Consider the following 57,671-nt stretch of genomic DNA (forward strand, 5'->3'; position numbering starts at 1 on the left):
GTAATTCTTTGCGATTTTCTAGGTGCTTTTGGTCTCTTTCTTTTGACCTTGTTTTTCATAGACTACTTTACACTATCGCTTTGTTATAGTTTTTTCCAATTCTTCATCATCAGACAGCCATATTTTGCTGCTTTCTGTTCCCAAAACCCTTGCGAATACTTCTCTCAGAGAAACTGAATAATTGTGATGCTTTTCTTCGTTCTCCATATATTCGCCGAAAAAACTGCTTTGAGGGAGAGAAGTGACGGCCCTCAGAAGGATATCAGCCGTTTCCAACGGATATTGGACATGAAAGACCCCTTCTTTTGTTCCCTGTTCAATGATTCGGGCAAGGGGAGCAACATATTTCTGAGCAAGGGCGAGATAATATTTATAAAGCGTAAAATCCGATTTCATCACCATGCTTAAAAACCTTGCATATTCTTTTTTAGGCCGCTGGAAAGTCTCCTTTCTTTGCATAAAAAGCCTTAGTTTTTTCAGAGCATCCATTTCATGATCTTCAACGATAGGCTCAAGTTCTACAAGAGAGGCTTCCATCAATCTGTTGATGCTTTCCGTCAGAACTTCTTCCTTTGATTTAAAATAATGATAAAAGCCTCCCTTTGAGATTTTTGAAGCATTTAAAATATCCTCAATACTTGTTTCCTCGTAACCTTTTTCCAGAAACAGCTTTTCAGCAATCTCTACAAGCTCATTTTTTTTCGTGTTGTAATGCTTTGCCGTTTTCGCCATAATTACACCTCCATAAACAAACCGACGTCGGTTTGTTTGTAGTATACTCCTATAGATATGGCATTGTCAAGTGCAATCTGCCAATATGGCATTTTTATCGGTATTACATCAATATGTGCACAATGCCCTGACCACCGTCAACAACAACCTTATCTCCTGTTTTAAGTCTCGAGGTTGCATCACCACATCCAACAACAGCCGGAATACCAAGTTCTCTGGCAACTATAGCAGCATGAGAAAGAGGTGCTCCTACATCGGTTATAATCGCTGCAGCTCTTGGAAATAGGGGAGTCCAGCCTACATTAGTCGTTGTTGCGACTAAAATTTCTCCCGGCTGAAGCTTTTCCCCTTCCTCAGGCGTTGACAAAATGCGTACCGTTCCTTCTATTCTGCCTGCTGCCCCGGCAAAGCCCTTCAATGTTTCAGAATCCTGCACTACATCTGATGGCAGAGTCGAATCATAAAAGTCCATTCGTTTATTTGGATTGCTTGCCCATTCCGAAGGATTAAACCGACCTCTGATAATTGACGGAAATGGTGGCATTTCCTTATACTTTTCAAAGTTTTCTTTTCTTTTAGAGATATAATTTATATTAACAGTCCTGCCGGATAGCAATGCCTCCACCTCATTAATGTAAAGGAAAAATATATCATCTCCTATTCCTATAAGTTCACCTGCCTTGAGCGCGAATGTTCTGACCACTCTGAACACCCTTACAAACTCCGAGCGTGCCGCTTCGCGTATACGAGCCCCTTCAGATGCCTTTTCCATTTGCTTCTCCAGCCATTTTACTTTGCTCGGATATTGCTCTTTGAATCTTTTCCACGCATCCTCATATTGATTGTGCTGCTTTTTCAGAAGCTTATCTGCATCAATACCGGAATCCTTAAATTCTTTAATCTGCATTTCAAGCCAATTTTCATCCTCTGATGGGTCTTTCATGGATAATTCAAATTCGTGAGGTCCACGATGACCATTTTTTCTGTAATACTCTTCCCGGTCCATCTCTCCTTTCAAAACCTTAGAAATTCCCATAACAGGACCGAGGCTTGCAAGTTCGGAGCTTCCCCTCAGATTGGACAACAGTGTATTGGCATCCTCAGTTCCCACAAGCTTTGTAAGCTTTTTGCCCAGGGTTAAGGCTAATACGGCCTTGGTTCCGCTTACAATCAATCCCCACCATGCTTCTGTGTTGTATGGCTCCAGCTCGTTCTTCCACAGCTTCAAGAGTTCATCCTTATTGTTTATTTCCATAATCTCTTCCTTGGTCTTTCTGCACCAGTCAGGTGTTTTATTGACAAAACCCTGTAAGCTTCCCGCAACTTCTTTATTCTTTTTCAGATAATATTTTATTCCCGGAAGCATTGTTTTAAATAAATCCATTCTTGAAAATGGATAAAAGGGTATCGTCAACCCTTCAGGAATTTGTCCGAACACCTCTCCCAGCATTTTTAATCCTAATTTGGTGCTTCCATACAATGCACTTATAGCCGATAGTCTATGACCTATATTGGAGTATATCCTCCCGCAAATATTTCCCGACCACAAATAATATCCGGGAACAAAACCGGATTCGATATCCAAAGCTCTCACTAAGCTCCATGTAAGCGGTGTCACAACATCGGGGATTGCCTCTCCTACATTTGTATTTACCCAAAGAGAATCTCTTATGAAGCTCTCATTTATTTCATAGGTATCAAGATTACCCGGAGACAAAGTTGTTATAGGTCTCGCCTGTAGAATATATAAATTACCCCTTGCCACCGACCACTCGATATCCTGGGGACTTCCAAAATCTTTCTCAAGCTTAGCCGCATACTGATACAGTTTATCGGAATATTTTTTAAGCTCATCAGGTCCATTGTATTTTCCTTTAGGTCTGCTGAGCTTAAAGTCATACGCATTTGCCTCTCCTGATACGAGCTGTTCTCCCAATCCATGTACATAATTACCAATCATGTCTTCAAAACTCCCCGATATGGGATCAGCGGTGAACAGAACTCCCGATATTTCAGACGGTACCATCAACTGTACAACCACAGCAATCTGATGAGCTTCTTCTATCCCCTGGACAGAGCTGTAAGCCTTAACTCTCTCTGAATGTCTTGATTTAAAGACCTCATATATGGCTTCCTGTATCTCTCTATCCGTATCCACATTGAGGACTGTTTCAAATTCTCCTGCAAATGAAGCCTTAGCGGAATCTTCGCTTAATGCAGAAGATCTGACTGCAAACAATGCTTCTTTATTGTTTTTTCTTATTGTATTAAGATGGGTCAAAATCTCTTTCCATGCATTCTCATTCAGCTTTTCATCTTCAAAAGCCGAGGGTAAAATTACAAAGCCCTCAGGCACCGGATATCCCCCCTGAAGCATCCTTGCCAGCATGCTGCCTTTTCCTCCTGCATATTGTCGGAGCTCAGGAGTAAGCTCTTTAAAGCCTTTAACCATATTCATCATATTTTACCTCTCACCTTTCAATTCCAAATCGAATCATGGAAAGAAAACTGTTTCTTTCCGAAAGAAATTCATTGAGATACACTTCTTCAAAATCATTGTTATTTTCTAAGTCTGCCAGATACTTGTTATCAAAATAATCCAATGTAAGCATGACCAGCCTGAATGCCTGCTCACGGTTGACATTTTCTCTTAGATCAACCTTTTCGAATAATTTCTTCCATGCTTTTTCATTTCCATCAAGCAGCATACCGTATTTGTTTTGAATTTCAGTTTTCAATTCAACAGGTGTTTCATAAAAAGCTTCCATCATAACTTTCATTAATTTGGGATTTTTTTTATAATAATTAACTTTAATGATGCTGAATTTTTCTTTTGCTTCAAAAAAGTCCTGATTTTCTAATAATGTATCAAATCCCATTTCAATTCTTCCCTTTTCGATACACCTGTCCAAAACACTGAGATACAAATCTTTCTTATTATTAAAATGATGAAAAATCAGTGCCTTAGATATACCGGCTGCCTCCGCAAGCATTGTAGTCGAAGTATTTGCATATCCATGTATGGCAAACACTTCAAAGCAGGCATCCAAAATTTTATCTTTATCGTATAGTTGTAAGGGCATTATAGCTACCTCCCCATAAATATTTTAACTGACCATCGGTTAGTATCATTATAATACTATGCTGACCGTTAGTCAATAAAAGATTTTAAAAATGGGCAAGTCTTTTAAAAAACTTGCCCAAAAATATTTATATAATACGTATCTACGAGTTGCTTTCCATATGAGAAATTATTCTGATTATCAAGTCACTCATATTTGGCAGCGGAAATACGTGACCTGTATCCTCCAGCCAAATCCCCTGTGAACCGGGTATAGTTTCAGATAGTTTTTTCCCATGCTCAACAGGGATAACCTGATCATCTGTGCCATGTATTATAAGTGTAGGAATATCAAGATTCTTTAATTGCTCATAGCGGGATCCTGAGACAGTAACTGCCGCTTGGTGTTGAAATGCACCATTTATATTAATTCCTCTCCTGTTACGAAGATCATACAGCACTACCTCGGCAATTTCCTTAATGTCTAATTCGTCATATCCTATTACCTGAATATGCTTGGCTATTCGCTCCTTAATCAGATTTCTCTCTCCTCCCATAATTCGGTATCTCAAAAGAGGAATACCCTTTATGGATGAACCAATCAGATAGCTTGACTTTAAACCCGGCAGTTCAGGATCACCTATATCGCCCGATGTCATCATTAATGTGAGTGAAACAACTCTTTCAGGGTGATTTATGGATATTTCCTGAGCTATCATTCCTCCCATTGAAAATCCTATTATATGAACGTCCTGTATTTCAAGCTTATCCAGCACTGCAACAGCATCTTCGGCCATGTACTTTACCGTATACGGATTTTTACGGTTCCAGTCATCTATCCAGTCAGACATACCCGTACCTCTCTGATCATATAGCACAACCCGATAGCCTTTATCAACAAACAGCTTAATATACTTGGGATGCCATATCAATGCATCTGCTCCGTTCCCCATAACAAGCAATACCGTACCCTTAGCCGCTGTTTCAGGAGCTTTGTCTGTCGGAATTCTTAATTGAATAATATCCAATAACAGTTACCGCCATAGCACTTAGTGCATCCACTATCAGATCTTTCATGGTATCTCTCAGGGCGGCCTGACCTATCAGAACGGTCCCGTCAGCCAATATGAACTTTTGCATATTGGTACCAAACATGCTGTCAACTAAAAATTCATATATCTCCCATACCGCTCCGGCTGACAAAGCAAAGCAGAATGCAAACAATGCTACAAAAAAGGGGCTTAAGTGAGTTTCCAGCACTTCCATATCGTTGAAATAGCTTACAAGACCGAATCCCAATGCTCCCAGCATCGCTCCGCTGAATGCATGCAGTATTGAATCCCAGTAAGGTATTGTATAATAAAAATTTCTTACTTCTCCCAGATATATGGCACAGTAAAGGAAAACAAAGTACATAACCTCCATTTTATTCGGGATGTCTATGCGCAGCCTGCGTTCAACCGCTGATGGAATAAACATAACGATAATTCCAAATATACACTGAAGCAGCATAAGTGCATAATCACTTTTCACCTTTTCATATACATCTTCGCTTATAACAGAGGGAGCATTAATCATTTTTATTATGATATAGACTATTGAGAAAGAAAGAACAATAAAAAGCAGTACGCCCGTAATCTTCTTCCAGTCTCTTTTTCCGGCATAATTTGTTTTTTTCATTCCTTACCTCAAATACTTATTTTACTTTCCTTCTGTCATCAGTTAATCTAAATTAAGATACTGCGTAAGAAAAGCCTGCGGAATACTAAGCTCTTCATCATGCTCCGCTTCTTCTTTATATTGATTTACCTGTCTGTGAATTTTCTCCATTTTATTGTCCAGCTCCGATACCGAATCAGCAGCTTCTTTTAATTCATCTATTAAGTGTGAAGGAACCTCTTTATCATACTTATAGTATATCTTATGCTCCAGACTCGCCCAAAAGTCCATGGCAATTGTTCTTATCTGAACCTCAACATAGACATCTTCCACTCTGTCGGACATAAATATAGGAATTTGTATAATTAAATGCAAGCTCTTATAACCATTTGGTTTGGGGGTTTTTATGTAGTCCTTACTTTCAACCACCGTTATATCCTTCTGCCTTTGCAGCATTTCACTCACTTTATAAATATCCGATACAAAAGAGCAGGTAATTCTGACACCTGCAATATCCCTAACATTTTCTTTTATTGATGGCAAAGACATTTCATATCCTCTTCTTTGGACCTTTTTCAGGATATTTTCCGGTGTCTTAAGACGTGATTTAACATGCTCAATAGGATTATAGTCATGGATATATTGAAATTCCTGCATTAAAATATCAATCTTTGTATTCATCTCATTCAATGCAAATTTATAAGACATCATAAATCGGGTTAAATTCGTTTTAATTTCCTTTATATCTATGCTTGGTTCAGAATTCATATTGCTTTCTCCTTTAGTCCTCAGTCTTCCATTCGTCTTTTAATATGGCATAAACGCAGTCATCGTACCACTTATCATTCATGCGGTAGCTTTTAATAAAATGAGCTTCTTTTCTGAATCCAATTCTTTCAAGAAGCTTTACTGAGCTTAAATTATCCGGGTCGACGGAAGCGATAATTCTGTATTTTTTCAGCTCATTAAAAGCATAATCTATTATTGCCTTTACTGCTTCTGCAGCAAATCCCATGCCTTGATATTCGGGAGAAAGTGTATAACCTATTTCAATCTGGTATTTGTCATCTATAAAATGAATGCCAATATCACCGATCATTTGCCCTTCTTTCAGACATACAGCAAGCTGCAGCCATGTGTCAGGCATATTCAGATGAGCATTAGCATTTTTTTTAATGAATTCTTCAATTTCACTGATATTTTTTGGTCTCATTGATTGATACTTATATACTTCAGGCATGGAGCGATATTTATAGAAAGCTTCTTTATCTTTCATACTAAGTGTTCTTACCAACAAACGCCCGGTTTCTATGCTTATATCATCACATTTTGTCATATAAAGCTCCTCGTCTCTAATCTTAAGAATTATACTAATTATAATATCCTTTCCTTAATTGTAACTTTAACCCTGTCACCGGGCTGTTTATCTATTTTTGCCCTAATATCCTTGCGCAATCCTATAATGTAGCACACAGACCCGTCACTGTTCTTTATACCCATATTTACAATGCTTCCTTCATACGGCTCACCGTCAAAGGTTGCATGCACCTTTACTCTTCCTTTGCCGAACTCTGCTCTTACATCATAAGGAAATTCAACATACGCACCGTCAATATCAGGAACTTTCTTGATTTCTGTTTCAAACTCATACAATTTATTCATTTCATAATTACTCATATTGCCTGCTCCAAATTACATAGGATTATACTATTTTATGAGAATGCTGAAAATACTTTTCTTCTAAGTCTTCCAAGTGGTAGAAGATATGTACTAATTCATTTCCAAAATTAAGAAGAGAATAATATGTATTATCTCCTTCAACTGCCTTATCTATAACCTTTCTTTCTGTCAGTATAGATAATTTTCTATTTAGTTCCGTATGGCTCATATATGGAATACTCTCTAAAATATCGGTATATCGTTGATTTCCACTGTATATGGACTTTAATATTTCAGGCACCCATCTTAATTTAATTAAATCTTGTACAATTTGAAATCCATTTGATACTTTGTTTTTCATAGTTCACCTCTACGAACAAATTTGTGCCTTTTTATTTCCATTATTTTATCATATAATAAAGTAAATAGGAAATGATAATTAAAAAATAAAAACTTTGAGGAGATAATTTTATGAAATATGCAGATTTATTACAAAAATATTTATCAAATTTAGCAGTACTGAATGTAAAATTCCATAACATTCATTGGAACGTAATAGGCGGTCAATTCGTACAAGTTCATGTTTTTACGGAAGAATTATATGATGCTTTATTTGAAAGCTACGACGAAGTAGCAGAGCTGTTAAAAATGAAAAATCTAACGCCCTTATCCACAATGGCAGAATATTTAGAAAAAACTGATATCGAAGAAATTAAAGCTAAAGATTTCTCTATTAAGGAAGCTTTGGAACTTGTTAAAAAAGATATTGAATTCATGAAGGAATCAGCAACCAATATCAGAAATATGGCAGATGAAGAAGGAGACTTCGAAACTGTAGCTATATTTGAAGGCTATGTTGCAGCATTCAGCAAAAACATATGGTTCATAGGCTCTATGTTAAAATAAGAAAGTTTTTTAAAGCATCCTTACAAAATTTAAGGATGCTTTTGTTTTCACTGCATTATGTATCGCAGCTCTTTATCGTCACTGTCGGATATAATAAATGTGTTGTCATGCTTAAACCCCATTTTCTCGTAGAAACTTCTTGCACGCATATTTTCTTCCAACACCCAGAGTTCTATATTTTTAATACCTGTCTTTCTTATTTCATTTATTCCCCATTCAATCAAATCCTTCGCAATCCCACTTCCCCAGAATTCACGGATTAAATAAACCCTCCAGATTTCTGTCCAGGACTCATCATTGTTTCCATACCTGCATTTGCCAAACGAAATCAATCCCGCCGGTTGGTCATTCTCAAAAGCAATGGCAGTCTTCGGTTCACCTATGGATAATTCATTAATAAATCGATTTGTTCTTCTTTCCAATGAAAAAACATCATATAAAATATTATCCTCAATTATACCTTTAAAGCCTGCCTGTGATGATTCTGAATGAATTTTCCCCAATGCTTCCACATCGTTCAAGTTTGCATAACGAATTAATCTGCTCAAAATTATTCCCCCTGACATGATTATCTAAAATCCGCATTCTTCATTTACTATACACAATTTCATCCTGTTCCCGTCTGTTTGACCCTCAACAATCGATAAGTAATTACATACTCTTTCTTTTGATGAACAATCAACACATTTATTTAATTCCACACATGGCGGGTTATACCCGGCACGCTTTGCATTTAAAGGACTTGCAATATTCTTAACTCTGTTTATACCCTCTTTAACCGTATCAACAACCTTATTGACACCGACTACGATTATTACTTTATCGGGTCCGAAGGTAATTGCCGCTACTCTGTTTCCGCTGTGGTCAACATTGATAATCCGACCGTCAACACTTACGGCATTTGAACCTGAAATATACCAATCGCTGAGCAGTGCTTCTTTTTTGATTGCTTTAGATTCATTTCTGTCTTTACCAAGTTCTTTATCATACACAATATTTCCTCTCTGTATAAGTAACTCAGTTATATTCATTTTTTGAAGAGTACCGGAATGACCAATACCGACTTTGCAATCTAATGGTATTACATCTAATAAATATAATTTAACGTCCTCTAAGGAATCAAAATACTCAACATCGATATTTCTGTTTTTAAAATTTTCCTTTAATTTATTAAATCTCTCAATATTCATCCGATATACCTGTCCTTTAATTTTTTATTTTAATTTATTATAACATTTTAATTTAAGTTGTAATAATTCATAAACTCCGCCATTTCAACCTCGGAGCTGTGGTGGAAGTATTCTGTAAATGATTTATTTTCAAATGGCTTTCTCGGTGTGAGCTCCAATGTTAATTGTCCGTCTCCTCCGCCTATTTTCAGATTATGGTCAATCCTCGGATAGTACCCGTCTGCCGCAGTTATTATCGTGTATCCGTAAGGATATTTGTTCTTTTCAGTTGCTTTTTTGTATGGCATACTGATTATATTGCTTTCTGAATTAACAGCAAATTCATCGCCTGTATCGGTTATAATTAACTTTCCTTCCTCAACAGCCTTTCCGTCTGCAATGTCAATAATTTTTATTGTTATGCTTTCTTGCCCGGAATTGCTTTCATTTGCACAACTGGCAGATAAAATCAATATTGACATACAAAGACATATAAAGAATACTTTTTTCAATCTACCACCTCATATCAAGATAGCCTAATTTTACTACCTATCTCTGAAAATAAACATCTGCTGTAAATCCCGGCTTCAGTATATTGTTTGGATCATCGGGATCTATGATTACGCGGACAACTCGTCTGCCGTCCTTTTCAACTGCCAGAGCAGGAATATGTGTCACGGTTCCCTCAAGTGATATATCCGGAGATAATGCCGGAACAATTTCAACTATATCTCCCACATGTACACTTCCTATGAATTCTTCATAGACCTCCGCACTGACAGTTATGGAATCCACATCAATTATCTGAAGTATTGATGTAGGTACGCCTTGTACACCGAGCCGGTTACCGTTGATGACTGCTATGTTCTTTATGATTCCGTTTTTCACATTTGAAACAATCTGATTGTCCTTGATATAACCTTTTTCAAGCTTACCCTTCATAATATTCAAATCCACCTCTGTTGAGGAAACACTGCTTTCCTGCATTGCTACGTTTGTGCTGTTCCCGTCCTGAAGCTGTGAAAGCTGGATTTGTTTGGATTTGAGTGAAATATCAAGCATGTTAAGTTCATCTTTTAAAGCAGTCTTTGTTTTATGTATGCTTGCCTCTAAATCGTCAACTGCTTTCTGACGCTGATTCAGCATGGTCTCATACTGATTAAGAATCGTCTTTGAAACAGCCCCTTCATTATACAATGATTGGTAATCCTGAAAATCAATCTTTGCATCCTCAAGCTCCTTCAGTGCAAGCTCCATGGAATTTTGCAGAAGCTTAATATCAGCGGCAGTGTCATTATTATACTCACCTGTTTTGCGTGCAATTTCGTCCCGTATACGGGTAATGTCTGCCTGAAGTGCGGAAATATCCTGAGGTGCAGAGTCCAGTGCCAATTGGTTTGCAATCATCTGCTTATTCAATTTCTCGATACTTCCATTATACTCTGTAAGATCTATAATCACAAGGGATTGATTTAACGTAACACGTTCACCCTCCTTAACCTGCACATCAGTGACAGTTGACGGGAAATCAATGCTTATGTTTTCAATGCGGCTGTACATCACTTCGCCCCACGCTTCTATTTCGTCAGTCCGGTTCAAAGTAACCATGGTATCTGCTGCTCTCATATCTTCAATACTTTTTTTCCTTTGAGCAAATACAGTAATTGCGATAACCAGTACCACAAGGACTATTACCGCTGCCGCAGTCTTTTTATGGGATAAAATCAGATTTTTCATGTATTTTCCTCCATCTGTTGCTATTCAACACTTTTTAACGCTTCAAATATATCAAGTTCTTTCATCTTGTGTGCTATTACCTTGTTGACTATCCATGCAAATAACGCAGTCATTGCTCCGGCTATAAGCACATCCATCAGTTTAATATTACCTAAAAGATCCAGTCGTTCATCAATAGTGCTGGCTATTAACCAAGATATGAATCTCCCCACGGGTATGCCGGACAGCATCCCAAGCAATACCGAAAAATAATTTTCTATCAGTACAAGATATTGTATTTCCCTGTTATGAAATCCAAGCACACGAAATGTTGCAAGGTCTCTGACCCGTTCCACATAGTTAAGCATGCCTGTGTTGTACAGCACCACAAATGCCAATGACGAGCCTAAAACAATCAGAAATAAAACTGCCAGATTTACAACCCCCAGGCTGGAGGATAACCCATCCTGCATGCTTTCCCTGGTTGCCGAATCTGATACAATATCTCTGTCGAGGAACTTCTGATCAGGTTCACCGTTCCATCTGACCAGCAGTGCTGACGGCTTGAATGTTTCACCTAAAGACTCCCAATATGTGTCTGTCATATAAATTCCCTGACCGGAAGCAATGTATGCAATCTCCTCAATTGGAACGGCAGCGTAGCCCTTATCCTTAATCTTGATTTGTATAATATCACCTTTTTTTAAGCCTTTTTCTTTACAAAGCTTTCGGGTCATAAGAACCCCGTTTTCAGGAATTGAAACGGGATTACCGTCAATATCCTGCAAATATATCAACGGACTTTCCTTGGTTGTGATGTTGGTCAGTTCCATCTTATAGCTTCCGTCCGGAAAAATTACCTGGACTGCAGTTTCTTCAATTTGCTGCGTTATACCATCCAGCTCAAGGTTTTTAAGATATGTAGAATTGACCTTGGAAGTGTCCAGCACAATCTTCTGATTAAATGTAAATGTTGTTCCGTAGGTATAATCACTGATGCCTGACAAAGTGCTGCGAACCGTAAGTGCGGAAATAATGACACCGGTGCAGCCCATAACACCTATTGTGCTCATTATGAGCCGACCCTTGTTTTTAACCATATTTCGTGCTATAAGCTTGCTGCTGAACTTCATTTTTTCCCACACGGACGATATGGATTCCAGAAATATATGCTGTCCGCTTTTCGGAGGTTTATCACGGAGAAGAAACGCCGGAGCATCACTCAGAAGTTTCCTGCATGCCAAAAACGAAACTCCTCCAGTGCATATAAGAATTAAAATTAACACAAACACAAAATGTAAATAATTTATTTTTAAGCTGTAGCTGTTTAACGTAAGATTAAGCTGGCGAACCATAATTCTCCCGAATATATTCGGTCCGGTGAGAAGACCTAAAACGGAGCCCAACACGCCGACCATTACGCCGTAGGATGTGTAATGCCACAATATGCTTCGCTTGCTGTAGCCCAGTGCTTTTAATATGCCTATCTGAGAGCGTTGGTTTTCTATCATGCGCACCATGGTGCTCTGTGTTATCAAAGCAGTAACCAACAGGAAAAGTATTGGGAAAACCACAGAAAGTGTTCTGAACTGCTGAATACGGGAATTTACACTGCTGACGCTTCCGTTGTCCTTTTGCAATGTAATACCGATTAAATTATTTCCAACAACAGCACCCACTTTTTGTACTAACTGTGGAATATCGGAACCCGGTAAGGTTTTCACACTGATTTGATTATATATCTTCTGCCCGTAAATACTTTTCAATGCATCGGTATTGATTATAATAAAGCCGTATTCTGAGTGATTGGGAGCCAATGATGCAGAATTTTTGACGGCAAAAACATGCTCTCCGCTGAGAGCTAAGCCGTCAATTTTAAGACGCAGCCATCGGCTGTTTAATTTAATGGAAATGTAATCGCCTGTTTTTAGATTGTGAGCCTTTGCAAATGAGATGTCCAGCACGGCACCGCCGCTTTTACTGAATTTACCCTCATGAATCTCGGGTTGATCGAGAGTGCTGCGTCCATCCAGCGCATAGACATGCAGAGTAGGACTGCCGGGTAAAGCAGTATCGGCATCCGCAGTGAATCTCTTTTCTGCCAGCTTCACACCGTCAAGCTTACTGATTCCCCATACCATCTGTTCTGATGGGTTGGGTACTGTCACCCACAGATCCGACATGTTTGCCGATCGGTACATGGCATCCGCATGCTTTTCAACCGTAAACCATATGCTGTCAAGTCCTGTCATAATAAATACGGCAAGTGTTGCCATAATAAAAATTGAAATGAACTGCGCCTTTGACTTGCGCATGTCGCGCAGGGATTTTATAAACAGAGAGCCCCTTACCATACAATTTCCCCCACGTCCTTGAGATTATCATTGCATTGAACTCTCGCTATCTTGCCGTCTCTCATATGAAGCACCGTGTGTGCCATTTCTGATATCGAAGCGTTATGCGTTACTACAATCACTGTCTTACCGAGGTCATCTGACACCTCGCGTATGAGTCTCAGCACTTTACGGCCTGTTTCCGAATCCAATGCGCCGGTAGGCTCATCACACAGAACTATCTGAGGATTTTTTGCCAGTGCTCTGGCAATGGAAACCCGCTGCTGCTCACCGCCGGACAATTGACTCGGAAAATTATCCATCCTGCTTCCAAGACCGACGCGTTTCAGCATATCCCGTGCATCCAAAGGTTCAGGACATATTTCTTCTGCAAGCTGAACATTCTCCAGAGCAGTTAAATTCGGCACGAGATTGTAAAACTGAAACACAAATCCTATCTGAGTACGGCGGTATTCTGTGAGATCATACTCAGACATACCAGAAATTTCTTTACTGTTTACGATTATCCTGCCCGAGGTAGGGGAGTCCATTCCTCCCAACAGATTAAGAAGCGTGGTTTTTCCTGCGCCGCTCTGCCCGAGCACAACATTGAATGTGCCTTTTTGAAGCTTAAAGTTTATTCCGTCCACCGCTTTAATAACAGAACTTCCGATACAATATTCTCTTTCCACATTTTCAAATGTAATAAAATCCATGAATTCTCCTTTGCTGATTCATGATTATGTACTCGTTCTTGACTTTTAACTAAGAATTAATTATAATGACACTGTGTTGATTTTGCAACCGTCAGATGTTTATTAATTGTAATATTTACAACAAAATATCTCTCAGATGTTGTCTTGAGAACAAAATTAACTAAATCTGTTATGTACGATAGAAAGGAGTGCTGTCAGGAAAATGAAAGAAAGCAGAAAGACACGTTATACAAAGATGGTTTTACAGAACAGTCTTTTTGAATTGTTGGAGGAAAAACCAATCTCAAAAATAACTATCAAGGAGCTGTGCGAGAATGCGGATATTAACCGTACTACCTTTTATGCTCATTATACCGACCAGTACGACCTTCTTACTAAAATAGAAAATGAAACTCTGACCTGGGCTAAAGAGGCTGTTGCCAACCTTACCGACAAAAATGATAAATATGAAAATATTAAAATCATGGAAGAAATTTTTCAATATATCGTTGATAATGGAAAGAATCTAAAGATATTGATGAGTGAAAGAGGGGATATCAATTTCCAAAAGCAAATATTTACAATAATATATCAGCAATGCGGAATATACTTTTCGTCCGATGAAAACTCAAATATAAGAGATGAATACTTCATATTCGTTGTAAACGGAAGTATAGGTCTTTTGCAGCATTGGCTCAAAAATGGCATGAACAGATCTGCAAGGGAAATGGCTGAAATTATTTACAATATGGCTGTTCAGTCATAAAAGTCCCCCAAAAGTTGTTTATAAGCCTTCGCTTTTTGTTATTATAACTTGTGAATTTAAAATATGTGCTTCAGATGCATTTAAAAACTCTGAGAAAAAGCTCAAAGGAACGTAGGTTGTTCCATCTACTAAAATCGGAGCTGCATAAAGCTGAATGCCTGAAGTATCATCCATAGTATAATCGTCCTTGCCTATTTCAAAAGAAAGAAGCTCTCCTACAGTAACTTTTTGTTCTTCCTGATTCCATCCTACCTCATATCCCAGCTTTTCTGAAACAGCTCTCACCGGTGCCATTATAACACCATCGTCATTTTGAACCGGCTTAACTCCTTCAAGTATTTCTCTATTCACTACAACTTCCATACCCTCAACATCTTCAATTATGCCAAGCTCATCCTCATCAAGAACTATTATTTTCGTCGGATTAGTCTGGGCAGGAATACTTTTTGTAGATACACCATATAAAACAACAAGCTTTCTGTTGTAAAGCTCTCCTTCAAACTTGCTTTCATCCTCTGATACAATTTCTGTTTCTTCTGAAACATTTAATTTAAGGAAGTTATCGGCGCTTATCAAATCATCGTTGAAAAGGTCAACCTTTATGTTTAAATCAATTTCTCCCACAATTGCGGCTTCAGCAGAAATCTGCGGAGGATATATTAAAATCATTGGCTTTTGTGCATCGTAAAATACTGTTAATGATTCTCCTGCCGCCAATTTATCTATGTTTATCACATATGTATCCTTTGTGATAATAATGTTTGAGGGAAGTTCATTTTCATCCTCTATGGCTACCATTTTAGCACCATCTCCACCGTGGTAATCAGATATTTCCTTGATTACTCCTTTTATGGACATAAATCGTGACTTCAATTCTTTCTCCTCACTTACTTGATTGTCGGTGTCTGCCTCCGTGCTTTCATTAATTATATCAGCAAATGCCGTAAACATCGACATTGATAAAACCGCAACTGATAATGTTGCAGCAGCAATTTTTCTAATTTTCATTTTATTTACCTCCTATCGTTTTTCAATTTATTAGACGGTAAAAATAAAATTATTGTTCCGGAAAATTAATTCCAAAATTTTCATTCTTAGTGATGGTTTCCTGTTTCATAGCACCATTTCGCTATTTCTGCAATAAGCTCAAGCGGTAACGGCTTACTGAAGGGAAGCTGTATGGCACCTTTGCTCGTTTTGTATTCAGTGAGCTTTTCCTTGAAATGCTCAACAGCCTTATCTCCCGGATACAATCCGATGTGCTTTTTAAATGCCGCAAAGTGTATAATGTTTTGTTTTTGCCAATAGGTCGGCATACTCCACGATATACGCTCTTCCGCATGAGGAAGTACGGCACGTAGTGTATCACGAACTTGATTTAATAACGGCTGAACCTCCTCCGGTTGTGCATCAATATATGCATCAATCGTTTTCGGGGGTTCGCCGCAAAAATGATCCTGATTTGTGTTCTTAAATTCTCTTCCGCATTCCGGACATTTCCACATATTATTTTCCTCGCTTTTTATAATAGTTAAATTTATTGTAAATATCTTTTAATTTAATTATATTGCAGGATTTGTAATTTCCATATTAATTGCTATCCAGCCATTTGCACGAACTTCCTGACTTGCAATTTTAAATCCTGTCTTTTCATAACACCTGATTGCAGATTTATTAAAATCAAATACCGACAACCATACTTTTTTAAGACCAAAATCATTAAAAGCAATGGATACTAATTCTTCTAATGCTTTAGATCCATAACCCCTTCCGGTTAATTCAGGATTTAGTAAATATCGCCCGATTTTAGCTGTTTTATTTTCATCATCTATATTTATAACCTCAATGGTTCCTATCATATTATCTTCAAAAACTATTTTATAAATCTTATAGTTTGACGAGGCCATGGCTTCAATTCGATCAATGATTTGTTTTTCGGAAATTGGATATTCATAACCACCACCCGCCCACTGAAGTAAAAAGTCAGATGTTTTTTTATCATTCCACTTAACAATATATCCTGCGTCTGCTTTTTCTAAAGGCAGTATTTTTAACATAGACACCTCCGTAAAATGTAGTTGTATCAAAGATTATACTACGTTTCTTATAACTCCACACGATTTTTTTCATTGTTATCCTTATCTCTTCTTCAACTCAAATTGCTTACTCGTTAAAAGATTTGGCAATTCGTCAATAGCATTTATACTTGGATATTTACCGATGTCAATTATATTTTCAGAAAAACGCTGCCCGGGTATGATTGAATTGTTTCTTGATTTTATCAGGATACCATGTATGCCACATACGGCAGCACCATCTAAATTCGGCTCCCAGTCATCTACAAACACAGTTTGCTCCGGCGGAAGTCCCATTTGTTCAAGTGCGTGAAAATACATTTTCTCATTAGGTTTCCATGTGCCAAGGTTGCAGCTATATGTCTTTGTGTCAAACAAATTATCCATTCCTCCGCTTTTCAGAATTCGCTCGGCAGACGGCCACGTGTCTGAAATAATACCTATCTTATATTTTTCTTTCAGTTCTAAAACCGTTTCCTTTGCTTTATCATAAAATATGAAGTTGCTTGTATCTGCAACCTTGAATTCAGCAATTTCTGCTGCTTGTTCAACCGAGATTCCAAGCTCAGGCAATTCATCGGCAACAATTTTATAAAACTCGGCAAATTGCTCAATTTCCTCCTCTTCAGAAAACAGAAGGTGATTATCGTCAAGATATTTTAAAGCTTTATTAAAAGCAGCATTTCTTTTTTCAAGCGGCAGGCTCTCAATAGTTTGCATAGACGTAAATTCAAGCATCTTTTGGTTAATAAACCAGTTATCGTTTACCGGACGAAAAATCGTCCATCCTAAATCAAAAAATATCCCTTTAATCATATTTTCTCTCCGTTGTAAGAAATTTTCATTTTCCATTTATAAAAAAATTATACTACATTTCTCTCCATATCTCCATATAAAAAAATAAACCGCTCTCAATAAGAGCGATTAAATAGCTGCTGATACATTTCAGTGAAAATTTGTATATGGCGTTCTTCGTCAAGTATGATGCGATTCAGTATTTCTACTATATTTGGATCACAAATTGTGTGTGCCTGTCTGCTGTATTTGCAAATTGCTGCTTTTTCTGCTTCTATAGATTCTGCTATCAGTGCACTCAGCTCTTTAGGATAACCTATATAGGAAGGTGACCACCAACGCTTACATGATCTTCCGCTCCACAGCCTCGGGTCTGCTCCAAGCAGAAAGGCAAGCTCAGCGAATATATTTAAATGATGCATTTCAACGATGCTGATATGATGAAAGCATGTTGATATTGAACTGAATTCCTTTCTCGTCACAACTGATATATAAAAGTATCGGGCAACATCGCTGATCTCGGAAACGACATCCCCTATGTTACTAAGCATTTCACAGGCATAAATGGGATTTGGACCGTCCACTTGTACTGTCGGATATGGTTTCCCTACAATATAGTTACACTCATTTGGGCTGTAATAGCTCACTTTCATTCCTCCCCATAGTCAATATATTATATTTTATTCGTAAAAGCGGGAGAATATGATAGAGAAAGGTTAAAGTGCTAAAATTCCTGACTACAACATTGACTCAATTTGCTTTTTTGATTTCTTATCCAATATTTCACCTGTAAGAGCTTTAAAAATATAATTCTCTATTTCATCGGTCGATTGTTGTTTTCTGACAATTGCAAGAATCTCTAATATATCGAGCAATATTAGCTTTCGCATTGTTTCTTTAACATCCATAATATTAACAGATATAAGATTATTTGCAATTTTAGAGTGAAGGTGACTCTTATAAGGTACTATATTATGTAATTCCTGAATACATTGGCGCACAGTTATTGGTTTTTCATCATTCAAAAGCGAGAGATAATCATCTATCACATCGTCAATTCTATTGTCCTTATCCCATTTTGCATTATCTGCTATAAGCATGAGACCGATACTTCTCTGATAAGAATTTTCACTTTTCATTTTTTTGCAGAATATATCCCAAAATGGATACACATCATCGAAATATAAAGAGCGATTCCGCAGCATCAATAATGATTGATACCTGATTTTGTCATCCTTTTCTGATAACCATTCAACAAGTTGTGATAAATCACTTTTATCAATGCCTTTTGAAGCTTCTTTTAAGTCGTTCTTATTAATTGACATAAGGCTTTCAACTGTAATCATTTTGAATCATCCTCCTTCATTTTGAGTATTGTTATACTCATGATAACACTATATAAGAGCTAAATATTTAAGTCAATATTTTAATTCTAATTTTTGGAAATATGCTTTTTGCAATTGATTTATAATAGTATCTGTACCGAGACTGTAATCTCTTCAAAAATCAACATAAAAAAATTATATTATTCTCTTCTGGCTTAACTTAAAACATAAAAATCCAGAATATAAATTAAAATATACGCAATAATAAAAATGCATAATAACTGAAAGGAGAAAAATCATATGTCAAATTTAAATCAAATGGAATTACAGAACTTAAGGCATCTAATCGGTGCCCACGAAACTACGGCTAATAAATTAGACGCTATGGCACAGCAATGCCAGGATCCACAGATTAGTCAAATGCTTAAAACCGACGCCAATGCTGCAAGACAAAGCAAACAAAAGTTAATGACATTTTTACAATAAGGAGGTAATTTATATGAACGAAAAAGATATTATGAATGATTGTTTATCAATGATTAAGGGGAGTTTGACAGGTTATGCGGCAATCATTTCCGAAACCGACAATCCTCAGTTACGCCAAACATTCCAGGAAATGAGAGATATGGATGAGCAACGTCAGTATGAGCTTTATCAGACTGCTAAGCAGAAAGGATATTATCAACCTGCTCAGCCTGCTTCGGAAAATGACATAATGATGATCAAAAATCAATTATCACAAGGATAATATACAAAAAATTGCCTCTATTTTATGAGGCAATTTTTTATACTATTTATATTCTAATGCAGTATTTTCATATTATTTGAACGCTAAACCATAACGTCTATGGAAGAACCGCTTCCTCCGGCAAAATTTGCAGTTGACATTTCAGATGTACCTGCATCTGTATATGCCCTATAGTTTTCGGAATCTCCTATCTCTTTTTCTTCACAAACTGCAGCCCTTACCACATTTAAACGCTCAGATTGCTTTCTGTTATATACTTTCGATTTGTATCTCTTGCTTAAACACTGCTCTTCTTCTCTTTTTTCCGCACGTCTTTCCTGCTTAATACGTTCTTTCATTCGTTTTTCGTTATTAAGCTTGATTATTTTTTCATCGGCCTTTCTCATGACATTTTTTATTCTTGCAATAGCAGCTTTTATCTGCGATTCATCTCCGCCGCTTTTACTGATTTTGTATATTTCTCTTCTGAGATTACTTTTTAGCATAATAATAGCACCTCTGGATTCTGCCGATGCTAACTTTGAAAGATATCGTGCAGAGGAAACATTTCCGGAAGCAAGTTTATTGTAATCTATGCCATTGCTATTAGAATATCCGAGACCTGAAAATTTGGTAATCATTTTTTTCTCCTGATTATTACTGAATATATCCACAATGTATATATTCAATATATATATCGGTATAATCTTAAAAAATTTTATGATAAATTATTTTAATCTATCTTTTCTTTTTTGTAACTAAGCAGTCTTTTTTCCAATGTACCAGTATGAAGCTCGAAAAGGTGATTGTCATAATCATGAAAATATATTGATTTACCCTCTCCTTTGACCCTTTTTCTCCCTGTTTTCACCTCTAAGCCAAGATTTTCTATTTTTTTTAGATACTTTTCATAATCTGACTCATCTATTTTAAACGCTATATGATTATAGCTTTTTTCTGTTTCCTTCCCTTCCATAACCGCAATCCAAAGGTCATTTATCAAGAAAAATTTTTCTTTAGATACAGAAAATTCTTTGCCGTCGCTTGAATAAACTTCTTTGGCTTCAAAAATTTCTTTAAAGAATGTTGCTGCTTTATCTAAATTTTTTACAATAAAAGTAATATGACTAATTCCGGAAATCAACTTATTCACCCCTTATAATTTAGATAGTAATTCGATATCTTTCGGATTGCGGAGACGTTGATGCTTTAGAATCGGTACATTGTATTTTTCTCCAAGCGAACGTACAAGATTCTTATAACAGCCTTTCATTTTATCATGGAAGGCAATCATCTCGATACCATCTTTAATAGCTTCTGCCGCATTTGATGCAAAAGCAAGTCCATTTTCGCCTTCATATTCTCCGGATACGAGCCATTGATTTGCAATTATATGGGATACACCGAATGCTTCTCCATCCCAATCTGCAAATACTGCCTCAGCAAAGTTAGGATCAAAATGAACGCCGCCGACACAAAGAACGTTATGTATATTTTTCTCGTCATCGTTGAAAACTTCTGTCAGCGCATTTGCCAGTGCGGTACAGGCGGTACGGTCTGCCCAGCTTTCTTCTATACTCCCGACCTCAATATCCATCATAGGTACAGGATATTGGAGAATAAGCTGCGGTGAACTTTCCGTTGTTCCAGACCAATGGGTTGCTTCTGTCACAACCTTGTACTCGTCAAGCTTAAGCTCCCTGCGGTTTCTCTCCAATCCAAGCAATAAATTTCTCATATACTTGGGATTTATGGGACCGTAAATGCCTGAATTGACATCCCCAATGGAATGAACCGTCAGAACCTTCGGCGGAGCACTTCCGCCTTCATGCCATGTTACCATTCCAGCTACATCGCAATCACCAAAATACTTATTCATCTCCGGAAGATATTTTACATAATTCAAGCAAACCGGAACCTCAGTGGGAACAAAATAATATATATTTTCCCCCTCATCCTTATGCATCATAACCTTACGTCCGTCAAATGTAATATCGGATGGAGCAATCATTCCTTTTTCATTTAATATCTCCCATACCATGCGAGAGACCAATCCTTTACGCTCTTCTTCATTGCAGATATAGTACACTGCTTTTTTACCTGAAACCATAATATTTCTCCATTCGTATAAATTTGCATTGCATATAAGATCCTTATAATATGAAGCATGCTTGAAATACTCATGCTTTTGATTTTTTAGGTATTATATAGCTAATTTACATCTGCGTCAATAGCAGCTTAAAATTAACACAAGAGCCCAGTTGATAACTTATTAACGCAGGTTATCAATTGGGCCTTTATAAATATCTATTAACTTTTCACTATAACAAATCTAATTTTATAGTATTAGCACTTTTGCATTTATTTAGAAGTAGCCTCATGTTCTGACGGCACCCACAGTTTGCTTTTACGTTGTACAAAGAGTATTAAAGATAGCAATCCAAAGGAGACAACAAGTGTAAGAATCAGATTACCTTTGGAGAAGCCTGCTGCAAAATATCCAATCACTGCACAAATACCACCAACAATGCAGTACGGCAATTGTGTTTCAACATGTTTGATGTGATCACATCCTGCTGATGCTGAAGCCAAAATAGTGGTGTCAGAAATAGGTGAGCAATGGTCCCCCCATACACTACCGCCCAAAACCGATGACATGCTTACTACTAAAAGTTCCGGAGCAGCCACTTCACAAATAGTAAATACTAACGGCATTAGAATACCAAATGTGCCCCAGCTGGTGCCGGTAGCAAAGCTTAGTGCCGCAGCAACCAAGAATATAATTCCGGGTATAAGACCCAAAGGCATACCGCTTTCAGCAACCATATTTCCAACAAAGATGCCTGTGCCCAGCAAATGACGGCAGCAGCCTCCGATGGTCCATGCCAAAATCAATATAATGCTGACTTCTACCATGCTTTTTGCACCATCATTAATACCCTTCATGAACTTACGAAAAGGTACTGTCTTTCGAGGTACAGTCATGACAAAAGCCACTATGAGAGCCACGAAGCAGCCGGCCTGCAGGGATACACTGGTTGAGCAATATGAAAAAGCCTCAATAAATCCACGACCATTCCAAAATCCGCCTGTATAAAGCATAAATACGAGCGTAACAAGAATCAGTACTGCTAGAGGCAGGAACATATCAATAATTCTGCCATTCTTATTTATCTCTGTGGGCTGATCTATAGATCCTAAATCTCCGGTTGTATCTGCTTTTAACTCTGAAAGATACATTGGTCCAAAGTCATTTTTAGGAAATGAAAAGTAAATTACCAGTACTATAGAAATAAAGCAATACAGATTGAAAGGTACCGTTGCAAGAAATGCTTCCATCGTACTATTGAATGTTGTATTCTCCGGTATTGTGGAGCTTATACCTGCAACCCATATGCCCATTGGCACCAGACAACAAACAGGTGCTGCAGTTGCATCAAGAATATATGCCAGTTTAGCACGACTAAGCTTATTACCATCCGTGATTGGCTTCATTATAGCTCCTGTAGTTAAATTATGAAATGTATCACTGAGGAACAAAGAAGATCCAACGATTAATGTGGCAAGATTGGTACTGGTTTTTGTTTTGATACGATGCTGTGCCCAATCGCTTACAGCATGCTGACCTCCTGTAAGGGTAACTACTTCAATAACGGCACCCAACATACCAAGCACAATCAACAGTCCAATGTCTACTTGATTCATAAGTAGATTGAAAGTAGTAATTATTGTACCCATAAATAAATTCTGACCTAAAGCTACTGTGTATATGACAGTCCCGGACAAAATACCTATAACCAATGATAATATTACTTCTTTTGTAGCTAACGCAAGAGCTATTGCTACAATAGGCGGGATGATGGATAGCCATCCAACAGAAACTAATTCCATATAAATTCCTCCTTGTAATAGTTTTATTTACTTGTATTTAATAGCTTAATCTCATTGCTGTTTTGATAGCCATTTTGCCGCATATGTGCATAGGGAATCGATACCCTGAATTATTTCTTCGTCACTGCTTGTGGAATAGCATACTCTCAATGTATTTCGTGGTTTATCCTGATCAATATAAAATCCGGCACCCGGAATCACAGCAACACCATTATCGATGGCATTAAAAGCAAAGTCGTATGTATCGAAACCTTCAGGGAATGTTATTGTAATAAACAGCCCTCCTTCGGGATGATTCCATGTCAATCCTTCAGGGGATTTTTCCTCAAGCTGTTGTATCATAACATCTCGTTTATGTTTATAAATATCCTGACATCTCTTCAGATGCTCTGAAAAATCACTTATCATGCAACGGTATGCAATATACTGGTTTATCATTCCTGCATGTACATCCGTAACTTGCTTAGCCACAGTTATTCTTGTTTCCAGTTCTTTATCAAAAATCAGGAAACCAATACGTAATCCCGGAGACACAGTCTTAGAAAAACTCCCCCCATACAGAACACGTCCATCTAAATCAAATGACTTAATCGGTGGAATGTCCTCGCCATCAAAACGCAATTCACAGTATGGATCATCTTCAAATATGGCAAGGTTGTACTGCTTGGCAAGAGCATATACAGCTTTGCGTTTTTCCAGACTGTAGGTATAGCCGGTCGGGTTTTGAAAATTAGGTATCACATAGATGATCCTGGCATTGGGATTCTCCAAAATTGCTTTTTCTAGTTCTTCAATATTTAATCCGTCCTCTTCAAGAGTGACGCCTGCCAATGTACCATAGTATGACCGAAATGTATTGTAGCAGCTGGCAAAGCTTGGTTCTTCTGTAATAATTACATCACCTTCGTCTAAAAGGACCTTGGTGGTATAATCACAGGTCTGCTGACCGCCTGCAGTAATCAGAACCTCATTTCTTGTAAAATCAATTTCCCATCGTTCAGACATATATGTTTTAATTGCATTCCGCAAAGGTTCGTACCCAAGAGAATTTCCGTATTTACAAAGTGTCAAAGGTTCTTCAGCAAAACCTTCCGCAACAAATTTGGCAAATAGTTCCGGCCTATACGTTTCATTACCTGGATTCCCGTTGGCAAAAGAAATAATTCCGGGCTTGTTAGATGCCTCAGCAATACCTCTTATGAGGGACCTTTGTACCTCAACCATTCTTTTTGCAACATGTAAAGACATTAAAATTCCTCCCTATTGACACTACTTTATGATTCCTAAGTTTGTGAGTTCTCTTTTGAGTTCTTTCTTAAGTTTGTCAGAGGGTTCGTGAAGTGGTGAGGCAACCGGTCCACAGTCAAGACCAATTATGCTCAAAGCATATTTCAGCGGACCTGGATTAATCTCCTTAAACAACAATTTGAACAGAGGGTAATACTTCATCAAAACTTCTGTTGCCTCGTTGTTTTTACCAACCGAAGCCTTTTTATAAATTTCGACCCATACATCCGGGACAAGATTTGCAGATGCCATTATACCACCTTTCATTCCCAATAGAATTTCCGAAGTGCACAGAAATTCCTCGCCGCTCAGCACTGTAATACGATCACCACATGTACGAATCAAATCAATTGCTTGACCTAGATTTGGAGAACACTCTTTTATACCAATGATATTCGGGCAAGCATCTGCTAAAGCTTTAACCGCTTCCGGTTGGATATTAACGTAGGTTCTATAAGGAATATTGTATATAAGCATCGGCATATTAACAGCAGCATCAAGCCGCTTATACCAATCAATCATCCCTTCCTGATCTGGGTGAATGTAATATGGCGTCACCACAAGAATTGCATCAGCACCAGCTGCCTTTGCCTTGAGAGCAAATTTAGTTGCTTCTCCAATACCCGGCTCCAAGACACCTACAATCACGGGGATACGCCCATTGGAATATTTCACTGCTGATAAAACAGCCTGCTCCCGTACTTCCATAGTTAATGCTGAGTATTCCCCTGTACCACCAAGAACCAACAAACTGTTAATCCCGCGCTCAATCTGAAAATCTATTAACCTTTTCATGGCTGACTCATCAATGGTGTATGCCTCAGTAAGAGGAGTGACAATTGCAGACATAATACCTGTTAAATTCATTTTTTGACCTCCACTTTTAAATTCTTTATATTTATTTTAATTTTGCCATTATGTTAGCTTGACATCATTTAGAAACGTTTCTATAATTATTATACTAGAGCCTTGCATATTTAAGAAGAAAGAAGTATTAATAATGAAATTAAGTATTTCTAATGACCGTATTTTTTGTGGAGGAATACAATGAAATTATCTAAATATGAAGTGTTTATAAAAGTTGTAGAGCTAGGAAGTATATCCAAAGCTGCTGATTACTGTATGTATACTCAATCTGCAGTAAGCCAGATAATATCCGGCATTGAATCTGAACTGAATATTATCTTACTTAACCGGAGTCATGCAGGTGTTTCACTTACTACAGAAGGTATGCAGATTTTCCCATTCATAAAAGAAATAGGATTAGCTTATAACGAACTATCTGATAAGGTGTTTAATTTACTTGGTACTGAAAGCGGCATGATCCGCATTGGATCTTACTCCAGTATTTCTTGTCACCTTCTTTCACCCATAATTAAAGCTTTTTGTAAAGAGTATCCGAATATTAAATTTGAAATACTGCAGGGAGATTATCGAAAAAATGAAAACTGGATTTCAGATGGTACTGTTGATATAGGCTTTGTCGCATTGCCTACAAGAAGTGAATTTGATATTACTCCATTTATTTCTGACATGATGCTTGCTTTATTACCAAAGGACCATCATATGTCTGAATATGACCGTATACCTCTGTCTATCTTTGCTGAGGAGCCTTTCGTTTATTTACATCAAGGTACGCAAAAAGAAGTGATAGAAGCCTTTAAAGCTAATAATATAACTCCACGAATTGAATACAGGACAGAAGATGATTATGTGGCAATGTCAATGGTAGAATCCGGATTAGGGATAAGCATTTTGTCTGAGCTTGTTCTCTATCGGACACCTTATAATATTGTAATAAAAGAAACGGACCCTCCCCTTTATAGAAATTTGGCAGTAGCAAAAAACTCCAAAAGGAAAACCGCTCTGATTGTTCAGTATTTTTTAGATTTTTTAAAAGAGTATCCATATACGAAGACAATAGAAAGCATACTCGCTTCACGCTTGAACATTGCCCAATAATGTTTTGGAGGGTTTAATTTTAAGAAAATATATTTTATTCCCTTGAATGGAAAGTTTAAGAGACTTTAAACACTACGATTGCTTTCTGCTATATAATTCAAAGGATATCTAAATTTCTACCAAAACTTGTATTTTGCTACAAATGTTTCAAACAAAGGGTCAATAGGGTTGTGTTTTTATAAGGTTTTTTTCATATACAGCATACCCGGAGCATACCCAAGTTTTTTATTTAAGGCAATCATATTGCTATTGCTATAATGAACTGTTGTTTCCACGGTCTTTATACCTTCAAATCTACACCATTCTTCCAATAAGTTTTTCAGGTTTGTTGCTATCCCTTGTCCTCTGCAGTCTTCTGCTGTATACAAAGATAAAATCATAACACTGTCCTGAACTTTTTCTTGTTTATATGCCCATATAAATCCATGTATATTATTTTGATCATCTTCAGCAACTGCAAGAAACAAGTCTTTATTACGAGTATTTTTAATTCTTCTTACAGTTTCATCAATATCTGTATTTGAAGCTTTATAATTATTTATCCATAATTTTGGTGTAAGATTATGCCATTTTGCAATTTTTATCAGAAGTAAGTCTAATTTATCGTCTTCATTAATGCCGTCAACTTCAATCTTTCCATAATTCATTCTAAATTTCTCCTAGTTAAATTATTAATAATGTTAACGAGCCGAATCCAGCTTATCTACTGCCTGCTGCAAGTTGTCTGCAAAAAAAATATCATTACCTCTGTTGCACTCATAAATAAAATCACGCAATGATTTACTTGTATACTTGCTGTAGTCACCAATTATAGCCAGCTTAAACTTATAGTTTACAATTTTTTGACAAATCTCACCTGCAATACCACTGCTGAGTATAAAGAATTCTTCGTTTATAGCCTTTTTATCTAAAATAATTCTATTGCAGTCTTTTTCATAGTTAATCGTCGCCATAAAATCCAGAGCTGATTGCGCGTCGTATATTAAGATATCTTCGCTCTCAATATATAAAAGGGAATTATTTTTCCCTAAAAATGTGTATTTCATTATTGATTATCTCCTTTCATCAGTAATATCAGCGATAGCTTTTCTCAAATCTTGAATCCATCTAAGTTCATTTTCGTATTCTCTTCGAATATTGTCGTTGATAAAACTCCATATAATTGTTTCCACGGGAGTAGATTTGTTAAATAAAATATTTGGATTCTGCTTTTGATTTTCCTCCATTAACAACTGTATCCTTACTTGATTTTCATATCCATCAAGCATCATGTTCAATTCATCCGTATTAAGTTGCTTAGACCACGCAAGTTGAACAAGAAAAGGCTTCTTTATTTCAATGGGTTCAGATGGTGAAAGCATCCATTCTTTTAAAGCAGCGAGTCCTTCTCCGCTTATTATATAAATTTTTTTTGTCGGTGAGCCTTCCTGATGCTTGACTACATTGGTTACCAAGCCTTTATTAAGCAGCTCCGTTAATGATTTATATACTTGATTATTATTTCCAGACCAATACAAGAACGTTGAATTTTGAATGACCTTTTTTATATCGTACCCTGTCATTGACTTGTAGCTTAATATACCTAAAATTGCATAATTAATTGACATATTGCACCTCTTCTCTCGATATCATATGTTAACAATAACATATGATATCGAGAAAGTCAATAAATAAAAACAAGTTTATTGTAATCAGCCGAACAAATTGCATGAAATTTATGCTAAACGAATTTTTTATAATATATTGGTTATAGTTCCCAATAAGAATTTTACAGATTTCTCCCGAGGGTATAGTCGGAGATTATCCGGTAGATTATGACGAATTAGTAATAATTAAAAACGATGGAACAAATATAATAATTGATGTTAACAGTGAGAAAACAGATATCAAAACTGTTTATCTGTCAAGATTAATCAGACAGGATGATACAGGAATCTGGACAGTGACAGGATATGATAAATAAAAAAACACCCACCGCGAAATTGTAGATTTCTGGTGGGTTCGGGAATCTTAATCTAAAATAAAACGGTTATAGGCAATCTTTTTTCCTGTAGCCGTTTTAAAATTTTCATCTATGAATTCTCTTATTTAATCTCAAATTCTTCCGTTGACTGCAAGCCATTCCAAATACGCCCATCAGATCGATAATATAATCTGTTTACAGAACCGTCCGTCTTTGTAATATCTATAACAAAAACCTGACCTTCCTCTATCAGCATAGGGTATTCGTCATAAGGCAGCACATCACCTGTTTTCTCATTATCCTTAAAATCTTCATAGGCATTTTCCAACCGCCAGAATTCACGATATGCATAATCTTTAAATCCTGTTAAATCTTGTTTGCCAAAATAGGATGCTTCATAATTTTTTTGATTAATTGTAAATGTATCTGTTCGGGAAGGCTCAATATCTTTAGCTAACCAAGATAAATCTTCGGAATATATGTTGTCGCCGTAACGTTCCTTTAATTGACTTGCCATGTTGGGTACAGATTTAGTCATATAGTCCATTGCACCAAAATCTGTATGAGCACCGCCATAAATACCCATAACATTTTCATCCTTCAGCTTGTCAAATTCACGTATAAAATTCTCCGCCATCTTGTTTTCGCGATATACATCATCTGAGTGCTTGTAAAAATACCTGCCTTGCTTGATAGCTTCCTGCGTCAATAAATATTGCTCGGTGTTTTCTAATTTATTTTCTTTAAGATACTTTAAAGCTCTCTGCCCTGTAGTATTGTACTGGTGACCTACATCTGTACCGTGAAAAATCGTTTCGGGATACTGACTTTTTATTTTCTTATAAAATTCCTTAACATACGGATTATGTGCCGCTGATCCTTCCCAATCATTATATATTTCCTCAAGTATATCATCACCGTCAGACTGCATCCACAAATTTAAAAGCTCTGCGGTATAATAGGGATATTCGATAAATAAATGCCGCATATTATCCTTATGATAATATTCACCCCATATCTCTAATTCTTTTTCCAATATTTTTTCAACACCGTGGTGCTCTCCATACAGGTAAATCAGACCTTCTGATTTATCCAAAGGTGTTACTGCATCTACCGGTTCATTGCTGACAGGACAAGCGGTCAATACCGACAGTATAATTAATACAAAGACAAACTTAAAGATTCTTATATTTTTCATAAGCTCCCCCATAAATATTTTAGTATACTTAATACATCTCAAAATATACCAATTAATAATATTAGTATATATCAAAGACATTTGAATTTCCACCACAACTTGTAATTAATCCTCTAGTAAATCATATGAGCCGCTTGCTTTATCATACAGATCAAGCAGGCGGCTCATCAATGGTTGTAACAAATTAATATCAGCTGTTTTGTAAAAAATCTATCTCTCTTTAATTTCCAGCGTCTATACTGTCAGTTGAATAATAGTCAGGTTTGCCTGAACAGGACTGTTTCCATAAAACACTTCAAAATTACTTCGATTAACAAGTGAAAATACTGTTGGTATTGTGGAAGCTATAATCAAGGCACTTCCATTCAGCTGAAGATTCGTAACAGGAAGAGGAGACTGTGCCGGTATTACCGGACCGCCTTGAACCTCTATATTGAAAGCAACCATGGGTTCAGGACCTGCGCCACCCGAACTAATCCACCATGAAAGATAATAGTTTCCCAATGCTGCGAGTGTGAATTCTCCGGTAACGGAATCATAGCTTATATCGGTACTAGAATCGCTCAAAACCGTATCAAATATAACATTTGCACCGTCAGCAACAGTTCCGTCAATGGAGCCTGTTAGCTGAACCTGCATCCCGGCCAACTGCCTGGGAGGACCAGGTTCTCCCTGCGGTCCCTCTGGACCCTGTGCTCCTGTGGCACCCGTTGCCCCGACTTCTCCCTGGGGACCTTCCGGTCCTATGGGTCCTATTGGGCCTTGTGGACCCGTTTCTCCTACCGGACCTTGGAGTCCTTGCGGGCCTTGTGGACCTTCTGGACCTGTTTCTCCTGCCGGACCCGGCAAACCTGTTGGACCTTGCGGACCTGCCGGACCTATTGGGCCTGTTGGACCTTGGGGGCCTACCGGTCCTGTCTGACCTGTTTGACCCGCCGGACCTTGGGGACCTACCGGGCCTGTCTGACCTGCTTGACCCGCCGGACCTTGGGGACCTACCGGACCTGTTTGACCTGTTTGACCCGCCGGACCTTGGGGGCCTGCCGGGCCTGTTTGGCCTATCGGTCCCGCTGGACCTGCTGGGCCTTGCGGACCTGTCAGACCTTGCGGACCTGCCGGACCTGTTTGACCTACTGATCCCGCTGGACCTGCCGGACCTTGCGAACCTGTTTCTCCTGCCGGACCAGGTGAACCTGTTGGACCTTGCGGACCTGTTGGTCCAGGTGGGCAGACACAAAAACATGGTTGATGCAGGCATTTTGGACAAGGATTCTGGGGACAAGGTCTCCTGTATATATCTGAATATTGATATTGTTGTTCGTTATAAAAATTTTTCGGTATCATATATGAATTATATTTATTTTCTTCACTATTATTATCCATATTTGCACGCTCCTTTTAATTATTTAATTTTATATTTTAAAATAATACTAATTTTTAACAGGACTTTTGCCCAAATTATAATTTTAGTTTCCAATAATAGTGTATGCCCCAATGATTCAGGATGTGTATACAAGCTACACTTTTTCTTTAACAAAGACTGTATTCTAATAATATTTTTTTATGAAGTTATAAAAATTCATTAAATTAATATTGACTATTGCAACAAATAGCAGTAGAATTTTAAAAATCACATAGGGGGATAATTATGGAAGACTGCATACGTATTGTTCGGGAACATTATGACAGTGATGTGCAATATGAGTGGGACAGACTCGAAAGGCATCCTTTTGAATTTGCAATAACTACAAAAATGATGGACAGATATATTAAGCCCGGTGACAGAATTTTGGATATAGGCGGCGGACCGGGACGATATTCAATTTATTATGCCAAAAATGGCTGCGACGTAACTCTCGTTGATTTATCTGAAGAAAATATAAAATTTGCACTTGAAAAATCTAAAGAAACGAATGTGAATATTAAAGCTGTTTCAGGCGATGCAAGAGAAGTAAGCAAATTTATAAAGGGAGAATTTGACCATATATTTGTTATGGGACCCATGTATCATCTGCTTGAAGAAAAGGATAGAATCAAAGCTTTAAACGAAGCCATGTCCTTGCTGAAAAACGGAGGACTGATATACGTTTCTTTTATTCTTATGTTTGCCGGTATGATTTTTTATATGAAAAGCACTCCTGAAATGCTGCTCTTGGAAAGCGAGCAAATTTTTATTGATTCTGTCTTAAGAGGAAACTCCTATGCCGGGGATGCATTTACAAAAGCTTTTTTCATTGACCAAAAAAGTATTATTCCGTTTATGGATAAGTTTAATCTTGAAAAGAAGCATCTTTTCGGTCAGGAAGGCATTCTTGCTCCATGCGAAATAAATTTACTTAATCAATCTCAGGAAGCAATAGATAAATGGACGGCAATTGCGGAACAATTATGTGAAAGAGATGAATTGTTAAGTTATTCCGAGCATGCAATGTATATTGGGAAGAAAATTTAATAATAAATATAAAATAACTATAGGGGGATTATATGAAACTAATAATTATCTTCGGACCACATGCGGTAGGCAAAATGACGGTAGGTCAGGAGCTTTCAAAAATTACTGATCTGAAATTATTTCATAACCATATGACAATAGACATCGTGAATGATTTGTTTGAAAATTTGCCTGAAGAAAAAAGCAGATTGATTAATTTATTCAGAAAAGAAATATTTGAAGCGTTTTCAGGCAGTAAAGAATATGGAATGATTTTTACATACATGTGGGCATTTGACAGACAGGAAGATTGGAATTATATTAATTATGTTGAAGAACTATTTGCTTCCAAAGGCGCAGAAGTATATTTCGTCGAGTTAGAGGCAGATTATGAACTGCGAATAGAAAGAAATAAAACTGAAAATCGTCTGCTCAACAAACCTACGAAAAGGAACTTGGAAAAATCAGAAGCTATATTCAGAAGCTTAGAATCAACATACCGCCTGAATTCATATGAAGGTGAAATAAAAAAAATAAATTATATTAAAATAAATAATACAAATTTTTCACCGGAAGAAGCAGCTTTGATTATTAAAAATAAATTTTCTTTATGAAAAATTTGAGAGATAAAATCAGAGAGGGATCAGAGAGTACGTTTCGAGACCGGCGAAAAAGCAGTTCCTGCCGGCCTTTTTCGTCTCTGCCCTGCCTGCATCTATGCGGGCAGGGCTTTCAATCTTTTATCCCTCAATATGTGTTTTTAAAATTTAATATAATTACTTATCTGTAACTGTCAGTATTCCTGCACAATGCGATATTTTAATATATGTGCAATAACACGTATCATTAAGACTTTTCATTACTTCATCTGCAATAAAGTAAACCTCATCGTTATCCCAACTATTTTTATATCTGTTTTTACCTTCTTCTAATTCTTCCCTTGTTTCAAAAGAAACATCTCCGATTAATATTTCTCCATTTGTATTTAACAAATTTGACAGAGATTTTATAAATTTTATTTTTTCTTCATCCGTTAAGTGGTGTATTGCATATGTACTGATTATATAATCAAATTTATGATTTTTAATTTCGTCAGGCAAACCCTTTATAAAATCCCAATTAATCAATAACGCATCGGGCATTTTCTTTTTTGCTATATCTATCATATTACTTGAAAAATCAATACCCGTAACATTACATCCAACATTATATAATTGAGTTGTTAATATGCCTGTACCAAATCCTATATCTAAAATACCGGGATTATTCTGTTTCATTACCCGGTTATAAATATAGTTTAATACATCCTTATAGCCTGCAAACGGATATTCATTGTTTTCCTCACTAATATTTACAGTCTTATCATAATCATCAGCCCATAAATCAAAACCTTGATTATCTAACATTTTATTTTTCTCCTCATTTTAAATTTGAATCATTGATTCGTTATATACTGCTGTTACCCGACAAATGGATATACCGATAAACCATGTTTAATACAATAAGCATACAGTTTACCGCCTATAGATATCGGAATCCTGCATGTTGGACTTTGTTCAGGATACAAACGATTTAAAAATACTCTGTCACTTTTAACACAGGCAACAAAGGATATATAATGCTCCTTGGTCATGGGATGTTCAAATGTAACAAAGTAATCGGTGTCCATTTCTTCTGCTGTTATTTCAGGTGCATCGGACGTATCCCCCGGCAAGAGATATTCTAATTTTCTGCCGCAGCAAAAGATGGATGCACTTCCTGTGCTGACTAAGATATTTCCGCAGGAAGGACATACATAAAAACGCACTTTGTCAATGTTGCCGCTGTCCGGCTTGTTTGGTGTAATTTCACCTTCCATCATCTGTTTCATGTCAACGCCCAAAATAGCAGATAATTCCGGCCATAGGGACAAGTCGGGACACCCTGAACCGCATTCCCATTTTGAAACAGTTTTATTTTGAATACCCAACGCATCTGCAATGTTTTTTTGTGTAAGGTTTTTTTCTTTCCGCAGTTTGGCAATCAATCTGCCTACTTTCACACAATCCATGTCTCCACCTCCATTCTGCTTATTATATCATATCTGAGCCGAGTGCAGCGCAAGCTCGCTTGCATTGCCGAGGCGATGGTATGATATATGTATTATAACATATACTTACAGGAATCTTGCGATAATTTGTACCAATCTTGCCGGAAGCTGCTTCAAATCAGTTATATCCAATGTATTTTCAGCTCCGTAAAGCTCACGGATATCCTCTTTATCCTGTCCGATGGCTGCGGCAAGGAACTGAATTCCTTTTCGCCTGAATTCCTGCAATGTATCTTTCATATCACGAGCCGCTTTTTCTCCAGAGTAATCGGGCATTGCCTTTGGCTGACCGTCGCTGATACTGATTACTAATTTTGTTTTTTGCGGTGCTTTAATCAATCTGTCGCTGATAATGCGCAGTGCCATGCCATCCCGGTTGTTGCTGCGGGCTTGAATGTTCATAAGAGCATATTTTTCGTCCGCATCCTTACTTTCAAAGTCTACATATGCATAGATGGACATTTGTTCCAGCTTGGAGCGGTCTGCCGTATCTCCGTAAACCATTATGGGAATACCGCAGCCTGTGCAAAATTCATATAAAGCTACGGCTGCCTGTTTTGCTGCATCCAAGCGACCGAAGGCTGACATGGATGCTGATTCGTCAATCCTGAGAGCAACCGCAAGAGAGGGTTCTTCCTCAGGCGGGCGCTTGCGGGCAAATACGCGAAAATCCATGGAAGCAGCTTTATCGGCACAAAATTTTGTGCCATAAAGCTGAGACTTAGCAAACTCAGAGGAAACCTCATGCTCTAAAAGCGGATTTGTTTTACGGATCAATTCCCGAATTACCAGCATCAATTCAGAAGACATGCTGTTATATTCTTCCCTGTCTTGAGCTGCAGCTTCCGGACGATGTACAATAAGCTTAATTTCTTCATGGCAGCTGCCCTGAACACTTTTTCGGGCTTCTTTATTTAATTGTTTGCGAAACTCTCTTTTTTGTTCGTTTGTAACGGGTTTATCGAGCTCATGATAAAACGGGGTGCCGTTTTCTCCATTATCATTGCTTGAAACATCAGTATTTTTATCGCTGCTCGCATCCGAATGACCCTCACTGTCTGCTGATTTTCTCAGACGGATTGCATTCTTGCCGGCTTTATCTGTTTCTGCAGAGTATTCTCCATTTTCGGAAATCTGAAGCTCCATTACTTCCGGATTTTCTCCTTCCGAATGGGAATGGCACATATTATCTAATTCTTCCAGCTTATCTTTCAAACCATGACTTACCAGTGCCTGCTCTAAAATAGCAAGTTCCTGCGAGTCAGTTGTAATCTTGTAGAGTACTTTATAGTACAAGGAGTGACCTATGGATGCACCGCCGGCAACCGTATCAACCCAAAAGATATATGACCGCATACCGGCAACACCCTTAATTGCATTGGCCCGCGCTGTCTCATCCAGCAGAATAATCGTATCAGCTAAAATAGAAAGTACATTTTCGGATTGATATCCCGTCTTGGCTTGGGCTCGTTCCATCATAACTTCCTTTGGCGGTAAGTCTAATTTTTCAGCATGCTGAACTCTGTCACGCAAAGCTTCATTTAAAGGGCGGTATCCGTTGTAGCCGCGGTTTGTTGTAATAACAGCAATAAAATCCGGATGCCTGCGTATGACACGCGTCGGTAGGTTTAAACTTCCGTCCGGCTCTAATGCGGAATTCAGAGCCATTAAAACAGCGGCATCACGAATAACCGTCGGTTCCTGAATTTCCAGCAACCATCCGTTTTCATATGCACGGACAATTTCCGATGGATAATACTTGTATTCAACAGTATTTGATTCTGATTCATCCTTTTCGGACAATACCGGCAATATGGAGCCTAACACATCAGATTTATCCATATCTGCAAAGCAAGTTACCTTTGTATATGGCAGATTAAAATTAGAAGAGAGCGCTTTGGCAATTTGGGTTTTACCCGATCCTGCGTCTCCTTCCAATAAAATTGTACTGATTTTCATTTCACCGCGATTCCAGTTCTTTACTACTTCATGATATATACGTTTTTCTGCTTCACTATCAATGTGTGAAGGCGGTTTTTGCCACACGAATGACTGCTCTATATCTGTCAGCTTTCTTTCAGGTGACAAAATACAATTTTGTTTCATTTAATACAACTCCAATTCATTTAAGATGCGGATTAGTGTCCGCTGGCGCTCGCCGATTAATTCTCCTAAATCATTCAGGCTCTGTGCAAATTTCTTGATGTCATCATTGATATTTTGATTGTCTACACAAACCTCTACCGGCAGCACCCCGCCCTGTACTCCAATTCGTTCAATTGTTGGTTTTTCGGGGTCATATAAAAGAGGGAACCTGTATGCCTCCTTGAAGTAAAGCAGTGTCTTAGATAATAATATCATCAGGTCAAAAACCTGATGGATTGGCAGCTCCTCCGCCAAAATCAATTCGCCGTCTTTATCTGTTTTCCATATCTGAGTGGCAATCTCCATTTTTTTATTTTCTTCCAGCACAGGCTCACCTAATGTTAAGCGTTTTATATCAGATTGGTAAGCATTTCTTCCGTCTATACGGTCATAGCCGTTTGATGCAATAACTATTTTCTCATTCATTTCCATATCCTCCTTGCCCTTGGATCAGAAGCGAGGCATTCTTCTCTTAATTTTTCTAATTCCTCTGTATGATCTTCGTTTGGATCATCATATTTTAGTACCTTTATAACTGATATTTCAAAGCTTTCACGACCATATTTATTCCAAAGCTCCTGCAATTGCTTATTTGGATGCATATTTGATGACAATTTTGCATTAGCACTGTTAAAATCCGCTCTTGTATCCTTAGATATGCCTAAAAATACATCACCCGTATCCTTGCATCGGTAAGAGAACACTCCCATTTCCGGCTTCCTGTTTTTATACATTTCCAAAAGTTCTTTTTTTCTTTTTATATCCATTGTTTTCACCTCGGCATTATTATATACTAAATTACTCAAAAAAAATAATCCACGCTCCGTAGACTAAGTTAAAGTATTTGTTTGTTTTTATAGCAATGGCCCCTCAATATGTTCCATTAACAATATAGAGGGGTCGTTATAATCCGCCTGACATGGGGTTATTCTTCAGATAATCTTTTTCTCTTCCATCCAATAGTTTTATAAACAAACAACCCATAAATACATACTATTAAATTACTGACGCTCATTGAAAACCAAATACCTGTCGGTCCAAAAGCAGTGTAATTTTTAAATATCAATATCATGGGCAGCCTGACAGCCCACAACCTTCCTATCTCCATGTACATGGAATATTTAGTATTTCCCGAGCCTTGGAATATTCCCTGGAACACACTGAACATTCCCATTAAGGGCATTGAAAATGCAACGTATTTCATATAATTTATACTTTGAATTATAACTTCGGGCTCATCTTTAGACTGAATAAAAAAATTCACAATTGGCTTATTGAAAATAAATATTATCACACCACCAATAACCCCGATAAACAGGGCAATCTTTGAGCTTTTTATAAAGCTTTCCGTCGCTCTGTCAAGTCGTCCGGCTCCCAGGTTTTGACCTACTACTGCTGTCAGGGCTGCACCTACGCCCATGGCAGGCTGCATTACCAGACTTGTTATTCTGTTTACCATACCAAATGCAGCCAATGTAGCAGTTCCATAGGATACAATAAAGCCATTAAGAAACATAAATCCGGTTGAAGCACCTGCTTGCCCAATCGATGCAGGTAACCCAACTCTTACAATTTCCTGTAATATATTTTTATCAGCTTTAAATCCTCTGAAATCAGGTTTTAAATTATTGCCTTCTTTGAATACAATTATAAATCCTGATAATGTCAACACAATTCTTGATATTACTGTAGCCCATGCCGCCCCTGCTATTCCCATATTGAACGTAAATATTAACACAGGATCTAATACCACATTTATTAATGCGGATATAGCGCTCAATATTGTTGGGGTTACAGTATTGCCCTGGGCATTCATCATGGAATTTATATTGAAAAATAAAAACATAAATGGCAAATCCAAAAATGATATTCTCAAATAAGTGTTTGCTAAATTAGCAAAATATCCTTCACCGCCCATAAGCTTAATTATATATGGACTTAAAATAACACCCAGTAATGTAAATACAATTGATAATATTAATGATGCTGCCATTAATTGAGAAGAGTATTTCCTTGCTTCTTTATATTTATCCGCCCCCAACAGTTGAGAAAGAAGTGAGGTTCCTGCAACCGACAGTCCAATCCCTAAAGCAACGAAAAGAAAGTTTATCGGCCAAACAAAAGAAGTAGCTGCAAAGTGAACAGAAGAAATCTTACTGACCCAAATTCCATCTGCCAAGTTATACAATGTTTGTATTATACTGTTAATCATAATGGGAATAGATAAGGTCAACAACACCTTATACATATCGCCCTTTTGTATTAATTCTGATTTATTCTGTGTCACAGACAGTCACCTTTCCAACGTCAAACAACAAATTAGTTCTATAGTTATATATATGTTTCATTTTATCATTATACTAATAACTATAACAATTTACAACTATAAAACCCCCTCGCTTCATTATCACCTTGCTTCTATATCCAAGATATAATCAATAAAATACAGTCCAATTTCCGTCATACGTTCATCATTTAGTAATTTTATATTGCTTTCAAGGTGGTATATACCTATCCCTACTGAACCTAGTCCAAGATATGTTGCAGCAATTAATATGTTTCCTATAGCTGCACTGCAACCTTAAACACTACGATTATTTTATCAATTTATTTAACTCATCTTCCACTATACTTTTATCTAATCTTTCGAATAAAATTTCTGTTTTTGGAAGGATATATTCGTTATCAATTGATTGCAATTTCCATTCATATTTTAAATTTAACCAATCTGTAACTTTTTCAGATGAAAATGGAATAAAGGGTGAAAGAAGGACGGCTAAATTTGCTATCAACTGAACACAATTGAAAATTGTGTTTTCACATGATGTGACATCACCTTTTCTTGTTTCCCATGGTTTTTCTGTATCAAAGTACTTATTACCATATCTTACAAGTTCAAATATTTCATCCAGAGCATCTCGCAAATTTGTATTTTCAATTTTATTTCCAATGCTTTCGAATGCTTCAGATATTTTTTGTGAGATATCACTTGTAATTGTGCCATTAGGTACTTTACTTTCGAAATACTTTTCAATAAAGACAAAATTGCGATTTACAAAATTGCCATATGCGCCTAGCAGCTCACTATTATGATTATTAAGATATTCAAGCCATGAAAAGTCTGCATCTCTTTTTTCAGGACCATTAGCAATAAAAAAATATCTCAGTGAATCAGGGTTATATTTGTTCACAATATCCTTAACCCAAATTGCCCAATTATTGCTTGTGGATATTTTTCTGCCTTCAAGGGTTAGATATTCGCTTGAAACAATTTCATCCGGCAGATGCCAGTTACCGCCGTTTGCAAATAAAAGCGAAGGCAAAATAATTGTGTGAAAGGGTATGTTGTCTTTACCATGAACATAATAATGCTTAGCATTTTCTCCCCATAGTTCTTCAAAACTTGTATTTCGATTTTTACATACTTCAAAGCTTTGGGACAAATAGCCTAATACATTTTCTGCCCAAATATATATTTTCTTATCCTCGTAACCCTCTTTAGGAACATCAATGCCCCAGTCAAGGTCACGGGTAATAGCTCTGTCCCGAAGTCCCTCGTTTATATATCTGTTAGAAAAAGCTGTTGCATTTTTTCTCCAATTAGAATGACTGTTCACATATGCCTTAAGTTTATCTTCGAGTTTTGAAATCGATATAAACAAATGCTTTGTTTCTTTAAATATGGGAGTACTTCCGCATACTGAGCAAGTTGGGTTAATAAGTGCTTCAGGCTCCAGCACTTTTCCACAAGCATCACATTGGTCACCCCTAGCATTTTTTCCGCAAGACGGACAAGCACCTTTTACAAATCTGTCAGCGAGAAATGTTTTACATTCCTGGCAGTATGCCTGAGGAACAGATTTTTCATAAATATATGGACTTTCATACATTTTTTCATGAAATTCTCTAACAAAGCTCTGATGCTCTTCACTTGAAGTCTTCCCATATAAATCATAACTGAATCCTAACTTTTGAAAGCATTCACAAAATTCATCATGATAAAAATCGCTGATTTCTTTTGGAGTCCTATTTTCCTGTTTTGCCCTGATTGCAACAGGTGTTCCAAAACAATCACTACCTGAAACAAAATACACGTCGTCACCTTTCAACCTATGATAACGAGCAATTATGTCAGATGACAAAAGCCCAGCCAAATGACCTACGTGCAAAGAACCATTTGCATATGGCCATGCACTTCCAACTAAAATTTTCATAAGTCTACCTCATTTCTTTTTTTGTTTGGATAACTTTAAAGTTAAAAAATTATAAAAAAACAGCCCTCCCTCCGAAAAATTACTTTTTCGGGGACGAGAGCCTATACAGTCTTGCAATGCAAGCTATAACTTCGTGTTACCACCCCAGATTCGCCTATACCTCACGATATAGACCTCATCAGCTGCAGGCAAGAAATGATTTGCCGAGAGCTTAACACTATTACGGGTGTACCCGTCGCAGCCTATAAGTTAAACTTAGTCGGTACGCAGCTCCAAGACCATGTTCAGCAAATTCTGACTTTACCCTTTCTCATCTACCTGGGTTCTCTGTAAAAGCATATTTTGCTTACTCTTCTCTTCATTGCCTTTTGGATATTGAATTTGATATATTATAGTATATTCTAATATAAGAATCAAGGTTTTATACTTAATAGAATAAATAATTTCTGAATGCAAGAAAACAAGACCATCTGTTTTATAAGTAACTTTCTTAGCAATCTGTTGAATAGTCATTATTGATTATTCAACATTAATAATTTCATTATACCTTTGTATTAATTTCTCCCAATCAGAATTTTGTTTGTCATAAGTGCTAAGTATTTCTTTAATCTTTCCGCTGATTCTTTCATCAATTATTTTATTTCTTTGTAAATTAATATCCAATGCAACTAACAGTATTTTAACCATGTCTAATTCACTAACTTTAATTTTGACCAGGTAATTAGGAAACAAATTCGAGGGATACATTCATTTTATAATTTATGCAAAAAACTTGAATTAAATGAAACCCTCCGCCTATAGAGGCGGAAGGCATAACAATTTAATTATATTGTCTTGGCACTTGTTGCATCTCATGCTTTGCTTGAATGATCAATCCAGTTCTATACTCCAATCTCCAAAAAGTACAGACGTCGGTGATTCAAAATATATTGAGAATCTTTTGCTCACATCTTCTGCACTCGTTCTCAGTTCTGTATAGCCGGTATCCTCATTCGGACCCAGACTATAGCCTGAAATTCCGCTCACGCTTACACCTTCTAAAAATTCATCCTCCGGTGAAATGCATTTTAAATTGATTATCAATTCATTTCCCTCGCGCCTTATGTCAACTACATGCATCTCAAAATTTCCTAAGTGTAATATTTTGTCAATATTTTGTGTCTCCCCATCCTGTGGCTTAGTAATCCTTAGTTTTTCTGTTTTTACATTGGGATATTTTACATTTACATATGGCAATACAAGTTTCAATCCTTCCTTATCCAATGTATCAAAATATATGTCTGACATTGATCCTCTGTACGATGATGGCAAATCCGGATATATTTTATTACCCGTGCTGTCAGTCAGGTACATGCTTATCTCTGCGTCGGGTGCAGAAAACCATGGACTTTGCAGCAGGCCTCTTCCCATAGGATATCCCTCTAATATTTTATCATCAGACCGATTCAGCAAGCTTATCATCAGTCTGTCTTCCATAGGTTTTTTTATGGCAACTATATCTATACCCTTATCACTGGCATGATTGCCCATCTGTAAAAAGTCTTCAACCTCAGTTGTTTTTTCCAAGGTAAAAGGAATCTCCAGCTCTCCAAGCAGCATGGAATATTTTACTGAGTCACTTTCTGTCTCGAAATAATAATCTGCATTCCAAAGCTCGGATCCATGACCTATGACCCAATGTCCCGGTGATGTAACATTTCCTTCTTCATCCTTTAACAGCATTTCATATCCTTTGTCAGCTACATAGTTACCCTGGACAGAAATGCTGAAAAGTTTGCCGGCTTTGGATGCCGCTTCTATTTTTACAAATTTGTTGCCTTCCTCATACAAAACAGGCTCCTGAAGTGCCAGCACACTTCCTTCTTCCTTGTCTATCAATACATTGTATCCGGGAACGTATTGCAATGCCCGTTTGATAGCAGCATCAACCTTATCCGGTCCAACTATGATTATTGAACTCATAATTATAACCAGAGAGGCAGCAACTGCTGTAAATATTTTTAAACGCTTGCTCTTTTTCGAGCCATGTTGTATTTTAGCCTTTTCAAATCCTGATTCTATGCTTTCGTCCAATCCTTCAGGGATGGGAATACTATTCAACATATCATTGAGTTTATCTGTCATACTAATCCCTCCTCTATTTTCAGCTTTTCCAATGCCCTGTAATACTTGCTTTTAACTGTGCTTTCAGGAATTTTCAGATTATCGGAAATCATTTCAAATGTGTACTCAAAATAAACCTTGAGAACAATGACATTCTTTTCGTCCATGGACAGAGATTTTAAGTTATCCATGAAAATATTCATGCTCTCCTTATCCTCAGCTTGCATTGTAATGACATTTGATAAGTCTTCCAACGAAATCAATTTATTTTTCCTCAGCAAATCCTTCGATTTATTTACAGCAATTTTTAATATCCATGACTTGAATTTATCCTTGTCCCGTATTTTATCCTTTGAAATATACGCCTGATATGCACTTTCCTGCACTATATCCAAAGCATCAGCCTCATTGTTGACATAGGTATAAGCTATCCTGTAAATATCATTTTTGTATTGTTTGAACAGCGCCTCAAACTCTTTTTCACTTATTTTAATTTTGCTGCACCTCCTGTCTGAGAAGTCCTTCTATACATAAGACGAAATAAAATCAAAAATAGTCTCAAATAAATTTAAACCAGAATATTACACCGTCTTCTTCATTTTTTACACCGTAGGTAAATCTGTGCAGCTCTAAAATCGTACGCACAATGGAAAGCCCTATACCTGTTAATTATCTTTATGCTTATATCATTTAAAGACGCATCTTCAATATTGATTTCAAAGGAAGCAGAAGACAGCTTTGACATTTCCAGCATCTTTTTTATCTTTTCTGTAAAATAATCTGAAATGATTTCCTTTATTTCCGGATCATCCTCAACTAAAAGAAGTTTAAATACCATATTTTCACCTCCGTGTACATAATACCATACAAATATATCCTTTTTGTATCCAAAATAAAAGAACCATGCTTACATAACTGCATGTAAACACGGTTCTCATAAAACAATTCTTATTTATTCAGATTAATTACAGTACGCCCTTTCAACTGACCCTTCAGCATAAGATCAACATTATCGCTTACTTCGTCCAAGGATATTTCTCTCGAATTATCCTCAAGATTTTCAGGCTTCCACTGACCGGCCATTTTTTCCCATATACCAGTTCTTATATCCATGGGGCACTCTACGGAATCAACTCCCAACAGAGCAACACCTCTCAAAATAAACGGATAAACGGTAACGGATATGGATGCAGATGCCACATTGCCGCAGCAGGTTACGCAGCCTGAATATTTTGTGGACTTTATGACCGCCTCTAAAATATTTCCTCCCACCGTGTCTATGACCCCTGCCCATTGTTCCTTGAGCATTGCTTTGTGAGAATTTTCAAGCAGTGCTTCTCTTGATATAATGTCCTTTGCTCCGGATTTTATCAGCATATCCCTTGCCTGTTCCTTTCCGGTCAAGGCTATTACGCTGTAGCCTAACCTGCTGAGAATGGAAACAGCCACACTGCCTACGCCGCCTGTGGCACCGGTCACCAATATTGGTCCGTCCTCAGGCTTTACTCCGTAATTAACAAGCTTATTAACGGATAATGCGGCAGTGAAGCCCGCCGTACCGTAAATCATGCTTTCCTTTAATGTAAGTGTGTCCGGAAGCGGTACAATCCATTTTGCAGGTACTCTTATGTATTCTCCGAAGCCGCCGTGAGTATTCATCCCAAAATCATAGCCTGTGATAATAACCTGCTGCCCCGGTTTAAATTGTCCTGATGTGTCGCTTACCACAATACCTGCCGCATCGATACCGGGTGTGTGAGGATACTTTCTTGTTACGCCTCTGTTGCCTGTTGAAGAAAGAGCATCCTTATAGTTCAGGCTTGAATATTCTACCTTTATGATAACCTCGCCCTCAGGCAGTGAGGAAGCTTCTGCATTTTCGATGCTTCTTTGAAAAGAACCGTCGCTCTGCTCTCTGACAACTATAGCTCTGAATGTTTCTTTCATTTTTAACTCCATACATTCCTCCGATTTTAAAAAGTTTGATATCAAACTAATTGTAGCATTTATTCTGTTTGATGTCAAACCATATTGTTTTTTATAGTATAATCATATATAATTTATTTATTGGAGGAATTATCATGAACGACAAATATATAATATACTTTATAAGCAGAACACGAAAAAAGATGCTGAAATTCCTTGAGCGCAAGCTTACAGAACATAACATGAACGATATTATCACCTCTCACGGTAATATTCTTACCGCCTTGTATAATAACGGAGGTAAGCTTGCTATGAACAAAATCGCCAAGCTGATAGGCAAGGATAAATCCACCGTTACCCCCTTAATCAATAAGTTATTGCAGCTCGGATATATTGAAAAAATTCAAGATGAAACGGATAAACGGATTACGTATATTGTTTTATCAGAGCAGGGTCATCAGCTAAAGCCAAAGTTTGACGCAATTTCGACCCAGATATATGAAACAGCATATAAGGGATTTACCAAAGAAGAAAAAGAAACCTTTTTGCGATTGTTAAAAAAGCTGAATATGAATTTTACCGAGCTGCCTGATGCATAAGCTAAGATATTGTCTTCAGATATTTTTCCAACCACATAAGAATTTCTTTAAGCCGCCGTATTTTGTGCTTAGGTGCACCTGAACGAGATAATTCATGACCTTCATTTTTGAATAAACACATTCTGCTTGGAACTCTCCTGCTTTGCAATGTCGAGAATAATTGCATGGCACCATGGATTGAGCATCTGTGATCTTCAAAGGAATGTAAAATAAGTGTCGGTGTTTTAATATTCAAAGCATATTTGAACGGAGACTGCTCCCACACATTTTCTCTGTTGCTCCAGGGATTTCCGCCATATGCTCCTATTGTACTCCATATGCTGAAGTCCGTTGCACCGAAGGATCCGTTTACATCAACAATTGATCTCATCGTGACGGCAGCCTTAAATCTGTTCGTGTGACCTATAATCCAATTAGTCAGATATCCCCCGTAGGAACCGCCCATAACTGCCAGTCTCTCTGAATCTATTTGAGGATAAAGGGATAAAATATAATCCGTGAATTCCATTACATCGGTATAATCGACAGTTCCTCTTCTGCCGTTTATATCAGCAAACCTTTCTCCTCTTCCTGACGAGCCTCTTGGATTGCAATAAAAAACAAAATACCCCTCAGAAGCAAGCAGCTGCATTTCATGACTGTATACGTATGAATAGCTGGTTCTCGGTCCTCCATGTATCTCCAACACTCCCGGATATCTTTTATTTTCATTGCAGTCACGGGGCTTTATTACAAAGCCGTCAATTCTTATGCCATCTGAATTTATAAATGAATGGGGTACAGGAGTAACCGCGTCTATATTTGTATCATTAAAATTACTCAATTTTTTCACTTCACCCGTTATCTCATCAAGCCTGTAAAGCTCTTGCAGATTATTTTCCAGCAGACCTGTTAAAAACACAGTTTTTTTGTTGGCTGCAAAGCAGTCAGCGGATATATTGCTTTTAGATAATCTCTCTTTATTTCTTCCGTTCCATACATTTATATAGCTTGTTTGCTCATATGTGGTCAAATAATATAATTTATCTCCGGACACCTTAAAGGTTGTTCCTCCGTTAATTCTGACATCGCTTGATATTTTTGCTCCGAAATCCTCGTCGTCATGTGAATAAGCCAGCTTCATTTCTCCGGTCCTTATATTAATAACATATAAATTATGGTTTGGAAAAGGACTGTATCCGTCCCAGGGATGTGCTGCAGCTATTAAGCTGTCTTCATAAAAATCAAGACCCATTATTTGATATTTGCCCCGTTCCAGAATGCAGGCTGTTTCGTCTTTTTCTATATCGTAAACGTAAATTCCATGCGATCTGTCATAAATCTGTTTATAGCATGAGCCTGAGAATGCAATACGCTTACCGTCCTCACTTATTGCGCTGTGGGAGGTCTCAAACAGAGAGTCTGTAATATTCTTCAGCTCATCGGTGCTTATCCTGTATAAGTATAATGAATTTCTTTTCTTGTTTACATATCCTCGAGAGTCAATGAAAAACGGAAGCTCGTCACACACCTCGTAATCTTGTTCCTCTTTGTATTCCATCAATCCCTTACGCTTATCATCTCCGGACATCCCTTCAAAATCAGGTCTGTAATTATCCCTGACGGAAGATATAAGTAATAAATCTCTGTCAACCTGCTTAGCTCTTGCATTATGTAAGGGAAGCTCAAACAATCTTTTCCTCTCGTCATAGCCGTTCAAAACTCCCTGTTTGTAAAATACCGTTAAGTATTCTCCCGATTTTACTCTTTCAACATCGGAAGGCTCACTGATTTCAGCATATATTACCGCATCACCTGAAATAAACGAAGCACTTTTCACCTTACCCGAATTCGTAAGCCGTTCCACACTATTACCGGCTGCATCGTACCTCCATATGTCAGATAAATAATTGTTATCTGACATATTCGGCTCTGTTACACAAAACACTACACAGCTGCCATCATCGTTAACCTCCAACGAGGACAGAGACTTATAATTTTTAAAATCATCAATCTTTATTTTATTCATAACACACCCTGTCTTTCTTTTGTTTATATTTGATTTATATTTATATATTATATAAGCCGCCAATTTTTAATTTCAGCGGCTTATACTATTAATTTATTTTAAAGCAGCAGTCATTACGATTCCTACAAGGAAGCATTCCGGTGCCGTCATTCCTGTTGAGGTAGCACGTGCAGGCTGAAATCCATCCTCAACCCATTCTTCCCATGCCTTGTTAAAGTCATCTATCATTGATGCTTCTCTTATAAAAATGTCTGCTCTAAGTATATGTTTCTTATCCGAATCAAATTGCTCCAACAGCTCATCGTACCTGCAAAGCAGTGCCCTTGCCTGCTCATACATGGTCATCGGTTCTTTTTGAGCAGCTGCGGCTACGTGTATCTCGAAGTATAATACTCCATTACACTCAACTACTCTGCTGGCCCTCTTTTTTACATCATATCTGTTAATTATCACGTTAAATCTCCTGTTGTCTTCTATATTTTACATGATTACATGTTTTATTATTCTGCAAAGTAGCATGCAGCATAATTTTGATAATTCATCGGGAACTCCATGGTATACCCTCTCAGTGTACTTGTGGTTCCTATACATACCTTCGCGCTGTACAACGGTATCCACACGGTATCTTCGTACATCAGTTCCTGAATTTCATCATACAATTCAACACGTTTGTCCCAATCACTTTCAGATGATGCTCTGTTTAACAAATCATCCATCTCAGGGTTATTGTAGTTAACTCTGTTTCCTCCTACACCTTGAGCATCCGAATACAATTTACTCAATGTATAGTTAGGATCACGCAGTGTATTGTTGAGTGTAGTAATTGCGGCAAATTGCTCTCTTGAATTTAAGAAAGGAGTATAAGTGGATGTTTCCATTTCAGAAAGCTCCAAATCTATGTTTGCTTCCTTCAGCATTGCCTGAAGAACCTCTCCAACCCTTCGGTTGTCAGAAGACTGATAAAATGCCAACGGAAAAGAAATACCATCTGGATATCCGGCTTCTGCCAACAAGCTCTTTGCTTTTTCTACATCATACCCAAAAGCAGCAGTGTCTGCCTTATATCCGGGTACGGTGCTTGGGAGAAAGCTGTTAGCTGTTAACGCAGCATCCATTAAGCAAGCCTTTCTCAATGCATCATTATCAATTGCGTGAGCTATAGCTCTTCTTATTTTTGTGTTACTGAGCAATTCACGGTCAAAATTTAATGCCAGAAATGTAACTGCAACAGATTCATTGGTATATAATGAGAGCTCAGGATTGCTTTCAACCTGCTCTAATGAGATTCCCGGAACATCCTGCATTATATCTATTCCGCCTGTCTCCAGCTCAAGTAAACGGCTGTTAGCTTCAGGAATCAAACGAATGTTTATTGTTTTAAGCTTTGCTTTTTCTCCGTGATAATCATCAAATCTTTCTATCTCAATGTTTGCTCCTTGATTCCATTCAACAAATTTAAACGGTCCCGTACCACATGCAACCATATCTATGTTATCCACGTTTTCGTTATAAAATTTTTCATTGAATATGCCTAAGTTTACATTGCATATAGATCTTATGAACGGGGCAAAGGGAGTCGATGTTCTAAGTATAAGTGTATAGTCGTCTATTATTTCGAAATTATCGGGATCGAACCCTATTGTATTTGATTTTGTTCTCGGATTTTCACAAAAATGCTTCATTGAGAAAACCACATCACTCGCTTTTAATTCTTCTCCGTTGTGAAATTTGACACCCTTTTTCAAAACAAATTTATAGGACAGATCATCTATCTGCTCGTAGGTTTCTGCTAAAACAGGATAAATGTTACCTTCCTTATCCATCTGTACCAGGGTTTCATATACGTTTGCCGCGAACTGAGCTCCCGGTACCTTACCGTCATTAGCAGGGAATAATGATTGCGCTTCGCCGAAGGCCCCAATTGTCAGAGTATCCTTTGATGAAACCTTTTCATCACCGGAATTATTTACTTCTTCATTATTGCCACCGTCATTCTTTGGTTCATCGGAGCTGCCATTACTGCATCCCGCCAATAGTGTCAATACAAGAATCAACGCCAAAATACTCATAAATAGTTTTTTTGCTTTTGTTTTCATAACGTCACATCCTTCAAAATTATTCACCTTAATAAGTGTTAGCAATTATATTACAACAAACGTTATGCTATGTCAACATTTTTTCATATGCAACTTTTTTATCACCAAATAGCTTGGTGACAAAATACACCTTTCACTCTCCACGTCTTTATTATTATATATTTATCTTGAAATTTACCAATATTCTTATATTTTTCCATGTTATACATTTGTTTTCGGCATTATGTTTTTGTAATAATTTTTTATCATATAAAAATTTATTGACATATTTTATGCTGCAAGGTATAATAAAAACAATTTTAATATACTATAAAAAGGAAAGGGGATAATATTTTGTTAGAAGAAAACATTTCTACACTAACAGATTTCTTATCGGACAGCCTTGGAAGCAAGTATGAAATAACCGTATACGAGATAGGTTTATCAGATGATGCAAAGGTAATCGATATCAGAAACAGACATATCAGCAAGCAGTCCTTGAACTCAGCACTTCCAAAATTTATTTCGGATGCCATTAAAGAAAATCATTTTGCAAAAAAACCATACAAGGAATTCTTAATTTCATCAAACAAGGAAGGCACAATAATCAAAACCTCGGTATTGTACATTAAAGGAACCAATCTCTCTGATTATCTGTTGAGCATAAGCAGTTACCATAACATAAGCTATGATTTTGACGGTGCCTTTAACAGCAAAGAGGAGTCAAAGCTCAACGCGCAAGTCCCGGCTGCTATGAAACAAAATGTACAAGCCCATGCAGCAGATAATGAATTTTCGTCAAGCATGACTCTTGATGATATCATTAAAACGAAGGTGGAGGAAATATTGTATGACATGGATATAACATCATCAAATTTAACCTTCAAGCAAAAGACAGATATAATTGAAAAGCTTTACGAGGCTGATATTTTTAAGGTAAAGGGTTCCGTGCCATTGGCAGCGGACTATTTAAAAAGCTCTGAATCCTCAGTGTATAGATATATACGTCAACACGAAATTAAATTAATGGAAGACAACACTGATAACTTTTTAATGTAAGGGGGCAATTATGCATACCATCAAGGAAAGAATAATAACACAAGCTGTAGAAAGAACAGACGTTGCAACACTCAATCAGCAATTATACACCATTAATTCCGATATTGAATTTTCAGATATTTTAAAATCATCCTGGAAAAGTCTTCAGAGAAACACCGATGACCCTGAAAAATGGATAGAAACAGGCAGAAACTTCAAGCGTCAAAATCTTCACAGAGAAGCAATCGAAGCTTTTTCTCAGGGTATAACGAATGATTGTTTCAATTATTTGTTGTTCCGACACAGGGCACATTCATATCTGAATATATGCAGATATAAGGAAGCTGTGGCAGATTTCAAATTATCCGTACGCATGAATCCCTTCCATTTTGACAGCTGGTACCTGATGGGAATTTCATATTATTTAATGCAAAGATACGAAGAAGCTTCGGATATATTTAAGCAGGCACTGATCATTGCCGACAGTGATGCGGAAATGGTTTGTACGGTTTACTGGAGGTGGTTTTCTTTAATGCTTATTAACAATAAGCAGGAGGCAGACGAGCTTTTAGAGAGGGTGAAACCTAATCTGAAATTAGTTTCATGTGAAGCTTTTTATAAGGTTCTGCTTATATGCAAGGGACTGCTGACTCCCGAGCAGGTTTTAAATATTCCCGACAATTCTTACACAAACGCTCACTCTATTATGTTTTACGGAGTGGCACAATATTATTATTTAAATGGTGACATAGAAAAGGGTAATCAGGTAATTGAAGATTTACTCCGAAACGAAGAGGAAAGAAGATGGGCAGGCTTTGCTTATCAGGCGGCAATTTTAGAAAAAAACCGAAATTTTAATTCGAAAGGTGCAAGCTATGAAAATTAGGAATGAATCTTTATTTGAAGTTTTAGCCGACAAAAATTCTCAGCTCATTTTGAACAGAACTCCCTGCGACAAATACAGCAGTGAAATAATTCAAATCATTGATGATATAAAAAACGACGGACCTTCAGAAGAAAAATACATAAGTCTGATAAATGAATTTCACAGAATAGGCTTGTTCAGAGAAGCAGTTGAGGTTAGCTGTGAAGCAATATCAACCGATCCCTTTAACTGGGGTTTTCATTTGTTGAGAGGCTATAACAATCTGCACATTGAGCAAATTGCCGAAGCAGCTGCAAATCTTGAATTTGCATCAAGAATGAACCCCGAGTCCTTTGAAGCTCAATTATACGGCGGTATTGCGCACTTTTTGGCAGAAAATTATTCTAAATCAAATTATTTCTTTAATCAGGCATTGGAGCTAAGCAATACATTCAAGGATAAGTGCGACGTAATCCTTTGGTATTGGATTTTTTCTTCTAAACAGGAAAACGGAGAACAAATGAAAGAAATTTTATCTTCAATTGATTTCTCTGAGGATGCAAGCGATAATTCTGATTTTTCGTCCATTGATATGTGCAAATTGTACAAAACCAATGAATTGAATATACTGACAAAAATCAAAACAAAGGAACAAATGGATAAATATAAATACTTCATTGCATGGTATGAGATTATCACAGGTAATCGTGACAAGGGATATTCATTGCTGAATGATTGTTCAGAAAATAGTATTTTTTCAATCCAATCTGTTGCAGCAAGGAAGGATCTTAAGAAAATATTCATACGATGGACTCCGGATGAGTTTTAGAACAATGAAATACAGGAGGAAAAAGCAATGGTAAAGGAATCACAGATTAAAATAATGAAGGAAGGTCTTGCCACTAAGGGTCCCATCGAAATGGACAAGGATATGCTTAAGGAGGTTGAAGAGCAACTTAAGGACAATCCTTACGATTTTTTAGCGCATTGTGCGAGAGGAGTTTTATACTTCAATTATGACTTTGAAAAAGCTATTGAAAGCTTCTCTGATGCTTTGGCAATAAATCCTTTTGATTCCAATCAATATTATAACAGAGGCAGGAAATTTTTATCTCTGGATAAATACAGTCAGGCGTTATCTGATTTGACAGTTGCAGTCAGAATAGACGATAAGGACAGCTGGAAGTGGCATTTTTTAGGAGTTGCATATTTTGGTCTGAACAGATTCAAGGATGCAATAGACTGTTTCTTCAAATCTATAGATCTACACTTCATTAACAAGACAAACAATATACCACCCGAGGTGGAATGGATCTGGTTATCCTATGTGCAGCTTGGAGAATTTGACAAGGCAAACGAAGCCTTAAAGCTTGTGGACGAGGATACACCGGTTCAGGGCGGTGATATCAGCTATAAAAGAAGGATATTGTTAAAAAGAAATATCATATCCGCCTGCGAATTTGAATCAAGTATTAATTATGAAAGTGACAGCCACGCTGCAACAGAGCTGTACGGTCTGGCAAACTACTATCAGCATATAGAAAAGAACCAGAAGAGGGTTATTGAAATTTTAGAAAAAATATTAAGCATTAAGACAAGTCACCACGCTTTTGCATATAAAATGGCAAAGCATGATTATTCGTTATTAGTCAGCTTAGATTAATATAAACACAACATTAAATATTATCGGAGGAATTTTTTATGAGTAAAATCGGAGAAAGACAAATCAATATTATGAAGAAAGGATTGGCAGCTAAGGGTCCGATAGAAATGGATTGGGATATGCTGAAAGAGGTTGAAGAAAAGCTTGCTGAAAATCCTAGTGATTTTTACGGCTGGGCCGCAAGAGGTATACTGTATTTCAACGAGGATTTTGAAAAGGCTATAGAAAGTATATCACAGGCACTTGCATTGCAACCCTTTAATGCAGATCAATACTACAACAGAGCAAGAAAATTCCTGTCTCAGGACAAATATGTACAAGCTATGTCCGATGGAGTTATGGCAACAAGGATTGATACGAAGGATGCATGGAAATGGCACTTTTTAGGTGTGGCATACTTTTTCTTAGACAGATACGAGGATGCCGTTGAATGCTTTAAGAAATCCATAGCTCTTCATGTTGAAAACGGTACTAACAATACACCTCCCGAGGTTGACTGGATATGGATGGCGTATATGCGAAGCAACCAGGTTGAAAAAGCTCGCGAGTCACTTGATTTGATGAAGTCGGATACGGAAGTTGAACGCGGAGATTTGATGTATAAAAAAAGAGTGTTGCTTTACAAAGGAGAAATGACATTAGAGGAATTCGATAAGCAGGTAGAAAGAGATTATCCAAAGAGAGCTATTACGGAGCTTTACGGAGCTGCCGCATACTGTCACTATATATTGAAGGATAATAAGAAGGCTGTTGAATATTTAGATGAACTGCTTGCTTATGATACTTCACATCATGCCTTCGGATATAAAATGGCTCTTGAGGAAAGAGACCTGTGGTCTAAAGAAATATAGCACAAATAAATTATTCAACAAACTACCAATGGGGGTTGTAAAATATGCTAAAATATATCATTCGTCGTATTATTATGATGATACCTGTAATGTTGGGCGTTACATTTGTAGTTTTTACGATGCTGTACATAACGCCCGGTGATCCGGCCCAAACGATTTTAGGCGAAAATGCAACAGAAGAAACAATTGCCGAGCTGCGTGAGGAAATGGGGCTGGACAGACCGTTCATAATTCAATATTTTGATTATGTGTGGAAAATAGTTACAAAAGGTGATTTCGGAAGGTCTTATACTAACCAGCAACCGGTTATAAATGCACTCATTGACAGATTTCCAAATACTATAATACTTGCGGTCTCGTCGGCAGCCATAGCTGTCATACTGGGATTGATTTTGGGAGTAGTATCTGCCGTTAAGCAGTACTCAATTTTTGATAACTTTTCAATGACCCTTGCATTGATAGGTCTTTCTATGCCAAACTTCTGGCAGGGTTTATTGTTAATGCTTCTGTTTTCTTTAAAGTTAGGCTGGTTCCCCGTATCAGGCTTTACAACATGGAAACACTTGATTTTACCTGCTTTAACGGTCGGTACCAGTTCGTGTGCCATTATTGCAAGGATGACACGTTCAAGTATGCTGGAAGTTGTTCGTCAGGATTATGTTGATTCAGCAAGGGCAAAAGGACAAAAAGAATACATTGTAATAATCAAACACGCTTTAAGAAATGCCATGATCCCGATTATTACTGCAGTCGGTCTGCAGTTTGGGGCTATGCTCGGCGGCTCTGTAATAACCGAGTCCGTATTTTCAATACCCGGGATCGGAAAATTAATGGTTGATTCAATCAAGGCGCGTGATTATCCGTCTGTGCAAGCAGGCGTGCTGTTAATAGCTCTTTCATTCTGCGTTGTTAATTTGCTTGTTGATTTACTTTATGCGGCTACCGATCCTCGGATGAAATCAAACATTGAAGGTAAAGCATAGGATAAGGAGGAAAATTATGTCTGCTGTTAATAACACTGCAACCACACGTGTTCAGTATAAAAAAAGAAGTCAAACAAAAGAAATCTGGCGTAGATTCAGAAAGAATAAAAGCTCTATTATTGGTATGATCATCATTGCAATATTAATAATATGTGCAATATTTGCAGAAAATATCGCACCCTATGACCCTGTTAAGCAAGACTATGCTCACACGTTAGAACATCCAAGCAAGGAGCATATATTCGGCACAGATGAGTTTGGAAGAGATATTTTCAGCAGAATTATATTCGGTGCACGAACATCTCTGTCAGTAGGTCTGATTTCAGTTTCCATATCCTGCATAGTAGGTGGAGTTATAGGTGCCATATCAGGATACTTCGGAGGAAGGATAGATACATTCATAATGAGATGCATGGACGTCTTTTTAGCAATTCCAAGTATATTGTTTAACATTTCCATCATAGCGGCTTTAGGACCGGGAATAGTGAATATGATGATTGCCGTAGGAGTTTCTAACATTCCGAGATACTGCAGAATTATGAGAGCCTCCGTGCTTCAGATAAAAAACCAGGAATTTATTGAAGCGGCAAAGGCAGGAGGCGCTTTAGATTTCTTCATAATCACATTCCATGTAGTACCGAATTCCTTGGCGCCCATAATTGTGCAAGCTACCTTGAATGTCGGCTCGGCAATCATTGCCTGCGCCGGATTAAGCTTCATAGGTGTCGGTATCAGTCCTCCAACTCCCGAATGGGGCGCCATGTTGTCAAACGGTCGTGATTTATTGCGTAATTATTCATATATAACTGCATTTCCGGGTCTGGCAATTATGATTACTGTACTGTCCCTGAACTTAATGGGTGACGGACTGAGAGATGCGTTCGATCCTAAACTCAAGAGATAGCAGCATGCGGAGGTATAAAATGAAAAATGATTACATTTTGGAAATTGAGGATTTAACCGTAAAATATATTACGGAAGACAGCATAGTAAGTGCTGTTAACAATATGAGTTTAAAATTGGAGCGAGGAAATACTCTTGGTTTTGTCGGTGAAACAGGTGCGGGTAAAACTACAACCGCAAAGTCAATAATGCGGTTATTACCTGAACCTCCGACTAAAATAGAGTCCGGTAAAATCATTTTTAACGGTGAAAATATCCTCGAAAAAAGCATCAAGCATATGCAATCAATTCGCGGAAACAAGATTTCAATGATATTTCAGGATCCCATGACAGCTCTTAACCCTGTTATTCCCATAATCGATCAGATCGCAGAGGTTATACTTTTACATCAAACAAAGGATAGAAAAGCTGCATACAAAAGAGCCGAGGAAATGTTAGAAATAGTCGAGATAAAAAAGGAACGCGGAGAGGAATATCCTCATCAGTTTTCAGGAGGAATGAAGCAAAGAGTTGTTATTGCCATTGCTCTGGCATGCACACCCGACTTGCTGATAGCTGATGAACCTACTACAGCACTGGATGTTACAATACAAGCTCAAGTTCTTAAATTAATGCATGATATTAAGGAAAGCAATAATACCTCAATGATAATGATTACTCACGATTTAGGCATAGTTGCCGAAGCATGTGATAATGTTGCCGTTATTTATGCAGGGAGTATTGTCGAGTACGGAACGAAGGAAGATATATTTAACAGTCATGCTCATCCTTATACAGAGGGATTGTTTAATTGTATACCGGATTTATCAAAAACAGAAAGCGAATTAATTCCTATTAAGGGAATTATGCCGGATCCAAGCGACCTTCCCACAGGGTGCAAATTTCATCCGCGCTGCCCCTATGCTGTAGACCGCTGTTCCAAAGAAGAACCCGAATCAAAGGAAATTTCTGACGGTCACATGGTAAAATGCTTCCTGGAGCACCGCAAATAGTTTTATTATCTTGGCTAATGTATTAAGGAGTGAGGCTTATGACACAAAAGTTATTGGAAGTAAATAATTTAAAAAAATATTTTGATACTAAAAGAGGCAAATTACATGCTGTTGACGACGTGAGCTTTTATATATACAAGGGTGAAACCTTAGGAGTCGTAGGCGAAAGCGGCTGCGGCAAATCAACTACCGGCAGAACAGTTCTGAGACTTATTGAGCCTACCGAAGGAGAAATCTTTTTTGACGGCATCGATATCAACTCTCTTTCTCAAGAGGTTATGAGGAAAAAAAGAAAGGAAATGCAAATAGTGTTCCAAGACCCCTATTCCTCCTTGGACAGCAGAAGAACCGTGTATGAAAGTATTGAAGAACCTCTCAGAGTTAATAAAATTTTTAATAACAGAACTGATTTATCAAACAGAGTATTTGAACTTATGAATACAGTGGGATTGGCAGAACGTCTCGTTAATTCATATCCTCATGAATTAGACGGAGGGCGCCGTCAGCGCGTTGGGATAGCAAGGGCTTTAGCATTAAATCCCTCCTTTATAGTGCTTGATGAACCCGTTTCCGCATTGGACGTGTCTATACAGGCGCAAATTTTAAATCTTATGGAAAGGCTGCAGGATAATCTGAATCTGACATATATGTTTATATCACACAACTTGAGTGTTGTAAGACATATAAGTGACCGGGTTGCTGTTATGTATTTAGGAAAAATTGTAGAGTTAGCCAGTTATAAAAATATATTTATCAATCCTCAGCATCCATATACTAAAGCTTTGCTGTCTGCAGTTCCTCTGCCGAGAATAGACTTGAAATTAGACAGGATTATTCTTGAAGGAGATGTTCCCAGTCCCATAAATC

Annotated in this window: 64 protein-coding genes (1 of these 64 running past the window's edge); 17 read left to right on the forward strand and 47 right to left on the reverse strand. The window is 37.4% G+C overall.

All coding sequences use genetic code 11. The features are described from left to right. Positions 1-72: 72 nt before the first annotated feature. The 9 genes from HZF24_RS13840 to HZF24_RS13880 all read right to left on the reverse strand — a co-directional run bounded on the left by HZF24_RS13840 (position 73) and on the right by HZF24_RS13880 (position 7,472). Positions 73-732, reverse strand: a complete 660-nt coding sequence (locus tag HZF24_RS13840; RefSeq protein ID WP_179238934.1) for a TetR/AcrR family transcriptional regulator — start codon at positions 730-732, stop codon at positions 73-75. Between the two features lie 103 nt (positions 733-835). Further along, positions 836-3,193: a PEP/pyruvate-binding domain-containing protein gene (locus HZF24_RS13845; protein WP_179238935.1), complete on the reverse strand. Its 2,358-nt coding sequence runs from the start codon at positions 3,191-3,193 to the stop codon at positions 836-838. 10 nt (positions 3,194-3,203) lie between these two features. After that, the gene (locus tag HZF24_RS13850; protein ID WP_179238936.1) at positions 3,204-3,815 is read right to left on the reverse strand and encodes a TetR/AcrR family transcriptional regulator; all 612 of its coding nucleotides are present in this window, start codon (positions 3,813-3,815) and stop codon (positions 3,204-3,206) included. 142 nt (positions 3,816-3,957) lie between these two features. Continuing rightward, the gene (locus HZF24_RS13855) at positions 3,958-4,821 is read right to left on the reverse strand and encodes an alpha/beta fold hydrolase (protein ID WP_179238937.1); all 864 of its coding nucleotides are present in this window, start codon (positions 4,819-4,821) and stop codon (positions 3,958-3,960) included. Then, complete coding sequence (locus tag HZF24_RS13860; protein WP_179238938.1) at positions 4,778-5,473, reverse strand: hypothetical protein; 696 nt, start codon at positions 5,471-5,473, stop codon at positions 4,778-4,780. Before HZF24_RS13860 ends, HZF24_RS13855 begins: the two co-directional genes overlap by 44 nt. A gap of 42 nt (positions 5,474-5,515) precedes the next feature. Then, positions 5,516-6,220: a GTP pyrophosphokinase gene (locus HZF24_RS13865; RefSeq protein ID WP_179238939.1), complete on the reverse strand. Its 705-nt coding sequence runs from the start codon at positions 6,218-6,220 to the stop codon at positions 5,516-5,518. A gap of 13 nt (positions 6,221-6,233) precedes the next feature. After that, a complete protein-coding gene (locus HZF24_RS13870; protein WP_179238940.1) occupies positions 6,234-6,788 on the reverse strand; it encodes a GNAT family N-acetyltransferase in 555 nt (184 codons plus the stop codon). Positions 6,789-6,826: 38 nt separating this feature from the next. Beyond that, positions 6,827-7,114, reverse strand: a complete 288-nt coding sequence (locus HZF24_RS13875; protein ID WP_179239011.1) for a DUF1905 domain-containing protein — start codon at positions 7,112-7,114, stop codon at positions 6,827-6,829. Positions 7,115-7,154: 40 nt separating this feature from the next. Further along, entirely contained in the window at positions 7,155-7,472 is a 318-nt protein-coding gene (locus tag HZF24_RS13880; RefSeq protein ID WP_179238941.1) for a winged helix-turn-helix transcriptional regulator, read from the reverse strand. Between the two features lie 110 nt (positions 7,473-7,582). On the opposite strand from HZF24_RS13880, the gene HZF24_RS13885 reads away from it, so the two are divergent. Next, positions 7,583-8,017: a Dps family protein gene (locus HZF24_RS13885; RefSeq protein WP_179238942.1), complete on the forward strand. Its 435-nt coding sequence runs from the start codon at positions 7,583-7,585 to the stop codon at positions 8,015-8,017. A gap of 47 nt (positions 8,018-8,064) precedes the next feature. Here HZF24_RS13885 and HZF24_RS13890 read toward each other — a convergent pair whose 3' ends face one another. The 6 genes from HZF24_RS13890 to HZF24_RS13915 all read right to left on the reverse strand — a co-directional run bounded on the left by HZF24_RS13890 (position 8,065) and on the right by HZF24_RS13915 (position 13,951). Beyond that, the gene (locus HZF24_RS13890) at positions 8,065-8,565 is read right to left on the reverse strand and encodes a GNAT family N-acetyltransferase (RefSeq protein WP_179238943.1); all 501 of its coding nucleotides are present in this window, start codon (positions 8,563-8,565) and stop codon (positions 8,065-8,067) included. A gap of 24 nt (positions 8,566-8,589) precedes the next feature. Next, positions 8,590-9,207 (reverse strand): lactate utilization protein, encoded by a 618-nt coding sequence (locus HZF24_RS13895; protein ID WP_179238944.1) that lies wholly within the window; start codon positions 9,205-9,207, stop codon positions 8,590-8,592. Positions 9,208-9,254: 47 nt separating this feature from the next. Beyond that, complete coding sequence (locus HZF24_RS13900; protein WP_179238945.1) at positions 9,255-9,668, reverse strand: hypothetical protein; 414 nt, start codon at positions 9,666-9,668, stop codon at positions 9,255-9,257. 67 nt (positions 9,669-9,735) lie between these two features. Further along, positions 9,736-10,923, reverse strand: coding sequence for an HlyD family secretion protein (locus HZF24_RS13905; protein WP_179238946.1), 1,188 nt, complete (start codon positions 10,921-10,923; stop codon positions 9,736-9,738). Positions 10,924-10,943: 20 nt separating this feature from the next. Further along, on the reverse strand, positions 10,944-13,256 hold the full coding sequence (locus HZF24_RS13910; protein WP_179238947.1) for an ABC transporter permease: 2,313 nt from the start codon (positions 13,254-13,256) through the stop codon (positions 10,944-10,946). Beyond that, entirely contained in the window at positions 13,250-13,951 is a 702-nt protein-coding gene (locus HZF24_RS13915) for an ABC transporter ATP-binding protein (protein ID WP_179238948.1), read from the reverse strand. Before HZF24_RS13915 ends, HZF24_RS13910 begins: the two co-directional genes overlap by 7 nt. 202 nt (positions 13,952-14,153) lie before the next feature. On the opposite strand from HZF24_RS13915, the gene HZF24_RS13920 reads away from it, so the two are divergent. Next, the gene (locus HZF24_RS13920; protein WP_179238949.1) at positions 14,154-14,696 is read left to right on the forward strand and encodes a TetR/AcrR family transcriptional regulator; all 543 of its coding nucleotides are present in this window, start codon (positions 14,154-14,156) and stop codon (positions 14,694-14,696) included. Positions 14,697-14,714: 18 nt separating this feature from the next. On the opposite strand, the gene HZF24_RS13925 is transcribed toward HZF24_RS13920, so the two are convergent. From HZF24_RS13925 to HZF24_RS13950, 6 genes are all read right to left on the reverse strand, one after another. Next, entirely contained in the window at positions 14,715-15,704 is a 990-nt protein-coding gene (locus HZF24_RS13925; protein ID WP_179238950.1) for a copper amine oxidase N-terminal domain-containing protein, read from the reverse strand. An 86-nt stretch (positions 15,705-15,790) separates the two neighbouring features. Further along, positions 15,791-16,201 carry an iron chaperone gene (locus HZF24_RS13930; RefSeq protein ID WP_179238951.1) on the reverse strand — a complete coding sequence of 137 codons (411 nt, stop codon included), beginning with the start codon at positions 16,199-16,201 and terminating at the stop codon, positions 15,791-15,793. A gap of 57 nt (positions 16,202-16,258) precedes the next feature. After that, positions 16,259-16,753, reverse strand: a complete 495-nt coding sequence (locus tag HZF24_RS13935; protein WP_179238952.1) for a GNAT family N-acetyltransferase — start codon at positions 16,751-16,753, stop codon at positions 16,259-16,261. An 81-nt stretch (positions 16,754-16,834) separates the two neighbouring features. Then, positions 16,835-17,587 (reverse strand): HAD family hydrolase, encoded by a 753-nt coding sequence (locus tag HZF24_RS13940; protein ID WP_179238953.1) that lies wholly within the window; start codon positions 17,585-17,587, stop codon positions 16,835-16,837. A gap of 95 nt (positions 17,588-17,682) precedes the next feature. Continuing rightward, positions 17,683-18,213: a ferritin-like domain-containing protein gene (locus tag HZF24_RS13945; protein ID WP_407695754.1), complete on the reverse strand. Its 531-nt coding sequence runs from the start codon at positions 18,211-18,213 to the stop codon at positions 17,683-17,685. A 90-nt stretch (positions 18,214-18,303) separates the two neighbouring features. Continuing rightward, positions 18,304-18,912: a hypothetical protein gene (locus HZF24_RS13950; protein WP_179238955.1), complete on the reverse strand. Its 609-nt coding sequence runs from the start codon at positions 18,910-18,912 to the stop codon at positions 18,304-18,306. A gap of 279 nt (positions 18,913-19,191) precedes the next feature. Between HZF24_RS13950 and HZF24_RS13955 the strand changes: the two genes are divergently transcribed. Continuing rightward, on the forward strand, positions 19,192-19,377 hold the full coding sequence (locus HZF24_RS13955) for a hypothetical protein (protein ID WP_179238956.1): 186 nt from the start codon (positions 19,192-19,194) through the stop codon (positions 19,375-19,377). 13 nt (positions 19,378-19,390) lie between these two features. Beyond that, positions 19,391-19,639 (forward strand): spore coat protein, encoded by a 249-nt coding sequence (locus HZF24_RS13960; RefSeq protein WP_179238957.1) that lies wholly within the window; start codon positions 19,391-19,393, stop codon positions 19,637-19,639. An 83-nt stretch (positions 19,640-19,722) separates the two neighbouring features. On the opposite strand, the gene HZF24_RS13965 is transcribed toward HZF24_RS13960, so the two are convergent. The 6 genes from HZF24_RS13965 to dapA all read right to left on the reverse strand — a co-directional run bounded on the left by HZF24_RS13965 (position 19,723) and on the right by dapA (position 25,663). After that, positions 19,723-20,259, reverse strand: coding sequence for a hypothetical protein (locus tag HZF24_RS13965; protein WP_179238958.1), 537 nt, complete (start codon positions 20,257-20,259; stop codon positions 19,723-19,725). Positions 20,260-20,351: 92 nt separating this feature from the next. After that, on the reverse strand, positions 20,352-20,762 hold the full coding sequence (gene fosX / locus HZF24_RS13970) for a FosX/FosE/FosI family fosfomycin resistance hydrolase (RefSeq protein ID WP_179238959.1): 411 nt from the start codon (positions 20,760-20,762) through the stop codon (positions 20,352-20,354). Positions 20,763-20,774: 12 nt separating this feature from the next. Further along, entirely contained in the window at positions 20,775-21,728 is a 954-nt protein-coding gene (locus HZF24_RS13975) for a D-aminoacyl-tRNA deacylase (protein WP_179238960.1), read from the reverse strand. A 251-nt stretch (positions 21,729-21,979) separates the two neighbouring features. Beyond that, on the reverse strand, positions 21,980-23,509 hold the full coding sequence (locus HZF24_RS13980) for a Na+/H+ antiporter NhaC family protein (RefSeq protein ID WP_179238961.1): 1,530 nt from the start codon (positions 23,507-23,509) through the stop codon (positions 21,980-21,982). Between the two features lie 51 nt (positions 23,510-23,560). Continuing rightward, a complete protein-coding gene (locus tag HZF24_RS13985) occupies positions 23,561-24,757 on the reverse strand; it encodes an aminotransferase-like domain-containing protein (protein ID WP_179238962.1) in 1,197 nt (398 codons plus the stop codon). A 21-nt stretch (positions 24,758-24,778) separates the two neighbouring features. Next, positions 24,779-25,663, reverse strand: coding sequence for a 4-hydroxy-tetrahydrodipicolinate synthase (gene dapA / locus HZF24_RS13990; protein ID WP_179238963.1), 885 nt, complete (start codon positions 25,661-25,663; stop codon positions 24,779-24,781). A 180-nt stretch (positions 25,664-25,843) separates the two neighbouring features. Here dapA and HZF24_RS13995 point away from each other — a divergent pair, with 180 nt between their 5' ends. Next, complete coding sequence (locus HZF24_RS13995; RefSeq protein ID WP_218835308.1) at positions 25,844-26,758, forward strand: LysR family transcriptional regulator; 915 nt, start codon at positions 25,844-25,846, stop codon at positions 26,756-26,758. Positions 26,759-26,934: 176 nt separating this feature from the next. On the opposite strand, the gene HZF24_RS14000 is transcribed toward HZF24_RS13995, so the two are convergent. The 5 genes from HZF24_RS14000 to HZF24_RS19375 all read right to left on the reverse strand — a co-directional run bounded on the left by HZF24_RS14000 (position 26,935) and on the right by HZF24_RS19375 (position 31,302). Then, on the reverse strand, positions 26,935-27,405 hold the full coding sequence (locus HZF24_RS14000) for a GNAT family N-acetyltransferase (protein ID WP_179238964.1): 471 nt from the start codon (positions 27,403-27,405) through the stop codon (positions 26,935-26,937). Positions 27,406-27,438: 33 nt separating this feature from the next. Next, entirely contained in the window at positions 27,439-27,804 is a 366-nt protein-coding gene (locus HZF24_RS14005; RefSeq protein WP_179238965.1) for a DUF4180 domain-containing protein, read from the reverse strand. A 6-nt stretch (positions 27,805-27,810) separates the two neighbouring features. Continuing rightward, positions 27,811-28,365, reverse strand: coding sequence for a PadR family transcriptional regulator (locus HZF24_RS14010; RefSeq protein WP_179238966.1), 555 nt, complete (start codon positions 28,363-28,365; stop codon positions 27,811-27,813). Between the two features lie 477 nt (positions 28,366-28,842). Further along, a complete protein-coding gene (locus HZF24_RS14015; RefSeq protein ID WP_246346153.1) occupies positions 28,843-29,919 on the reverse strand; it encodes a hypothetical protein in 1,077 nt (358 codons plus the stop codon). 234 nt (positions 29,920-30,153) lie between these two features. Continuing rightward, positions 30,154-31,302, reverse strand: coding sequence for a collagen-like domain-containing protein (locus HZF24_RS19375; protein ID WP_179238967.1), 1,149 nt, complete (start codon positions 31,300-31,302; stop codon positions 30,154-30,156). A gap of 265 nt (positions 31,303-31,567) precedes the next feature. On the opposite strand from HZF24_RS19375, the gene HZF24_RS14025 reads away from it, so the two are divergent. Both HZF24_RS14025 and HZF24_RS14030 read left to right on the forward strand, forming a co-directional pair. Continuing rightward, positions 31,568-32,371 carry a class I SAM-dependent methyltransferase gene (locus HZF24_RS14025; protein WP_179238968.1) on the forward strand — a complete coding sequence of 268 codons (804 nt, stop codon included), beginning with the start codon at positions 31,568-31,570 and terminating at the stop codon, positions 32,369-32,371. A gap of 32 nt (positions 32,372-32,403) precedes the next feature. Beyond that, complete coding sequence (locus HZF24_RS14030) at positions 32,404-32,964, forward strand: AAA family ATPase (RefSeq protein WP_179238969.1); 561 nt, start codon at positions 32,404-32,406, stop codon at positions 32,962-32,964. A gap of 162 nt (positions 32,965-33,126) precedes the next feature. Here HZF24_RS14030 and HZF24_RS14035 read toward each other — a convergent pair whose 3' ends face one another. The 12 genes from HZF24_RS14035 to HZF24_RS14090 form a co-directional block, all read right to left on the reverse strand. After that, positions 33,127-33,756 carry a class I SAM-dependent methyltransferase gene (locus HZF24_RS14035; protein ID WP_179238970.1) on the reverse strand — a complete coding sequence of 210 codons (630 nt, stop codon included), beginning with the start codon at positions 33,754-33,756 and terminating at the stop codon, positions 33,127-33,129. 53 nt (positions 33,757-33,809) lie between these two features. After that, positions 33,810-34,400 (reverse strand): helix-turn-helix domain-containing protein, encoded by a 591-nt coding sequence (locus HZF24_RS14040; protein WP_179238971.1) that lies wholly within the window; start codon positions 34,398-34,400, stop codon positions 33,810-33,812. Between the two features lie 105 nt (positions 34,401-34,505). Then, the gene (locus HZF24_RS14045) at positions 34,506-36,545 is read right to left on the reverse strand and encodes an AAA family ATPase (RefSeq protein WP_179238972.1); all 2,040 of its coding nucleotides are present in this window, start codon (positions 36,543-36,545) and stop codon (positions 34,506-34,508) included. Further along, entirely contained in the window at positions 36,546-37,010 is a 465-nt protein-coding gene (locus HZF24_RS14050; RefSeq protein WP_179238973.1) for a DUF6530 family protein, read from the reverse strand. It abuts the gene before it with no gap. Continuing rightward, a complete protein-coding gene (locus HZF24_RS14055; RefSeq protein ID WP_179238974.1) occupies positions 37,007-37,351 on the reverse strand; it encodes a GIY-YIG nuclease family protein in 345 nt (114 codons plus the stop codon). The genes HZF24_RS14050 and HZF24_RS14055 overlap by 4 nt, the downstream gene beginning before the upstream one ends. Before the next feature lie 158 nt (positions 37,352-37,509). Then, the gene (locus tag HZF24_RS14060; protein WP_322790745.1) at positions 37,510-38,871 is read right to left on the reverse strand and encodes an MATE family efflux transporter; all 1,362 of its coding nucleotides are present in this window, start codon (positions 38,869-38,871) and stop codon (positions 37,510-37,512) included. 307 nt (positions 38,872-39,178) lie between these two features. Beyond that, positions 39,179-40,798 (reverse strand): methionine--tRNA ligase, encoded by a 1,620-nt coding sequence (gene metG, locus HZF24_RS14065; RefSeq protein WP_179238975.1) that lies wholly within the window; start codon positions 40,796-40,798, stop codon positions 39,179-39,181. Between the two features lie 519 nt (positions 40,799-41,317). After that, positions 41,318-41,485 carry a hypothetical protein gene (locus HZF24_RS14070; RefSeq protein ID WP_179238976.1) on the reverse strand — a complete coding sequence of 56 codons (168 nt, stop codon included), beginning with the start codon at positions 41,483-41,485 and terminating at the stop codon, positions 41,318-41,320. Positions 41,486-41,668: 183 nt separating this feature from the next. Further along, positions 41,669-42,922: a hypothetical protein gene (locus HZF24_RS14075; RefSeq protein WP_179238977.1), complete on the reverse strand. Its 1,254-nt coding sequence runs from the start codon at positions 42,920-42,922 to the stop codon at positions 41,669-41,671. Continuing rightward, positions 42,919-43,395, reverse strand: a complete 477-nt coding sequence (locus HZF24_RS14080; protein WP_179239014.1) for an RNA polymerase sigma factor — start codon at positions 43,393-43,395, stop codon at positions 42,919-42,921. Before HZF24_RS14080 ends, HZF24_RS14075 begins: the two co-directional genes overlap by 4 nt. A gap of 101 nt (positions 43,396-43,496) precedes the next feature. Beyond that, positions 43,497-43,739 carry a hypothetical protein gene (locus HZF24_RS19380; protein ID WP_322790746.1) on the reverse strand — a complete coding sequence of 81 codons (243 nt, stop codon included), beginning with the start codon at positions 43,737-43,739 and terminating at the stop codon, positions 43,497-43,499. 110 nt (positions 43,740-43,849) lie between these two features. Beyond that, positions 43,850-44,860, reverse strand: a complete 1,011-nt coding sequence (locus tag HZF24_RS14090) for a YhdH/YhfP family quinone oxidoreductase (RefSeq protein WP_407695755.1) — start codon at positions 44,858-44,860, stop codon at positions 43,850-43,852. 122 nt (positions 44,861-44,982) lie between these two features. On the opposite strand from HZF24_RS14090, the gene HZF24_RS14095 reads away from it, so the two are divergent. Next, complete coding sequence (locus tag HZF24_RS14095; RefSeq protein WP_179238978.1) at positions 44,983-45,426, forward strand: MarR family winged helix-turn-helix transcriptional regulator; 444 nt, start codon at positions 44,983-44,985, stop codon at positions 45,424-45,426. Position 45,427: 1 nt separating this feature from the next. Here the strand turns inward: HZF24_RS14095 and HZF24_RS14100 are convergent, their stop codons facing one another. The 3 genes from HZF24_RS14100 to HZF24_RS14110 form a co-directional block, all read right to left on the reverse strand. After that, the gene (locus HZF24_RS14100) at positions 45,428-47,434 is read right to left on the reverse strand and encodes a S9 family peptidase (protein ID WP_179238979.1); all 2,007 of its coding nucleotides are present in this window, start codon (positions 47,432-47,434) and stop codon (positions 45,428-45,430) included. Between the two features lie 93 nt (positions 47,435-47,527). Beyond that, on the reverse strand, positions 47,528-47,887 hold the full coding sequence (locus tag HZF24_RS14105; protein ID WP_179238980.1) for a Rid family hydrolase: 360 nt from the start codon (positions 47,885-47,887) through the stop codon (positions 47,528-47,530). A gap of 47 nt (positions 47,888-47,934) precedes the next feature. Further along, entirely contained in the window at positions 47,935-49,530 is a 1,596-nt protein-coding gene (locus tag HZF24_RS14110) for an ABC transporter substrate-binding protein (RefSeq protein WP_179238981.1), read from the reverse strand. A gap of 333 nt (positions 49,531-49,863) precedes the next feature. Here HZF24_RS14110 and HZF24_RS14115 point away from each other — a divergent pair, with 333 nt between their 5' ends. The 9 genes in view from HZF24_RS14115 to HZF24_RS14155 are tightly spaced (at most 44 nt apart) and all read left to right on the forward strand, a layout consistent with a single transcriptional unit that may run on beyond the window. Next, positions 49,864-50,568 carry a helix-turn-helix domain-containing protein gene (locus tag HZF24_RS14115; RefSeq protein ID WP_179238982.1) on the forward strand — a complete coding sequence of 235 codons (705 nt, stop codon included), beginning with the start codon at positions 49,864-49,866 and terminating at the stop codon, positions 50,566-50,568. A 10-nt stretch (positions 50,569-50,578) separates the two neighbouring features. Continuing rightward, positions 50,579-51,433: a tetratricopeptide repeat protein gene (locus HZF24_RS14120; RefSeq protein WP_179238983.1), complete on the forward strand. Its 855-nt coding sequence runs from the start codon at positions 50,579-50,581 to the stop codon at positions 51,431-51,433. Next, positions 51,423-52,241: a tetratricopeptide repeat protein gene (locus HZF24_RS14125; protein ID WP_179238984.1), complete on the forward strand. Its 819-nt coding sequence runs from the start codon at positions 51,423-51,425 to the stop codon at positions 52,239-52,241. Before HZF24_RS14120 ends, HZF24_RS14125 begins: the two co-directional genes overlap by 11 nt. Before the next feature lie 27 nt (positions 52,242-52,268). Continuing rightward, positions 52,269-53,075, forward strand: a complete 807-nt coding sequence (locus HZF24_RS14130; protein WP_179238985.1) for a tetratricopeptide repeat protein — start codon at positions 52,269-52,271, stop codon at positions 53,073-53,075. 38 nt (positions 53,076-53,113) lie between these two features. Next, positions 53,114-53,926: a tetratricopeptide repeat protein gene (locus tag HZF24_RS14135; protein ID WP_179238986.1), complete on the forward strand. Its 813-nt coding sequence runs from the start codon at positions 53,114-53,116 to the stop codon at positions 53,924-53,926. 44 nt (positions 53,927-53,970) lie between these two features. Beyond that, positions 53,971-54,909 (forward strand): nickel ABC transporter permease, encoded by a 939-nt coding sequence (gene nikB / locus HZF24_RS14140; protein WP_179238987.1) that lies wholly within the window; start codon positions 53,971-53,973, stop codon positions 54,907-54,909. Positions 54,910-54,925: 16 nt separating this feature from the next. Next, positions 54,926-55,813 carry an ABC transporter permease gene (locus HZF24_RS14145; protein ID WP_179238988.1) on the forward strand — a complete coding sequence of 296 codons (888 nt, stop codon included), beginning with the start codon at positions 54,926-54,928 and terminating at the stop codon, positions 55,811-55,813. A gap of 19 nt (positions 55,814-55,832) precedes the next feature. After that, the gene (locus HZF24_RS14150; RefSeq protein WP_179238989.1) at positions 55,833-56,804 is read left to right on the forward strand and encodes an ABC transporter ATP-binding protein; all 972 of its coding nucleotides are present in this window, start codon (positions 55,833-55,835) and stop codon (positions 56,802-56,804) included. 38 nt (positions 56,805-56,842) lie between these two features. Then, on the forward strand, positions 56,843-57,671 hold the 5' portion of the coding sequence (locus HZF24_RS14155) for an ABC transporter ATP-binding protein (protein ID WP_179238990.1). The gene runs 119 nt beyond the window's last position; the window shows 829 of its 948 coding nt (coding positions 1-829); its start codon is at positions 56,843-56,845; its stop codon lies beyond the right edge, outside the window.

The organism is Sedimentibacter hydroxybenzoicus DSM 7310 (genome assembly GCF_013403245.1).
GTDB classification, from domain to species: domain Bacteria; phylum Bacillota; class Clostridia; order Tissierellales; family Sedimentibacteraceae; genus Sedimentibacter; species Sedimentibacter hydroxybenzoicus.

Bases quoted from the DNA above. Each gene is read 5' to 3' on its own strand.
- HZF24_RS13840 (WP_179238934.1), bottom strand. From the start codon at position 732: ATGGCGAAAACGGCAAAGCATTACAACACGAAAAAAAATGAGCTTGTA.
- HZF24_RS13845 (WP_179238935.1), bottom strand. From the start codon at position 3,193: ATGATGAATATGGTTAAAGGCTTTAAAGAGCTTACTCCTGAGCTCCGA.
- HZF24_RS13850 (WP_179238936.1), bottom strand. From the start codon at position 3,815: ATGCCCTTACAACTATACGATAAAGATAAAATTTTGGATGCCTGCTTT.
- HZF24_RS13860 (WP_179238938.1), bottom strand. From the start codon at position 5,473: ATGAAAAAAACAAATTATGCCGGAAAAAGAGACTGGAAGAAGATTACG.
- HZF24_RS13865 (WP_179238939.1), bottom strand. From the start codon at position 6,220: ATGAATTCTGAACCAAGCATAGATATAAAGGAAATTAAAACGAATTTA.
- HZF24_RS13870 (WP_179238940.1), bottom strand. From the start codon at position 6,788: ATGACAAAATGTGATGATATAAGCATAGAAACCGGGCGTTTGTTGGTA.
- HZF24_RS13875 (WP_179239011.1), bottom strand. From the start codon at position 7,114: ATGAATAAATTGTATGAGTTTGAAACAGAAATCAAGAAAGTTCCTGAT.
- HZF24_RS13880 (WP_179238941.1), bottom strand. From the start codon at position 7,472: ATGAAAAACAAAGTATCAAATGGATTTCAAATTGTACAAGATTTAATT.
- HZF24_RS13885 (WP_179238942.1), top strand. From the start codon at position 7,583: ATGAAATATGCAGATTTATTACAAAAATATTTATCAAATTTAGCAGTA.
- HZF24_RS13895 (WP_179238944.1), bottom strand. From the start codon at position 9,207: ATGAATATTGAGAGATTTAATAAATTAAAGGAAAATTTTAAAAACAGA.
- HZF24_RS13900 (WP_179238945.1), bottom strand. From the start codon at position 9,668: ATGTCAATATTGATTTTATCTGCCAGTTGTGCAAATGAAAGCAATTCC.
- HZF24_RS13905 (WP_179238946.1), bottom strand. From the start codon at position 10,923: ATGAAAAATCTGATTTTATCCCATAAAAAGACTGCGGCAGCGGTAATA.
- HZF24_RS13910 (WP_179238947.1), bottom strand. From the start codon at position 13,256: ATGGTAAGGGGCTCTCTGTTTATAAAATCCCTGCGCGACATGCGCAAG.
- HZF24_RS13915 (WP_179238948.1), bottom strand. From the start codon at position 13,951: ATGGATTTTATTACATTTGAAAATGTGGAAAGAGAATATTGTATCGGA.
- HZF24_RS13920 (WP_179238949.1), top strand. From the start codon at position 14,154: ATGAAAGAAAGCAGAAAGACACGTTATACAAAGATGGTTTTACAGAAC.
- HZF24_RS13925 (WP_179238950.1), bottom strand. From the start codon at position 15,704: ATGAAAATTAGAAAAATTGCTGCTGCAACATTATCAGTTGCGGTTTTA.
- HZF24_RS13930 (WP_179238951.1), bottom strand. From the start codon at position 16,201: ATGTGGAAATGTCCGGAATGCGGAAGAGAATTTAAGAACACAAATCAG.
- HZF24_RS13935 (WP_179238952.1), bottom strand. From the start codon at position 16,753: ATGTTAAAAATACTGCCTTTAGAAAAAGCAGACGCAGGATATATTGTT.
- HZF24_RS13940 (WP_179238953.1), bottom strand. From the start codon at position 17,587: ATGATTAAAGGGATATTTTTTGATTTAGGATGGACGATTTTTCGTCCG.
- HZF24_RS13950 (WP_179238955.1), bottom strand. From the start codon at position 18,912: ATGATTACAGTTGAAAGCCTTATGTCAATTAATAAGAACGACTTAAAA.
- HZF24_RS13955 (WP_179238956.1), top strand. From the start codon at position 19,192: ATGTCAAATTTAAATCAAATGGAATTACAGAACTTAAGGCATCTAATC.
- HZF24_RS13960 (WP_179238957.1), top strand. From the start codon at position 19,391: ATGAACGAAAAAGATATTATGAATGATTGTTTATCAATGATTAAGGGG.
- HZF24_RS13965 (WP_179238958.1), bottom strand. From the start codon at position 20,259: ATGATTACCAAATTTTCAGGTCTCGGATATTCTAATAGCAATGGCATA.
- HZF24_RS13975 (WP_179238960.1), bottom strand. From the start codon at position 21,728: ATGGTTTCAGGTAAAAAAGCAGTGTACTATATCTGCAATGAAGAAGAG.
- HZF24_RS13980 (WP_179238961.1), bottom strand. From the start codon at position 23,509: ATGGAATTAGTTTCTGTTGGATGGCTATCCATCATCCCGCCTATTGTA.
- HZF24_RS13985 (WP_179238962.1), bottom strand. From the start codon at position 24,757: ATGTCTTTACATGTTGCAAAAAGAATGGTTGAGGTACAAAGGTCCCTC.
- dapA (WP_179238963.1), bottom strand. From the start codon at position 25,663: ATGAATTTAACAGGTATTATGTCTGCAATTGTCACTCCTCTTACTGAG.
- HZF24_RS13995 (WP_218835308.1), top strand. From the start codon at position 25,844: ATGAAATTATCTAAATATGAAGTGTTTATAAAAGTTGTAGAGCTAGGA.
- HZF24_RS14000 (WP_179238964.1), bottom strand. From the start codon at position 27,405: ATGAATTATGGAAAGATTGAAGTTGACGGCATTAATGAAGACGATAAA.
- HZF24_RS14005 (WP_179238965.1), bottom strand. From the start codon at position 27,804: ATGAAATACACATTTTTAGGGAAAAATAATTCCCTTTTATATATTGAG.
- HZF24_RS14010 (WP_179238966.1), bottom strand. From the start codon at position 28,365: ATGTCAATTAATTATGCAATTTTAGGTATATTAAGCTACAAGTCAATG.
- HZF24_RS14015 (WP_246346153.1), bottom strand. From the start codon at position 29,919: ATGAAAAATATAAGAATCTTTAAGTTTGTCTTTGTATTAATTATACTG.
- HZF24_RS19375 (WP_179238967.1), bottom strand. From the start codon at position 31,302: ATGGATAATAATAGTGAAGAAAATAAATATAATTCATATATGATACCG.
- HZF24_RS14025 (WP_179238968.1), top strand. From the start codon at position 31,568: ATGGAAGACTGCATACGTATTGTTCGGGAACATTATGACAGTGATGTG.
- HZF24_RS14030 (WP_179238969.1), top strand. From the start codon at position 32,404: ATGAAACTAATAATTATCTTCGGACCACATGCGGTAGGCAAAATGACG.
- HZF24_RS14035 (WP_179238970.1), bottom strand. From the start codon at position 33,756: ATGTTAGATAATCAAGGTTTTGATTTATGGGCTGATGATTATGATAAG.
- HZF24_RS14040 (WP_179238971.1), bottom strand. From the start codon at position 34,400: ATGGATTGTGTGAAAGTAGGCAGATTGATTGCCAAACTGCGGAAAGAA.
- HZF24_RS14045 (WP_179238972.1), bottom strand. From the start codon at position 36,545: ATGAAACAAAATTGTATTTTGTCACCTGAAAGAAAGCTGACAGATATA.
- HZF24_RS14050 (WP_179238973.1), bottom strand. From the start codon at position 37,010: ATGAATGAGAAAATAGTTATTGCATCAAACGGCTATGACCGTATAGAC.
- HZF24_RS14055 (WP_179238974.1), bottom strand. From the start codon at position 37,351: ATGGATATAAAAAGAAAAAAAGAACTTTTGGAAATGTATAAAAACAGG.
- metG (WP_179238975.1), bottom strand. From the start codon at position 40,798: ATGAAAATTTTAGTTGGAAGTGCATGGCCATATGCAAATGGTTCTTTG.
- HZF24_RS14070 (WP_179238976.1), bottom strand. From the start codon at position 41,485: ATGGTTAAAATACTGTTAGTTGCATTGGATATTAATTTACAAAGAAAT.
- HZF24_RS14075 (WP_179238977.1), bottom strand. From the start codon at position 42,922: ATGACAGATAAACTCAATGATATGTTGAATAGTATTCCCATCCCTGAA.
- HZF24_RS19380 (WP_322790746.1), bottom strand. From the start codon at position 43,739: ATGGTATTTAAACTTCTTTTAGTTGAGGATGATCCGGAAATAAAGGAA.
- HZF24_RS14090 (WP_407695755.1), bottom strand. From the start codon at position 44,860: ATGGAGTTAAAAATGAAAGAAACATTCAGAGCTATAGTTGTCAGAGAG.
- HZF24_RS14095 (WP_179238978.1), top strand. From the start codon at position 44,983: ATGAACGACAAATATATAATATACTTTATAAGCAGAACACGAAAAAAG.
- HZF24_RS14100 (WP_179238979.1), bottom strand. From the start codon at position 47,434: ATGAATAAAATAAAGATTGATGATTTTAAAAATTATAAGTCTCTGTCC.
- HZF24_RS14110 (WP_179238981.1), bottom strand. From the start codon at position 49,530: ATGAAAACAAAAGCAAAAAAACTATTTATGAGTATTTTGGCGTTGATT.
- HZF24_RS14120 (WP_179238983.1), top strand. From the start codon at position 50,579: ATGCATACCATCAAGGAAAGAATAATAACACAAGCTGTAGAAAGAACA.
- HZF24_RS14125 (WP_179238984.1), top strand. From the start codon at position 51,423: ATGAAAATTAGGAATGAATCTTTATTTGAAGTTTTAGCCGACAAAAAT.
- HZF24_RS14130 (WP_179238985.1), top strand. From the start codon at position 52,269: ATGGTAAAGGAATCACAGATTAAAATAATGAAGGAAGGTCTTGCCACT.
- HZF24_RS14135 (WP_179238986.1), top strand. From the start codon at position 53,114: ATGAGTAAAATCGGAGAAAGACAAATCAATATTATGAAGAAAGGATTG.
- nikB (WP_179238987.1), top strand. From the start codon at position 53,971: ATGCTAAAATATATCATTCGTCGTATTATTATGATGATACCTGTAATG.
- HZF24_RS14145 (WP_179238988.1), top strand. From the start codon at position 54,926: ATGTCTGCTGTTAATAACACTGCAACCACACGTGTTCAGTATAAAAAA.
- HZF24_RS14150 (WP_179238989.1), top strand. From the start codon at position 55,833: ATGAAAAATGATTACATTTTGGAAATTGAGGATTTAACCGTAAAATAT.